The organism is Phocaeicola plebeius, from assembly GCF_003437535.1.
GTDB classification, from domain to species: domain Bacteria; phylum Bacteroidota; class Bacteroidia; order Bacteroidales; family Bacteroidaceae; genus Phocaeicola; species Phocaeicola plebeius_A.
Window position 1 is genome coordinate 57,360 of record NZ_QSQT01000012.1, and the last position, 57,671, is coordinate 115,030.

Sequence of the window (57,671 nt, forward strand, 5' to 3'; positions counted from 1 at the left end):
CATGCAGTCTTTTTTTCTTTTCTTATTTATTTTGTGAATTTTAAATCTAAAAACTGATTATAAACTAAAGATAAGAGTAGAATAGAGTATGAAAAAACAAAAATTGGCAGTCGTTTTTGCTGCGTTATTAACAATGGTGGGGTTTAGTTCTTGTTTGAACTCAGAAGATGATGGAATCCGTGAATGGGGCGGATACTTTGAAGTGAACAACACGTATGGTAGTGTGAATTTTGTGGATCCGACAGGGATACAGCTCGTGCCGAATAAAACAATTATTGATGCTCCAGCCTCTTCTGCACTGGCTTACATTAATTATCAGTATAAGGATGACGATATGGCTCAAATAGAGCAGACTAAGAAGCTACCTGTGACATTGTTGCAGGATCCTGTTTATTTGAAAAGATTGGATTGTTTAACTACAACTTTGCCGGAAGAAACAAAGACAGTATCTATTTATTCATTGGGAGAGAGAGATGCGCTTGTGTGGGGAAATAATAAGTATTTAATTTTGGCGCCTACTATTCTTTTGAAGAAGGGGACAACGAGTGAAAATCTCTCAACTGAGTTGCTGAACCATCGTTTGACTCTTTATTATTTATCTGCTGAAGGTGATGAAGATGCTAATACGTTAAAACTATATTTGCGCTATGAAATTTCTGGCATTGGAGGATCTTCAACTGAAGAAACAGATGATAAAGAGAGCTGGGCAAGTGACTATAACGTTCGGTATACCAACGTGTCTCATGTGAATTTGCAGCCTATAATTTCAATGTATAAATCTACACATAGCGGAAGCGAGCCGGAAAAAGTAACAGTAGAATATGAGTATAATAATAGTACTTCATCTATTCCAACAATAGCAAAGAAACAAACGAAGACTGTTACTTATAATTTGTATACAGAAACTTCTTCTAATAATTAATAAAAAGGATGTTTTGTTAGAAAAGCTGCATTGTAAAGTCCTTTAGCAAGGCTTTGCGGTGCAGTTTTTTCTTTCTGAAAAACTTCCTTTGCATTCTTTTCAAAACACCTTTGCGTTCAAGATAAAACGCCAAAGAGTTTTGATTAAAACACAAGGGCGCTTTAGTTGAAACACAAAGGCGTTTGGTTTCAAACGTAAGTGCGTTTTTGAAGGTATCAAAACCCTTCATAAAAAGCGGCTTTTTTCACTTCGTTTTGCGCTATTTTTCAAGGGGATTTGGTTTTTAGGAATACCGAATTTTAAATAGCTTGAAAAGATACCTCCCTCTTTCCTTAATCTCATACTTTTTTGTAAATTTGCAATTCGTTTCATCGCATAATGAAAAGAATTGGGAATGAATTATAAAGAATTGTTCAATAAAATGGCTTTTTTGCTTTCTTCTCCCAGTCGTTTTTGGGAAAAAGAAGCTACGGAAGGGCAGGGAAGCCGGATGATGTCGGAGTACGTTTATCCGCTTATCGGATTGTGCGGACTTTCGGAATTTATAGGTACGTTTATCGGGCGTGACGTCAGCACGGAGTTTTTTCAGTGGGCTTTGACTCGCTGTTGTGCCATTGCGGTATCGTTGTTTAGCGGTTTTTTTGTCGCAACTTATCTGCTGGATAAAATCAGCTGGAACTTGTTCAACAAGTATATTCCAAGGGAAACTCTCCAAGTATTTGTGGGTTATTCCATGACGGTGCTGTTTGTGCTCGATATTGTAAATGGACTGATTTCCATTGAGATACTTCACTGGATTCTTCAGCTCTATACGGTACTCGTAGTGTTTGAAGGCGCACGACGCTTTTTGGAAATACCGGAAAACAAGTTGACTTCCTATACGGTTGTCGCCTCCATTCTGATACTGGTTTCTCCGGTGATGATAGAATTTGTGTTTAATAAATTGTCTGTAATTTTGAATTGATGAGACCTGTTTCAAATAATATTAATATCAAGAACAAGCGGGCGTCGTTCGATTATGAATTTATCGATACGTACACGGCCGGAATTGTGCTGACCGGAACGGAAATCAAGTCCATCCGGCAGGGAAAGGCCAGTTTGGTAGATACTTTCTGTTTCTTTTCCCGTGGAGAACTGTGGGTAAAGAACATGCACATTGCGGAGTATTTCTATGGCTCTTATAACAATCATACGGCTCGCCGTGACCGTAAGTTGCTGCTGAAAAAGAAAGAATTGCGCAAGTTGCAGCGTACCTCTGATGAACCTGGTTTTACAATTGTGCCTACCCGCATGTATATCAATGAGCGGGGACTGGCTAAGGTGGTCATTGCATTGGCTAAGGGTAAGAAACAGTATGACAAACGTCAGACGTTGAAGGAAAAAGAAGACAGACGGATGATGGACCGTATGTTCAAACGCTAAATTAAATAAGGTGCACGAAAACTATGCAGACAAAGACGATACAACAACTGATACGGGAGCGTATCCTGGTGCTCGATGGAGCCATGGGTACGATGATACAGCAATATAATCTTTCGGAAGCAGATTTCCGTGGAGAACGTTTTAAGGATATTCCCGGGCAATTGAAAGGGAATAATGATTTGCTGTGTCTTACTCGTCCGGAAGTAATAGAAGATATTCATCGGAAATACCTTGTGGCAGGTGCCGATATTATTGAAACTAATAGCTTTAATGCCACTTCGGTGTCAATGGCCGACTATCATGTGCAGGCTTATTGTCGGGAAATTAATCTTGCGGCAGCACGTCTGGCACGCCGGATGGCCGATGAGTTTACAGCATTGAATCCGGAAAAGCCGCGCTTCGTGGCGGGTTCCGTGGGGCCTACCAACAAGACTTGCTCCATGAGTCCGGACGTAAACAACCCGGCTTTTCGCGCGTTGACTTTCGATGAATTGCAGGCAGCTTATTGTGAGCAGATGGAAGCCTTGTTGGAAGGGGGAGTGGATGCCCTGCTGATTGAGACTATTTTTGATACGCTGAATGCCAAGGCGGCTATTCGGGCAGCAGAATTGTCGATGGAAAAAATTGGACGTAGGGTACCTTTGATGCTGTCGGTTACCGTGTCGGACATTGCCGGACGTACGTTATCGGGACAGACGTTGGATGCCTTTTTAGCTTCAGTGGAGCATGCGGACTTGTTCTCTGTCGGGTTGAACTGCTCATTTGGTGCCCGTCAGTTGAAACCTTTCCTGGAGCAGCTTGCTTCACGTGCGCCTTATTATATCAGTGCTTATCCGAATGCCGGATTACCGAATTCGCTGGGACAATATGACCAGACTCCCGAAGATATGGCTGCCGAAGTGAAGGAGTATATTGAAGAAGGGCTGGTAAATATTATCGGAGGATGCTGTGGTACGACGGAACAATACATTGCTAAGTATCAGGATTTGATACAAGGAGTACAGCCCCGTGTGCCAGTGAAGAAGCATGCTCATTTGTGGTTGTCGGGATTGGAGTTGCTTGAAGTTTCTCCGGAAATCAATTTCGTCAATGTAGGTGAGCGCTGTAACGTGGCAGGTTCACGTAAGTTTTTGCGACTCATTAATGAGAAGAAATACGATGAGGCTTTGTCGATAGCCCGCAAGCAGGTGGAAGACGGCGCTTTGGTCATCGACGTGAATATGGACGATGGCTTGCTGGATGCCGCACAAGAGATGACTACCTTCCTGAATCTGGTGGCTTCGGAACCGGAAATAGCCCGTGTGCCCATTATGATTGACTCTTCCAAGTGGGAAGTGATACGTGCCGGACTGAAATGTGTGCAGGGAAAATGTATCGTCAACTCTATTTCCTTGAAGGAAGGAGAGGAGGTCTTTATAGCGCACGCCCGTGAGGTGAAGCAGCTTGGAGCGGCAGTCATCGTCATGGCTTTTGACGAGAAGGGGCAGGCCGATACGTACAGTCGCAAGATTGAGGTGTGCGAACGGGCATATCGCATTCTGGTAGATAAGGTAGGGTTTGCTCCTGAAGATATCATTTTCGACCCTAATGTGCTGGCCGTAGCTACGGGTATTGAAGAGCATAATAATTATGCGGTCGATTTCATTCAGGCTACCGGATGGATACGTAAGAATCTGCCGGGGGCTCATGTCAGTGGAGGGGTGAGCAACTTGTCGTTCTCTTTCCGTGGCAACAACTACATTCGTGAGGCTATGCATGCCGTATTCTTGTATCATGCCATTCAGCAGGGAATGGATATGGGAATTGTCAATCCGGCTACGTCTGTATTGTATACGGATATTCCGCAGGATATTCTGGAACGGATTGAGGATGTCGTGCTGAACCGTCGGCCGGATGCTGCAGAACGCTTGATTGAAACGGCAGAACGGCTGAAGCAGGAGAAAGAAGGTACTGCTTCTCAAGAAGGAAGTGCGTCGGCTCAACTACTGTGGCGGAATAACACTACGGTGGAAGAACGGCTGCAATATGCGCTGGTGAAGGGACTTTCGGATTATTTGGAGGAAGACCTGCAGGAGGTGCTTTCACGTTACCCGAATGCGGTGAGCATCATCGAAGGACCGCTGATGGCAGGTATGAATCATGTAGGAGACTTATTCGGTTCGGGAAAAATGTTCTTGCCGCAGGTGGTGAAAACTGCACGGACCATGAAAAAGGCGGTAGCTATTCTTCAGCCTTATATCGAGGCGGAAAAAGAAGAAGGTACCCGCAGTGCCGGAAAGGTGCTGGTAGCTACGGTGAAGGGCGACGTGCACGACATCGGAAAGAACATCGTGTCGGTGGTCATGGCATGCAACAACTATGAAATTATAGACTTGGGTGTAATGGTGCCTGCCGAGAAGATTGTAGAAACGGCTATCCGTGAAAAGGTGGACATCGTAGGACTGAGCGGACTGATTACTCCTTCGCTAGAAGAAATGGTGCATGTGGTGACTGAACTTCAGCGGGCTGGACTGGATATTCCGGTGATGATTGGCGGGGCTACCACTTCGAAGCTGCATACGGCACTGAAGATTGCTCCAGTATATCATGCACCGGTAGTATACATGAAGGATGCTTCACAAAATGCATTGGTGGCTGCCAAGTTGCTGAATCGTGAGCAACGTCCGGCTTTTGTGGAAGCTTTGAATGAAGAATATCAGGCTTTGCGTGAAAAGAACCGTCAGAAAACGGTACAGACGGTTTCACTTGCGGAAGCTCAAAAGAATAAACTGAACCTTTGGGATTAATTATTTACTCATCGTATTATGAATGTACAGATAGAAGAAGGCTGGAAAAAGGCACTGGCGCCGGAGTTTGAAAAAGATTATTTTGTCCGGTTGACCGATTTTGTCCGTCAGGAGTATCAGCAGACTACGGTATATCCTCCCGGAAGATTGATTTTCAATGCATTCAACCTTTGTCCTTTTGATAAGGTGAAAGTGGTGATTATCGGGCAGGACCCGTATCACGGACCGGGACAGGCGCATGGCTTGTGTTTTTCGGTGAACGACGGGGTAGCATTTCCTCCTTCTTTGCAGAATATATTCAAGGAAATCCACGATGATCTGGGTATGCCGATTCCTGCCAGTGGTAACCTGACTCGTTGGGCCGAGCAGGGTGTGCTGCTGCTGAACGCTACCTTGACGGTGCGTGCCCATCAGGCTGGTTCACATCAGCGCAGAGGTTGGGAGGAGTTTACGGATGCGGCCATCCGTGTGCTGGCTGAACAGAAAGAACATTTGGTGTTTATCTTGTGGGGGGCTTATGCGCAGAAGAAAGGAGCGTTTATTGACCGCAACAAGCATCTGGTGTTAACTTCTGTGCACCCGTCTCCTTTGTCGGCTTATAACGGTTTCTTTGGAAACAAGCATTTCAGTCGCACCAATGAATACCTGGTGGCTCATGGAGAGACTCCTATCAACTGGTAAGAAACAACAAATCAATAAATACGCAAAAAGAAATCCCCTTGCTCCACCCATAAAACGGAGCAAGGGGATTGTTATTTTATATGATGATCTATGTGTTTGTCAGATAAGTTGCATACCCAGTCGTGCGCATTCTTCACGCATATCTTCCGGCCAGATGCTGGCCTGGATTTCTCCGATATGTGCCTTCTTCAGATAAAGCATACACAAGCGTGACTGTCCGATACCTCCTCCAATGGTCAGAGGGAGTGTGTCGTTTAGCAGGCGCTGGTGGAAATACAGTTTGGTACGTTCTTCTTTTCCGGCTAATTCCAATTGCTTGAGCATGGCAGCCTTGTCCACGCGGATACCCATGGAGGAAATTTCCAGTGCGCGTTGCAGCACGTCGTTCCACACCAGCAAGTCACCGTTCAAGCCAGGAAGCCCTGTTTTGGGATCTACAGTGGTGTAATCGTCGTAGTCCGGAGCACGCAGGTCATGTGGTTGTCCGTTACTCAGCTTGTTTCCGATTCCGATGATGAAAACGGCTCCAAAACGTTCTGTAATCAGGTTTTCGCGTTCCTTGGCAGTCTTATCAGGATACATTTGCAATAAGTCTTCCGAATGAATGAAGTGTACATCGTGCGGCAGGAAGGACTTGATTTGCGGATACATTTCACAGATCATGTATTCCGTGCGGCGCATGGCAGCATAGATACGGGTCACGATGCTTTTCAGGAAATCCACTGTACGCTGTTCCGGAGTAATCACTCGCTCCCAGTCCCATTGGTCTACATAAAGAGAATGTATGTTGCCCAACTCTTCATCGGCACGTATGGCATTCATATCGGTATAAATTCCGTAGCCGGGTTCAATCTGATAGTCGGCCAGAGTAACGCGTTTCCATTTGGCCAGTGAGTGAACGACTTCTGCCTGCTGGTCTCCCAAGTCTTTGATGGGGAAGCTGACAGGGCGTTCCGTACCGCTCAAGTCGTCGTTAATTCCCATTCCTTTCAAAACGAACAAAGGAGCGGTAACACGGCGTAAACGAAGTTCGGACGAGAGGTTCTGCTGGAAAAACTCTTTAATTTGCTTGATGCCCAGTTCGGTCTGTTTCATGTCAAGCAACGGCTTATAGCCGACTGGTTTTATAAGGTAACTCATGTGTGAATTTCTTTAAATGTTTATTTGCTTGCAAAGATAGGTGTATTTTGTAAATGTGCAAGCGATTTCAGAAATAAGTTGTCAAAATGTTTTTTATTTCTTTTTACTTACTGATAAAGTGAAAAGGAAATGCTGAAAATAAAAAATGTCATTCTGGAAATCTCTTTCCGGAATGACATTCTATTATGTAATATAAAGAAAGGCTGTTTAGCGATTCTTGTACATGTTTTCGTAGTAGTTCTGGTATTCGCCGCTGGTTACGTTTTTCACCCATTTCTGGTTGTCAAGATACCATCGGATGGTTTTTACGATACCATCTTCAAATTTAGTCTCTGGAGTCCATCCGAGTTCGCGGGTAATTTTAGTCGGATCGATGGCATAACGCTGGTCGTGTCCGAGTCTGTCCTTGACAAAAGTAATCAGCGAATCGTTAATCCAGTCAATGCTGATTTGTCCGTCAGGAGTCATCTCTTTCTTTTTAAGAATGCTCCGGTATTCCGGCTGCTCGGTCATTATCTGGTGAATAGTAGCAATGGTCAGTTTGACGATTTCAATATTCTGTTTTTCGTTATGACCTCCTACATTATAAATTTCACCGTCCTTGCCGTTGCGGACAATCATGTCGATGGCTTTGCAGTGGTCTTCCACGTAGAGCCAGTCGCGTACATTGGTTCCATCTCCGTATACAGGCAGGCGTTTTCCTTCCAGAATATTCTTGATGATAAGCGGAATCAGCTTTTCAGGGAAGTGATAAGGACCGTAGTTGTTGGAGCAGCGGCTGATAGTTACAGGCATTTTATAAGTGTCGCGGTAAGCCATCACAATCAGGTCGGCACTGGTCTTTGAAGCGCTGTACGGACTGTGCGGACAGAGGGGAGTTTCTTCTGTGAAATACCCTTCTGCACCCAAAGAACCGTATACTTCATCGGTCGATACCTGATGGAAGCGAACACCTTTTCTCCAGGTTGGATATCCGTTTTCATCCTTTCCGGTGACCCATGCCCGGCGGGCTGCATCCAGCAAGTTCTGGGTTCCCAAGATGTTGGTCTGCAAGAATAGTTGCGGATTTTCGATGCTGCGGTCTACATGACTTTCGGCTGCGAAATTCACGATGTAATCAAATTTGTAATCAGCAAATAGCTGGTCGGCCAGGTTACGGTCGCAGATATTTCCTTTTACGAAGAAGCAGCGTTCATTGTCGATGTCCTGTGAAATAGTTTCTAAATTTCCCGCATACGTCAATGCGTCGAGGATGACAATTTTGACGTCATCATGTTTGCCTAAAATATATTTTATATAGTTGGCTCCGATGAATCCGGCAGCTCCAGTAACTAAATAAGTTTTCATATAGAGTTTTATTTTGGGTGCAAATTTCGGAAAGTTTTTTGAATGTGACAAGATTTTTTTGTTTTAATCATTCAGCTCAATCACCTCCAAATCGGAGAAATTTCCGTTTTCTATGCTGAAGCGTACAAGGGTTCGTACCTTATGAAAACCATATTTCCCTGCCGCTCCCGGGTTGATGTGAAGTAGTCCCAGACTGGAATCGTATTTGACTTTCAGAATGTGTGAATGACCGCTGATAAACAGCTTGGGAGGCTGTGTCATGAGTGTTTTTCGGATGGAAGGATCGTACTTCCCGGGATAACCTCCGATATGTTTGATGAGTACGTCAGTGCCTTCTAACTGGAAACGGTTGATTTCCGGAAAGCGTATGCGCAGGTCTTGTCCGTCGATGTTTCCGTAGACAGCCCGCAGTGGACGGAATGCGGCCAACCGTTCAGCTACTTCCAGTGAACCGATGTCACCGGCATGCCATATTTCATCACACGTATCAAAATATTTCAGATAACGTTCGTCCCAGTAGGCATGGGTATCAGATAAGAGTCCGATTCTTTTCATTTTTCTTTTGCTTTTGTCCGGCAAAGATACTACATTTGAAAAAACCTTGAATGATTTCAGTATATGGAAAGCCACTATAACTATTTCAACCGCGATATAAGTTGGTTGTCATTTAATCACCGCGTATTATTGGAGGCAGATGATGATACGCTTCCTTTGTTCGAGAGAGTCAATTTCATAGCTATTTATTCGTCTAACCTGGAAGAGTTTTACCAGGTACGTGTGGCAGAACATAAGGCGGTTGCATCTGGAGGTAAGAGTGAAGACATGACCGTGGATGAGGCTCATGCCCTTATCCGGCAGATTACGGATACCGTGAACCGTCAGCTGGAAGATCGTGTGCGTATCTATGAAGAAAAGATTCTTCCTGCATTGCGGCGCAATCATGTGGTGTTTTATCAGAGTAAAAGCGAGGTGGAGGATTTTCATAAGGAATTTGTATACCGCTTTTTTATGGAAGAAGTGTTTCCCTATATTCAGCCGGTGAAGATTGATCCGGAAAACGTACGCTTTTTCTTGCGGGACAGACGTTTGTATCTGGCTGTAAAGGTATGGAAGGATGCGCAGGAGAAGCCGGAATATTATATTATAAAAATGCCTTATAGTAAGGTGCCCCGTTTTGTACAGCTTCCTTCGCATGAGGGAAACTATTACCTCATGTTTCTGGAGGATATAATTAAGGCAAACTTGAAGGAAGTGTTTATCGGCTACGAAGTAGAGTGCAGTTACTGTTGTAAGATTTCACGTGATGCCGATGTGTTTGTAGATGATGTACCTGCAGAGAGCATGGTGGAAAAACTGAAGGAGAAGGTGAAGAAACGTAAGATTGGGGCCATCTGCCGTTTTGTGTATGACCGGAAAATGCCGGATGATTTTCTGGATGCCCTGGTAGAAGCGCTGGGAATCAACCGGGAAGAACTTGTGCCGGGTGACAAGCATCTGAATTTGGAAGACTTGGCGTCCCTTCCCAATCCGAATCCGGATATTCCTGCCATCGTCAAGCCGCAGCCGATGTTCTTGCCCGGGATGAACGAAAAACACTTTATGTATCGCCGGATAGCCAAACGGGATATGCTGCTTTATTATCCGTATCATAGTTTTGAACATTTCATTCATTTTCTGTATGAAGCCGTTCACGATCCATTTTGTCGTGAAATCATGATTACGCAGTATCGTGTGGCGGAACATTCGGAAGTGATTAATGCCTTGATTGCTGCCGCACGAAACGGGAAGCATGTCACGGTGTTTGTGGAACTGAAAGCCCGCTTTGATGAGGAAAATAACCTGGCTACAGCCGAATTGATGCGGAAGGCAGGGATTGACATTATATTCAGCATTCCGGGACTGAAAGTACATGCCAAGGTAGCATTGATTCTCCGGAAGAATGACAAGGGAGAACGGTTAAGAAGCTACGCGTATGTCAGTACGGGTAATTTTAATGAGAAGACGGCAAAGATTTATGCAGACATAGCTTTGTATACTTGCAACAAGCAGATAGTGGACGATATGTGTACCCTGTTTAAGGTCTTGCGGAAGGAAGTGACAGAGCCTCGTTTCAAACGCCTGTTGATAGCACGGTTCAATCTGCTTCCGGAATTGAAAGCCCTCATTCAGCGGGAAATAGATTTGGTGAAAGAGGGAAAGCCAGGCCGGATTATTTTGAAGATGAATGCCTTGCAGGATACGGCTATGATAGATGAACTGTATCGTGCCAGTGAGGCAGGGGTACAGATTGATTTGATTGTAAGAGGAATCTGCTGCCTGGTGCCGGGAGAATCGTTTAGTCGGAATATTCGGGTTACCCGTATTGTGGACAGTTTCTTGGAGCATGCCCGTGTGTGGTACTTTGGGAATGGAGGTGATCCGTTAGTTTTTATCGGTTCGCCCGACTGGATGCGTCGTAATCTGTATCGTCGTATCGAGGCGGTAACTCCTATTCTCGACGGCAGACTTCGTCGGGAATTGACAGACATGCTGGAACTCCAGTTATCGGCCAATCGGAAAGCATGTTGGGTAGACAATCAGTTGCGGAATATCTTTAAAAGAAAACCGGGTAACGATGATGTACGTGCGCAGTATGATTTTTATGAATATTTGAAAAACAAGTTGGCTGAGAACTAATCAGCCGACTTGTTTTTATTTTCTGATATAAGCAGCAGCTTGTCGCCCGGCTGGAGCTTCATCTGTCCGTTGGGAATCAGGAACTCATTGCCGCGTTTCACCAGCATGACCAGTGTGCCTTTGGGCAGCTGCATTTCCGCCAGGGTATCTTTTTCTTCCAGCATCTCGGCAGTCAGGGTGAGGTCGTTCAGCTGGGTGTCGATTTCCTCGGGCAGTTCCACTCCGAACTCATTGCCTTCTTTAGGAGCCGGCAAGTCCAGGTGCAGGAACTTGGCCGCCCGGGTGATGCTCATTCCCTGGATAATCAGCGAAAGGAGGGTGATGAAGAACACGATATTGAACAACTGCTGCGAGCCGTCGATTTCGGCCAGCACTGGATAAGTGGCGAAGATGATGGGGGTAGCCCCTCTCAGTCCCACCCACGAGACGAACAGCCTGCCTTTGTTCGTGATGTTGCGGAAAGGAAGCAGGCAGAGGAATACGCTGAGCGGACGTGCCACGAGAATCATGAACACGCCGATGAGCAAGCCCACAGCCGTGATGTCGAGCATTTCGTGCGGGTTGACCAGCAGTCCCAGGGTGATGAAGATGACAATCTGGAACAGCCAGGTCAGTCCGTTCATGAAGGTGCTGATTTCTTTCCGGAAAGCCAGCCGGGTATTTCCGAGGATGACTCCCATGATGTACACCGCCAGGTAAGCGTTTCCTTTCAGCTGGTCGGTAATGGTGAAGGTGATGAACAGCAGGCTTAATAGGAGGATGGGATAGAGCGAGCTGTTCGACAGGTTGATGCGGTTAATCAGCCACACGCTGAACCGTCCCATGGCATAGCCGATTACTCCTCCAAAGAAGAACTGCACGAGCAGGTCCTTGATAATCAGCAGGAAATCGGGACTGCTTCCGCTCGAAATCACCTGAATCAGCACGATGGTCAGCATGTAGGCCACCGGGTCGTTGCTTCCGCTTTCCAGTTCCAGCATGGGGCGCAGGTTCTGTTTCAGGTTCATGCGCTGGGAGCGGAGAAGGTTGAACACCGAGGCCGAATCGGTGGACGACATGGTGGCGGCAAGCAGCAAGGAACACATCAGCGTCAGGTTGATGTTCGTCTGGTTCCAGTTTGAGATATAGAAGATGAAAACACCGGTCAGCAGGGTGGTCAGCAGCACGCCGGCGGTGGAAAGGACGATACCCGGCGTGAGCACCGGCTTTATATCGGAGTATTTGGTGTCCATCCCTCCGGAGAAAAGGATGATGCTCAGTGCCATCATTCCGATGAACTGCGCGTCCGAGGCACTGTTGAACTGTAGTCCGAGTCCGTCACTTCCGAAGCCCATTCCCACGAGCAGGAACAGTAAAAGGGTAGGGATACCGAACCGGTATCCGGTCTTGCTGATGAGGATGCCGGAAAAGATAAGCACAGACCCTACCATCAGTATGTTTTCAGCTGTAAAAATCATGATTGTGTAGTAATAAATAAAGTAATGTGAATGTTGTATATGTATTATAATGCCTGAAGGTAAGAAAATGTTTGGCAGGCAGATGCTTTTCGTAACGATTTTTGTGAATTTTTTGTCTCCTCTGTGGCTTTTTTTTACCATGTATTTGCATAAAGTGAAAAATTCCAGGACAAATTCTCTGTTTCACACTGTGAAATACAAAAACCACAGTGTGGGATACATATTTCACAGTGTGGGACACAAATCTCACACTGTGAAACAGAGAATTCTTCCCTACGTTTTGTGAAATATATAAAGAGAAAATCAGGAAGATGTAGGGTAATTCGTTCTTGTTTGTAGGATGGTACTATAATTCTGTATGAATTTATTTTTGTTTTCAAGGAAAAATGTATATTTGCAATGTTTTGTTCCGTATTGATTTCCGGTTCGGCGAAATCACGGATGAAAAGGGAATCGGGTGAAAGTCCCGGACAGTCCCGCTGCTGTAAGCTCCAGACATTTACGTTTGTCTACCCTCTGCAAGGCCACTGTCTTTTAAATGAAGATGGGAAGGCAAGACAAACGGGAGTAAGTCAGAAGACCTGCAAAACAAAGTCATGCTTGCATTCTCGAGGAAAGGATGGCAAGAACGTGCGTAATGTAGAATTACAATTAAAATTTGAATGAAAAGATTGAAGAAACTGGCTATTACTGTCGGCTGTCGCTTTTTTATAGCTATGTGTCTTTGCATGTTTGCAGGTGTAGATATTATTTATGCCCAACATGCAGAGTCTGATAGTATTACAGGAAAGGTGCACCAGATTCCGGATGTGACGGTGAGTGTAAGAAAAACGCCTCAGGCTGTTAAAGCTACCTCTCCATTACAGGTGATGGGAAAAATGGAAATGGAGCGTTTGGGCGTGCATGAGGTAGCTGATGCGGTGCGTCATTTCTCAGGAGTGACAGTGAAAGATTATGGCGGTATCGGAGGATTGAAGACTATTTCGGTTCGCAGTTTGGGGACTCAGCATACAGGAGTGATTTATGATGGGGTAGCTGTCAGTGATTGTCAGTCAGGGCAAGTCGATATATCACGTTTTTCTTTGGATAACGTATCTCAACTTACCATGACTATTGGGCAAAGTGATGATATATATCAGACTGCACGTGCTTTTGCTTCTGCTGGCGTATTGACTATTCAGACTTCCAGACCTGATTTTCAGGAAACATCTTATCATGTGAATGCAAATTTGAAAGCGGGCTCATTCGGGCTGGTCAATCCCTCCGTTTTGTATAATCAAAAGGTGACAGATAATACCTCTTTATCGTTTTATGGTGATTTTTTGCGTGCAGATGGTAATTACCCTTTTAAAATGTGGAATGGGAATGCGCTGATTGATAGTAAGCGAAACAACAGTGATATACGGACTTATCGCGCGGAAGCTACTTTGTATACAAGTTTTACTTCCACACAGGACTTGCAAGTGAAAGCCTATCTTTTTGATTCGGAACGCGGACTTCCGGGAGGGGTGATCTATGATAATCCGTATGCAGCAGAGCGGCTTTTTGATAAAAACTATTTCGGGCAGTTCCGGTATGAAAATCGTTTTTCTGACCGACTTAAACTACAGGCTTTGGGTAAGTTTAATTACAGTTGGAACCGGGACTATAATGATGAGGCCTCAGGTATAACCGATGACCGTTATCGGCAGACGGAAACCTATTTGTCAGCCACTTTATGGGGAGATTTAGGCAAAGGATTTTCTTTGTCTCTGGCACAAGATTTTGCCTATAATTATTTACATACTACCCTGGATCAATGTCAGTTTCCACAGCGATATACGTTGTTGACCGCATTGGGTGCGCAATATCAGCGTAACTCGTTTACAGCAACTGCTTCTTTATTGAACACCTATATTACGGAAGATGTACGTATTGGAACAGCGGCGGCAGACCGTAAGCGTCTTTCTCCTGCATTTAGTGTTTCATGGAAACCTTTTGGGGAAATCGGATTGCGCTTCCGGGCATCCTATAAAGATATTTTCCGTACTCCGACATTCAATGATTTATACTATTTGGTGATAGGAAATAGCAGCTTACGTCCAGAAACAACCAAGCAGGGAAATTTGGGAGTGACTTGGAGCGGATCAAAATTAGGTTTTCTTGATTTCCTGAGTCTGTCTGCCGATACTTATTATAATAAGGTAAAAGATAAGATTGTGGCTGTGCCGACTATGTTTGTCTGGAAAATGATGAATGTCGGGAAGGTGAAGACGATAGGTGTGGATGTAAATTTATCTGCTGAATCACGAGTGACAGACTGGTTGAAATTTTATTTGACTACTAATTATAGCTTTATGCAGGCAGAGGATGTTACCGATCCAGATTCCAAAACATGGAGGAATCAGATTGTGTATACACCTCGGCATTCTGGTGGTGGAAACTTTACCATTGAAACGCCTTGGGTAAATTTGTCTTATAATCTTACTTATGCGTCGGAACGATATACGTTGGCACAAAACTTACCGGATTATCGTATTAAGCCTTATTCAGACCATGGTATATCGTTGTCACGTAAATTCTCTTGGAAACGGCATCAGCTGCGTGTACAGTTGGATGCCTTGAATCTTTCTGGCAAGAATTATGAGGTTATTCGTTTTTATCCGATGCCTGGAAGAAATTACAAGCTTTCTATTAATTACTATTTATAAATTAAATTGAGAAAAAAATGAAAAAGAATTGGCTTTATTCGATTTTGATGGCAATCCCTTTGATGAGTGGCTTGACTGCATGTAATAATGAGGATGATCCTAATCCAAATCCAAATCCTAATCCGGAGCCTACTACTACTTATGGGGCTTATATTGTAAATACCGGAAATTGGGGAGCAAATGATGGCTCTATTCAATGGTTTGACATGGAAAAACAAACGGTTAGCGGTGATTTGTATCAGGCACAGAATGGAAAAGGAATAGGAGATGTGCAAGATTTGTGTGTGTATGGTTCGAAAATGTATGCCATTGGAAGTACGTCTTCTAAAATAGAAGTGTTGGATTTGAGTGGGAAACTGTTGAAAAGTATTCCAATGAAGACGACGGATGATCAACCGATGGAGCCTAGATGTGCAATCGGAGCAGAAGGATTCGTATTTGTTACAGCTTATGATGGAACTGTTTCAAAATTAGACACATTGAATTTGAATGTAGTGGGAAAGGTTGCTGTAGGTGCTTATCCAGAAGCTTTGACTTATGCAAAAGGCAAACTTTATGTGAATATTTCAGGTTACGGTGCAGGAGATAAAGTGGCCGTAGTAAATGCCTCGTCTTTGACTAAGGAGAAAGAAATTACAGTGATGTTGAATCCTGCTTATCAGTGCTTGACAGGAGCAGACGGTTATGTGTATGTGGTATCACAAGGTAATTATGCTGGTAGTGATAAAATTCCTGAAGAACAATGGATTTATCAGACGCTTCAGCGTATAGATCCGGCTACGGATGAGGTAGAAAAATTGTGTAATGCAACTTATATAGCAAATAAAGGAGACAAAATGTATATTCTTTATGCTGAATATTATTTGCCTGATACGCATAGATGTTTTGTGTATGATTTAAAAACGAAGAAAGAAACTCCGTTTGTAGATTTATCTACAATTCCAAGTCCACAGTTTATAGCGGTTGATCCTGTATCTGAGGATGTATATATTGGAAATCGTAATTCTGGTGCGTTGGATGATGTATATATTTATTCTAAAGACGGACAGTTTAAGAAAAAGATAGAAACCGGAAACTATACAACTAACATCCGTTTCTTAGCTGAATAAGATTTATGAAACAAATTTTACTATCTGCCCATATAGTAATTACAGTCTTGCTTCTCTCTGCCTGCGGCGGAGGAAGCAAGACTTCTTCCGTTCAGGAGGAAGGAGATACCCTGAAAATGAGGTATGCCACCAACTTGTCTGTGGTAAAGTTTCCTGATTATACCATGGTTTCTATCCGTAACCCATGGGATACATTGAAAATATTGCATACTTATCTGTTGACTGATAAGACTCAGCCGGTTCCTGAGAATTTGCCGGAAGGGACTGTTGTACGGGTTCCGTTAGAACGGGCCGTGGTGTATTCTGTGGTGCATGGAAGTGTACTGAAAGAGTTGGGACAGGCAAAAAGTATCAAGGGAGTCTGTAACCTGGAATATTTTAAGATGCCAGAGGTGCAGGATGGATGCCGGAATGGAGAAATCGTAGATTGCGGAAACGGAATGAATCCGGATATTGAGAAAATTATCGACCTTCGTCCGGATGCCATCATGCTTTCTCCGTTTGAGAACAGCGGAGGATACGGTCGGGTAGGAAAGTTGGGAGTACCCGTAATCGAATGTGCGGATTACATGGAAACCTCCCCGTTAGGACGTGCAGAATGGCTGCGCTTTTACGGATTGCTGGTAGGGCAGGAACAGAGAGGAGATTCACTTTTTGCACAGATAGAAAAAGAATACCTGGCATTAAAGGATTTGGCGGCACAGGCAACCTCTCGTCCTACGGTATTAAGTGATTTGAAGTATGGCTCTGCATGGTATATCGCCGGAGGACAGAGTACCACTGGACGCTTGTATGCGGATGCCGGGGCAGACTATGTTTTTGCAGAACTGCCGAACAGCGGTTCTGTGCCGATGGCTTTTGAAACCGTCTTCGACAAAGGTGAGCATGCCGATTTCTGGTTGATAAAATACAATCAGCCACAGGATAAGACCTATAAGGAACTTCAGAAGGATTATTCGCTTTATGCGCGTTTCAAGGCATTCCGCGAACGTCGGATTTATGGATGCAACACCCATCGGATACCTTTTTATGAGGAGTCACCTTTTCATCCGGAGATATTGTTGAAAGATATGGTAAAAATATTCCATCCCGAGTTGCTGGAAGGCTATGAACCGAAATATTTTAGTAATTTAGCGGAATGATACATTCTGATAAAAAGCATTATGTGGTATTCGGCACCCTGGCTCTTTTGATAGTGCTTTTAGTGGTAGCCAATTTATTTTTAGGTTCGGTAAATATTCCGGCGCAGGAAGTGCTACGCATTTTAAGCGGCGAAGAGGCTGAAAAGGCAAGTTGGACGTTTATCGTTTGGGAATCGCGTTTTCCTCAATGCATCACAGCCTTGCTTTGTGGAGCAGCCTTGTCGGCTTCCGGACTGATGTTGCAGACGGTGTTCAGTAACCCATTGGCCGATTCGTCTATTTTAGGTATCAGTTCAGGAGCCAGCTTGGGAGTAGCGCTTGTGATGCTCGCCGGAGGAGGAACCATTGCCACAGGTGTGTTTACACTTTCCGGGTTTTTCTCTGTCATATTAGGCGCATTTTTGGGGGCTGTAGCTGTGTTGGCTTTGGTCTTGTTTTTATCCTCTTTGATAAAAAGTAATGTAATGCTGCTCATAGCCGGCATCATGATTGGCTATATTACTTCTTCACTGATTTCTTTGTTGAACTTCTTTGCTACGGCAGAAGGAGTACACTCGTATATGGTGTGGGGAATGGGAAACTTTGGTGGGGTTTCTTTGGAACAGCTTCCGGCTTTTTCATTACTGACCGTGGTAGGGTTGTTAGTGGCTGTCATGCTTATTAAGCCTTTGAATGCCCTGCTTTTGGGACCGCGTTATGCCGAAAATTTGGGAGTGAATATTCGCCGGGTACGCAACTTCTTATTATTGGCTACCGGATTGCTGACTGCGGTAACGACTTCATTCTGTGGCCCTATCTCTTTTATCGGTCTGGCAGTTCCTCATCTGGCTCGTTTGATGCTGGGTACCTCCAACCATAATTCGCTGATGCCTGTTACGCTGCTTGCCGGAGGAGCATTGGCATTGCTGTGTAACTTGATTTGCGTACTTCCGGGAGAGTCAGGAGTGATACCGCTGAATGCCGTAACTCCAATCTTAGGAGCGCCGGTCATTATTTATGTGATCATTAACCAACGTCGAATTCAATATTTTAACTGATGAGTCAATCGGAAATCGTGGTAGAGGGTCGTAACCTGACAATCGGTTATCAGGTAGGGAAGAAGCGGACGGAAGTGCATTCTAGGCTGAATTTTCAGCTTTTTCGTGGAGAACTGACATGTCTGCTAGGAGCGAACGGAGCAGGTAAATCTACCTTGCTTCGCACTTTGGCGGCTGCTCAACCGTTTTTATCTGGCGACTTGAAACTGTTGGGGCGTGATTTGTCTGCCTACTCCGAACGTGAGTTGTCAAGAACCATAGGGGTCGTATTGACAGACCGTACGCAAGCAGGAGGGTTGACAGTATATGAACTGGTCGCCTTGGGACGACAGCCTTATACAGGATTTTTCGGACGTTTGGATAAGACCGACAAGCAGTTGGTAGAACATGCACTGCAAGCCGTAGAGATAGCTCATAAGGCACGGTGTTATATGGCTGAACTTTCTGACGGAGAACGACAGAAAGTGATGATTGCCAAAGCACTGGTGCAGGAATGTCCGTTGATATTATTGGATGAGCCGACTGCTTTCTTGGATGTGGTAAGCCGCATTGAAATCATGAATCTGTTGCATCGTTTGGCTATAGAGGAAAAGAGAGCAATTCTTTTGTCTACGCATGATATTGAACAGGCACTGGTCTTGTCTGATCGCCTTTGGTTGCTTTCTTCAACCGGAGGACTGGAATGTGGTGTGACGGAAGATTTGATATTGCGCAACCGGATGGATACATTGTTTGCCAATCATGCCCGGATAAAGTTTGATTTGATGCACGGTGGCTTTTCTCCTGAAGTGTCGGGAGAGAAATCCATTGTGTTAAAGGCGGAAGATGAGGTGCTGCGTCATTGGGCACAAAATGCCTTGAACCGTCATCACTACTTTTGTCTGGATGCCTGTGCTTCCGCCCAGAAGTTGCCTTTACTGGATGTGCAAGCACCCGATATGCTTCTTTATACGGATGAGAACGGACAGACTACATGCTATTCTACTTTTGAGGCATTGCTTCATGATATATAATTATTAGTGAATAAGCTTATTTGAAAGATATTTGTTATTTTTGCTTGACATAGTTGAAACGAAAATAATAGATATATGATAGCTGTGATAAAAATGGCCGGCACATCTCCTGAACTGTATAGCTGCGTAGCTCCGTTGGTGATGAATCCGGAAATTATTAAGTATAATCATAATTATCCTTTTAAAACTGGTGAATCGTTTGTTTGGTTTGTAGCCTTTGCAGACGATGGCAATCACGTTTTAGGCTTTTTTCCTGTGGAAATACGGAAAAAATCTGCGATAATCAACAATTATTATGTGGAGGAGGATACAAAGGATGTGTTTTTGAGTTTATTGGAAGCTGTGACAAATGAATTTCTATCTACGGAAAAGGAACTGGAGGCGGTAGTCCAAAAGCCTCATGAATCTTATTTTCAGACGCAAGGATTTGAAATAGTACGTGCATGGAGTTTGTATCTTAAAATGAAGAAAACGAATGAAGAAGAATGAGAACGTGAAAAATGTGTACGAGCTGGCACAAGAACGTCTGGCTGTACTTTTCAAGGAGTTTGACAATATTTATGTGTCATTTTCCGGTGGAAAGGACAGTGGAGTACTGCTGAATCTTTGCATTGATTATATACGCCGGAACAACTTGAAGATAAAGCTTGGTGTATTTTTCATGGATTATGAGGTGCAGTATGACCATACCATCGCATTTATCAATCGTATTTTGGAAAATAATAAGGACATACTGGAGGTATATCGGATTTGTGTTCCCTTTAAAGTGAGAACCTGTACTTCCATGTACCAGCATTACTGGCGTCCATGGGATGAGGCCCTTCGTGACATCTGGGTACGAGAGATGCCGGAAGGGGTTATGAAGGCGGAAGATTTTACTTTTTTTCATGACAACATGTGGGATTATGAGTTTCAGTTACGTTTTGCCGCCTGGTTGCATGAAAAGAAAAAGGCTGTCCGTACGGCTTGTCTGGTGGGTATACGTACACAGGAAAGTTACAATCGCTGGCGTACCATTTATGGCGGTTTGAAGCAGCAGCTTTATCACAACTATCAGTGGAGTTCGAAGATTGCCAATGATGTATATAATCTTTATCCCATTTATGACTGGAAAACTACGGATATCTGGACTGCTAATGGAAAGTTTGGTTGGGATTACAATCGTTTGTATGATCTTTATTATTACGCAGGTGTAAGTCTGGAACGTCAGCGAGTGGCCAGTCCCTTCATTGGTGAAGCCATTGAAAGTCTGCATTTATACAAGGTGATTGAGCCGGATACCTGGGGACGAATGATTGGGCGTGTGAACGGGGTTAATTTCTCTGCCATTTATGGAGGAACACATGCGATGGGATATGGTTCAGTCAAGTTGCCGGAAGGGCATACCTGGAAATCGTTTATGGAGTTTCTGCTTTCTACACTTCCAGAGGAAACCCGCAGGGGATATTTGAGTAAACTTCATACCAGCATTAAGTTTTGGAGAACGAAAGGGGGCTGCCTGAGTGATGAGACCATAGCCAAACTCGAAAGCATGAATATCCCAATTACGGTGAGAAACAAGAGCAACTACAAGACGACTAAGCGTCCGGTGATGATGGAGTACCTGGATGATATTGATATTGCAGAATTCAGAGAAATTCCTACTTACAAGCGTATGTGTCTGTGCATACTGCGTAATGATTATGCCTGTAAATATATGGGATTTGCCGTAAGCAAGGAAGAGAAAAAGATGAAAGATTATATTTTACAACAATATAAAAAGATATGGACATAGAAGAGAAAACAAGTCCGGTTTACCATGTAAAAGCCGTACCGGTGGAGAAGGTGTGTGCCAACAATTATAATCCGAATGTGGTAGCTCCTCCGGAAATGAAGCTGCTGGAACTGTCTATTTGGGAAGACGGTTTCACGATGCCTTGTGTATGCTATTATGACAAGGAAAATGACAAGTATATTATTGTAGATGGTTTTCACCGCTATCAGGTGCTGAAAACCTCCCGACGGATTTATGAGCGGGAGAAAGGTATGCTTCCGGTGGTAGTGATTGACAAGGATTTGTCCAACCGTATGGGCTCTACTATCCGTCATAATCGTGCGCGAGGTACTCATGACATCGGGTTGATGACGAATATTGTGTCAGAATTGACTCAGGCAGGCATGTCGGATAAATGGATTATGAAAAATATAGGTATGGATAAGGATGAACTGCTTCGCTTGAAACAGGTATCGGGCCTGGCATCCTTGTTTGCCGACAATGACTTTTCTATCCCCACTCCCCAGTCTATTTTACCGGAGAGTGAAGAGTAAAGTTGATTTAGTATATAAAGTAGCCTAAGACACCACTGCATACAATCAGCAGAATCGGATTTACTTTGTATCGGTTGGAAGCAATGAAACATCCGATAAAAAGCAGGATGCTGATGACAACCTGATACGTGTCTGTTCCGAAGTTTTCTCCGTTCATCAATACGAGAGCGGCTGCCGCAAGCAGTCCGACTACTCCGGGGCGCAGCCCATTAAACACGGCTTCTACTGCCGGATGGCGTTGGTACTTCAGGAAAAAACGGCTGATAAATATCATGAGTATAAATGAGGGTAATACCACTGAGAAGGTGGCTACCGTAGAGCCTAATATGCCGGCTGCGTGCGAGTAGCCGTCATTTACCATAGCCGTATAGCCTACGTAGGTCGCAGAATTGATACCGATAGGACCGGGAGTCATCTGGCTGATAGCGATGATGTCCGTAAAATCGGACGAACTGAGCCATTCGTAACGGGTGACTACCTCTCCTTGTATCATGGAAATCATGGCGTAACCTCCACCAAATCCGAATAAGCCTATTTTGAAAAACGTATAGAATAGTTTCAGTAATAAAAGTACCATAGTTTATCTCCTTTTAGTTATATTTCTTTTGGTAGCGTCCATACAGGTAACCTCCTAATCCGCTGAGGATGATGACGTAGATAGGCGAAAAGCCAAGAAGCCATATCAGTAGTGCCGAAACCACCGGAATCCAGATATTGTATCGGTTGATACGGGCTGATTTTGCCATTTTGAAGGTAGGAGCTGCAATCAAGGCTACTACCGCAGGACGGATGCCTTTGAACACATGTTCTACGGCTTCCACATGCTGGAATTGTCTGAAGAATAGAGCGATGGTCAGAATAATGAGAAAGGAGGGAAGTATGGTGCCAAGTGCCATCCAGAAAGCTCCCCAGAATCCTTTCAGCTTATAGCCGATAAAGATGGCTATGTTGACGGCAAAGATGCCCGGCACAGTTTGCGCCAGTGCCATCAAGTCCAGAAAGTCTTCCTTTTTCACCCATTTTCGTTTGTCTACCAGGTCAGCTTCTATCAAGGGAACCATGGCATATCCTCCTCCTATGGTGAATAATCCTATCCGGAAGAAGATGAGAAATGCTCTTAAATAGAAATTCATGTTATTGCGTTTAGTTCTTTTTCATATAAATGCTTGGGGGTACCCCATAAAACTTTTTAAAGGTATCCGTAAAATATTTGGGGTCGGCAAAGCCCATTTTGTCTGAAACTTCGGCTACCGTATAGCGCTGGCTCTTTAACATCAGGGCGGCCTCCTGCATTCGGATGTTACGGATAAATTCAGCCGGAGCTATGCCTGTCAAAGCCTTAATCTTATTGTAGAAGCTGGTGCGGCTCATGTTGACCGAAGCGCATAAGGTATCTACATTGAAGTTCTTGCCTAATCCTTCCTTGACCAGTTCGGTCACTTTCTGGATAAACTCATCGTCCAGACTTGTAGGTAATTCTACGGCAGGAGCTTCCTCCGGCAATGCCGTGACAGCCGATTTGAAACGATTGCGTAGCATCTTCCGGTTTGCTATCAGCGTGCGTATGGTAGCTTTCAATATGTGTACGTCAAAGGGTTTCACTAAATATTGGTCGGCTTTGATTTCCAGTCCCTCTAAAATATGCTCCTTATCACCAAGTGCGGTGAGCAGAATGATAGGGATGTGACTGGTTTCCATCTGACTTTTTACTATCTGACACATCTTCTTGCCATCCATTACCGGCATCATGATGTCGGAAAGAATCAGGTCGGGCTGACGTTCATTGATGAAGTCAAGTGCTTCTTGTCCGTTGCCTGCACCTTCCACCTGGTAGGTGTCCGACAGGCTGTGGATAATGAATGACCGCAATGGAGCATTGTCTTCTACAACCAATATTAATGGAGCCTGCTCGTCTGTCTGTGAGTCGGTAAACTGGATGTCGGTCGTGATATTTCCTGCTGTTTCTTGTTCCGTAGTCAGTACTTTATCAGTGCCCTCTTTTTCCTCCTTTTTATATTGATAGTTTTTACTTCGTATCGGGAAGGTCAGCTGGAAGGTTGTACCCACATTTTCGGTGCTGGTAAATGAAATCTTACCTTCGTGATTCTCAATCAGGCGGTACGTCAGCAGCATGCCGATGCCGCATCCGGTAGTAGTCTGGTTGGCCGTATTATATCCTCTGAACAGATATTTGAAGAGCTTTTTCTGGTCTTCCTTGTTCATTCCGATACCTGTGTCCGAGAGGAAAAGTGTCCATGTGTTTTTGTTGCTTTCCGCTTTTAATGATACACGTCCGCCTTGTGGCGTATATTTTAAGGCATTAGAAAGCAGGTTGCGCAAAATGGAATCCATCTTGCTCGTATCAATCCACACATCCAGACTGTCGAACGAACTTTCGTAGGAAAGCGTGATGTCCTTTTGACGAGCAAAACTATCAAACTGATGCATATAGTTGCTCAGATAATGATTCAGTTCGTGCGCCGTCACGATGGTCTGTGAGGAATATAATTCTTCCTTCTGGAAATTAATCAGGTTATTGGCCAGTTCAGCCAGGTTCTCTGTGCTCTGCATGGCCAGTTGGATGTTCTTTTGTCCGTTTTCACTCAGACTTTCCTTTTCCATGATTTCACTCAGAGGAGCCTTGATCATGGTCAGCGGAGTGCGTATGTCGTGCGCGGCATGCGTGAAGAAATTGATTTTTTCTTCCGAAGTTTTTCGTTCGCGCTTGATAATCTGATAGCGCAGGAAGGCGTATGCCGCTCCGATAATGAACAGGGCATAAATCAGGAATGCCCAGAAAGTGAGCCAGAAAGGACGTTCTACCAAGATTTGTATTTCCCTTTCTTCCAGTATCTGCTGGTTGTCGAGCAGAATGGAGCGTACCTTCAGCGTATAGTTTCCCGGCGACAAGTTGGTGTACCGTATGGTTCCGTTGCTGGTGGGAGGAGTCCACTGGTCATAGAACCCTTCCAGTTTCCAGCTGTACAGAATGCTCGATGGATTGTCGAAATTGATGGAAGACACATCCATGGAGAACGTGTTCTGGTCGTATTTCAATTGGATGAAATTGGTTTCGTCCAAAATTTTTGTCAAAGGAGAATTCTTTTCCATCGGGTGCACCGGATGATACATGATGTTCAGATTAGAGAATACCATGTGGCTGGAAAAGCTTGAGGGCAGTTCCAGACTGTCGGGCAGAATGATGACACCTTCGTTGCTTCCAAAAATCAGCTGACCGTTTCGGGTATGTATTCCGGCAGTCGGATTGAAGTTTGCTCCTTGCAATCCCTGTTCCCGTGTCCAGTTGGTAAAGGTCTGTTCTTTCCGGTTGTAGAAAGACAGTCCGTTTTCTGTACCTAAAAACAGATTCCCGTTTTTGTCCGGAACAATACTATAGATATTGTTTGTCTGCAAGCCGCTGTTGTTGGCCATGCAGTGTGTGATTTCATTCGTTTGATTATCAATGATAAACAATCCGTTTCCGTAGGTGCCGACATAGGTCTTTTTCAGGTCGGGAGTATTGTAGATTGCATTGATACAGCCGAAATCTTCTTTTTCCATGTAAGGATACAGTTGCCGTTTCGTTTTATCGAATACATACAATCCTTGTATGGTTCCTACCCAGAAGGAATTTTCATTTCTTTCTAAAAGATACGTGATAGGGTAGGAGCTGCTGTATTCCTGCTTTTCCTGTGTGCGTGTGTCAAAGCTTTTCAGGCTGTAGAATCCTCCACTCCAGATAACCTCATTCTTGTCTTTTATCAGTCCGCGGATGTATTTGTCCGGAGTTTCACGTGCCTGCGATTTTCCTTGCTGATGGAAGGTCGTAGTTCCAGCCTTCTTGTCTATGCGGAAGATACCGGACATATAGCCTCCGGCCAGGATAATTCCCGGTCTTATTTCGCATACGGACAAGAAAATATGGTTTTCATATTGAGGAAGTTCCTTCTCCGTACAATAGCTTTTCCACTTCTTTTCACTGATGTCATAACAGCTTATTCCGTTGCAGGTGGCATACCATATATCTCCTTCAGAATCCTCCATGATGCCGTTGATGCAGTCATTTGACAAGGTGTTACTGCTGTTCGACGCATGTTTGAACCATTGGTATTCAGGGTACTTTTCGGAATAGATGGTAATGCCGATAGGATAAATCACGTTCCAGATACGGTTGTTCTGGTCCATGTAAATATCCTTGATGATGCTTCCGTTCATCTTGTTGAAGCTCTCATTGTCTTCTTTTAAGAAATGAGAAAGTTCTTTTTTCTTGACATCCAGTTTATATACTCCGTCACCATCGGTTGCAATGAACACCTCATCCAGGTTTTTCCGGTTGGGCGTGATGGTGTTTACCCCGATGTCTTTCAGGTGTTTCCCGAGGTCTGTCAGCTCTCCGCTTTCAGGGGTATAAATAAACAGCTTATCAAGCAGGGCATTGATGATAAGCTTGTTGGTAGGCTTATGATAATAAATGTAATCAATGATGTTGATATTGGAAATATCAATTTTCCGTACGTTGGTTAATTCTCCTTTGTTCAGGGTAGCTGAATACAAGGTTTGTTCGGTCGAAATAAAATAGTTATTTCCCTTTGCCTGTGTGATGCAGGTTACTTTTCCTGGAATTTTATGACTTATTTTTCTGGTCTTCTGAGTATCTCCATTGTAGATGTACTGATAACCTTCTGTGCAGAACCAGATATTTTTTTCTTCGTCCAGATAAATGCAGGTTATCGGACACTTTTGAGTTTCCGGATACTGTTCATGCAAGTCGAATACCAACTGGAAGGAGTCTCTGGCCTCATTCAGATTGAATACCAGTCCGTCTTTTCCGATTTCCCATAACTTCTTTTCTCTGTCAGTCTTTAAAATATTCAGATTAGGGAAACAGTTGACAACTGCACCATTTTTAATCAGCGGATAGTGTGTAAACTGCTTTCCGTTATAGCGGTCTATACCCTTGTGGGTAAGAATCCAGATGTAATCATATTCTCCTTGTTGAATAGAGAGAACTCTTCGGCTGCTGAGTCCGTCTGCTATACCGATATATTGAAATATTTGTGCCTCTGAACGTGTGTATATGACAGATAATAAGAGGCAAATGAGATAAATAAATTTCTGCATAATACTTTTGTTGATAAGTGCAAATTTCGGAAAAAACAATCTCTTATCAAAATAATACGGAGCTTTATGTAGAAATAGAAAATAAAAAAGGCATGACCGAAAAGTCATGCCTTGAAATATTTACGATAAAGTATTTATGCATTATTTATCGCCACGGATAGCTGCGATACCCGGAAGGATTTTACCTTCGATAGCTTCGAGCAATGCACCACCACCAGTTGAGATGTAAGATACCTGGTCAGCCATACCGAACTTGTTGATACAAGCTACAGAGTCACCACCACCGATCAATGAGAATGCACCTTCTTTAGTAGCTTCAGCAATAGCTTCAGCAATTACTTTAGAACCACCAGCGAAGTTGTCCATTTCGAATACACCGGCAGGACCGTTCCACAGGATAGTCTTAGCACCCTTGATAGCAGCTTTGAATTCTTCGCGAGTTTTAGGACCTGCATCCAGACCCATCCATCCGTCAGGAATGTTCTTATCGTCGCAAACCTGAGTGTTTGCATCGTTAGCAAACTTGTCAGCAGCTACACAGTCGCAACCCAAAACTAAGTTTACACCTTTAGCTTTAGCCTTAGCCATGATTTCCAAAGCCAGATCCAGTTTGTCATCTTCTACCAATGAGTTACCGATCTTACCACCCTGAGCTTTAGCGAAAGTAAATGCCATACCACCGCAAAGGATCAAGTTGTCTACTTTGTCCATCAAGTTTTCGATGATACCAATCTTAGTAGAAACTTTAGAACCACCCATGATAGCAGTGAACGGACGTTTGATGTCTTTCAATACGTTGTCAACAGCCTGTACTTCTTTTTCCATCAGGTAGCCCAACATCTTGTGGTCAGCATCGAAGTAGTCAGCGATAACAGCTGTAGAAGCGTGTTTACGGTGAGCAGTACCGAATGCGTCCATTACGTAGCAGTCAGCGTAAGAAGCCAAAGTCTTAGCGAATTCTTTCTGAGAAGCCTTCATAGCTTTCTTAGCGTCTTCGTAAGCAGGATCTTCTTTTTCGATACCTACAGGCTTACCTTCTTCTTCCGGATAGAAACGGAGGTTTTCAAGCAGCAATACTTCACCCGGTTTCAATGCAGCAGCAGCTTCCTGAGCTTTAGCACAGTCAGGAGCGAACTGAACCGGAGTACCCAGAGCAGCAGCTACAGCGTCTACAATCTGGCTCAAAGAATATTTAGCGTTTACTTTGCCTTTTGGTTTACCCATGTGTGACATGATAATCAAGGCACCACCGTCTGCCAAGATTTTTTTCAAAGTAGGCAGTGCACCACGGATACGAGTATCGTCTGTAATTTTACCTTCTTCGTTCAAAGGTACATTGAAGTCCACACGAACGATTGCCTTTTTGCCGGCAAAGTTGAATTTGTCAATAGTCATCATAATCTCTAATATTTTTTGTTTAAAGTGTTTCTGTTGTTACAGACATCCCTTCGAGAGGATGCACCGCAAAGGTAAGAAAAAAAATAAAAAAGAAAGAATAAGGTATAGATTTTTACATACTTAATAGGTGTTTTGAAGGTCGTTAAAAAACGCCTTTGCATTTGGTTTGAAACGCAAGTACGTTTCAATGCAAACGCAAAGGCGTTTTATCTTAAATGCACTTGCGTTTTGATTCAAACGTCAAAGCGTTTTGTCTTAAACACAAGTGTATTTTGAGTTGAATTTAGATTCGTGTTGAATATCAATAGGTTAATCTTCTGTAGGAGCGGCGTGTTCTGCTTCGAAAAGTAATGAATCGCCCAGTGTGATGAGAATGGAATCGCTGTCACAGTAGTGAGGGAAATAGTCATTACAATCCCATGAACGGTCCAGCTTTTCTTTAGGACTTGGGAATTTCTTGGCATAAAGTGCGGCAAGCTCCGGATTGGCCAATACTTTTTCCATGAAATATCCGAATACGGGCAGTGCGGTGCGACTGCCTTGCCCTAGTTCGCCTGTGCGGAAATGAATGCTGCGGTACTCTCCGCCTACCCAGGCTCCTCCTACCAGGTTGGGACTGATACCCACAAACCAGGCATCGGAGTGATTGGAAGAGGTACCGGTCTTCCCGCCGAACTCCGTACCTTTATCAAAGATGCGGAAACGCCAGAGCGCTTGTGAAGTTCCTTTCGGGCAAGTCAGTCCACCTCTTAACATCTGTTGCATAAGATAGGCACTGGCGTAAGGAATGGCCTGGGTTGCTTCAGCTTCTTGTTGGTAGATAACTTTTCCGTCTTTATTCTCTACACGGGTAATCAGTGTGGGCTGAATGGCTTCTCCATCGTTCACTACGGTGCCGTAGGCAGAAACCAGCTCCAATAGCGATACGTCAGAAGCTCCCAGGCTGAGGGCCGGTGTTTCTTCCAGCTTGGTCTGGATACCCATGCGGTGTGCGGTAGTGGCTATCTGGTGAATGCCTACTTCATGGGCTATGTTGGCAGCAATGGTGTTGACCGATTGGGCAAACGCCATTTTCAGAGACATGGTATCGAGAGTGGCACCTCCATTGGCATTGTGAGGCATCCAGAGTTTCTTTTCTCCATTTTCTTCCACTTCCCAGGGGATGTTTTCATCTACACGCAGGTCGCAGGGGGATAATCCCTGGTTCATGGCTTCCGTATAGACAAAGAGTTTGAAGGTAGAGCCGGGCTGACGCTTGGAAAGCACCTTATCGTATTTCCATGACTGGAAATTGATGTCGCCTACCCATGCCTTTACTTCTCCCGTATGCGGAGCGATGGCCACAAACCCACAGTGCATGAAGCGTTCCATGTAGCGGATAGAGTCCATGGTACTGAACAGGGTATCTTTTTGTCCGAGGTCATAGTCGAAGACCTTGCAACGATGAGGCTGGTTCAGGTAGTAGGTGATGGAATCAGTCTGGTTACCGTATTTATGGGACAGATACTGGTAGGCCGGTGTCTTTTCGGCCAGCTCTTCGATGAAGCGAGGAATTTCCTCCCCATTCCGGTCTCGCCACGGAGCCTGCGTGCCCCAATGTGCATCAAACCGTTTCTGTACTTCACGCATCTGACGGTTGACAGCTTCTTCGGCATATTGCTGCAACCGGCTGTCGAGTGTGGTATAAATTTTCAGTCCGTCGCCATAGAGGTCTGTATTATTTTCCTTGCACCATTCCTTCAGTTCATTGGCTATGGCTTCGCGGAAATAGAGTGCCGGACCAGTGTAATAATTCTCCTGCTTGAATTTCAGAATGGTGGGAAGTTTCCGGATGGAGTCCAGCTGATGCTTGTTCAGCACATGGTGTTCATAGAGCTTTCCCAATACCACATTTCGTCGTGAAAGACTATTCTTTGGGTTGATTTTAGGATTATAATAGGTAGTAGCCTTCAGCAGGCCGATAAGTGTGGCAGCCTGTTCTACGGTAATTTTATCGGGAGTTGTATTAAAATAGGTATGACAGGCCGTCTTGATACCGAATGCGTTGCTTCCGAAGTCTACCGTGTTGAAATACATGGTCAGAATTTCTTCCTTGCTGTACAGCATTTCAATCTTGACCGCTGTAACCCATTCCTTGGCCTTCATAATCAGCAGTTTTACTCCGGGGATATGTCCTAAGAGTCCGGTAGAGTATTGTGAACGTACTTTGAACAGGTTTTTGACCAGCTGCTGAGTGATGGTACTGGCTCCACGTGCCGTTCCGTGAGCTACGTAGTCTTTGGCAGCAGCAAATACTCCTTCAAAGTCGATACCGAAATGCTTGTAAAAGCGTTCGTCCTCCGTGCAGACCAGCGTCTTGACCAGTATCGGAGAAATATCCTTGTATTCCACCGGTGTACGGTTTTCTGAATAGAATTTTCCAATCAGTTTTCCGTCGGCACTGTAAATCTCGGAGGCGATGTGCTGTATAGGCTCTTTGATGTTGAACATGCTCGGTGATTTTCCGAACAGCCACAAGAAATTGAGGTCAATCATGACCAGTAAGACGATGAGCATGCCAATGCCGGTGAGGATTCCCATTCCGGTACGCCCGTACCATGGCAATTTACGGAAAGTATGTACATACCAGCTTATGCACTGTTTCCCGAATTTGGTTATCCGGCTCAGAAGCTGTTGAAAAAGTCGGATAAGAAATGATACTGCTTTTTTCATATCTCGTTGTTTAACCATGCGTCAATCAACTTTCGCGCAATACTTAGTTTCTTGGGGATTTCCGGCAGGTGGTCGCGGTGGTAGAATGCTCCGGCACTCAGTTCTTCATCCTGTAATTTGATGGTTCCGCTTTCGTATTCCGCATAGTATCCCACCATGATACCGCTTGGATAAGGCCAGGGCTGGCTTCCGAAATACTTCAGGTTTTTGATACGGATACCGGTCTCTTCCATCACTTCGCGGTGAACGCATTCTTCCAGTGTTTCCCCAGGCTCCAGGAAGCCGGCTACCAGTCCTTTGAAACTGCCCCGGAAGTTGCGTGCGTGTACCAGTAATACACTATCCCCTTTCTTTATTAAAACGATAACAGCAGGAGAAATGCGCGGATAGATTTCCTGTCCGCAGTGAGGGCATCGTTTGGTGATGGGGCCCGTCTGTGTGGTAGGGGTGCCGCAAGCCGGACAAAAGCGGCTGTTCTTGTCCCATGTCAGTATTTGAGAGGCTTTACCTGCGCATTGGTATTCTTCCAGTGGCAGTACATCGTACGAAGCACGCAGGTCTGTCGGAATAAATGAGGTGTTCTGTCCTGTTAGTGCTTCCAGCGGAAGGGCACATGCTTTTGCCGGATGGCCCAGAATTTCCCCGACGGTATGTATGGGCGTATCAGCAGGAAGCTGTACGGGAGGTTCCACGGAATATGGGATGTGGAACCTGTCTCCGTCTTTAACCAGAAGGAGCTGCTGTTTGGGGCAGAAAATAAACCAGCCGCACAGCTCCTTTTCATCTTGTTTCATTGTTATCTGTCAATTTAGTTGTTCAATCCTTTCATGGTGAGCTGAATACGTTTCCGCTCGTGGTCAATGCTCATAACTTTGACACGTACATGCTGGTGGATGCGTACCACGTCGGCCGGATTGCTGACAAAACGGTCGGCCAGTTGCGATACGTGCACCAGTCCGTTTTCCTTGATACCGATGTCGACAAAGCAGCCAAAGTTGGTAATGTTGGTCACGATGCCGGGCAGTTCCATTCCTTCCTGCAGGTCGTCTAGAGTACGTACGTTCTTGTCAAACTCAAATACCTGTATTTTCTGGCGAGGGTCTCTTCCGGGTTTGTCCAGCTCCTGAAGAATATCCGTCAGGGTGGGTAAACCGACCGTATCGGTCACGTATTTCTTTAAATCGATTTTACTGCGGAGCTCTTTGTCTTTAATCAAGTCGGCTACCGTACAGTTCAAATCTTTTGCCATCTGTTCTACAATCGGGTAGCTTTCCGGGTGAACCGCAGAATTGTCCAGCGGATTCTTGGCTTGCGGAATGCGGAGGAATCCGGCGCACTGTTCGTAGGCTTTGGCCCCCATTCTCGGCACCTTCAATAATTGGCGGCGTGACTCAAACGGACCGTTTTCAGTACGGTAGTCCACAATGTTCTGTGCCAGTGTCGGACCTAATCCGGAAACGTAGGTCAGCAGGTGCTTGCTGGCGGTGTTGACATTCACGCCCACCAGGTTGACACAACTTTCTACGGTCTGGTCGAGTGAAGCCTTCAGCTTGGTCTGGTCCACGTCGTGCTGGTATTGTCCCACACCGATGGATTTGGCGTCAATCTTCACCAGTTCTGCCAGTGGGTCCATCAGTCTTCTGCCGATAGATACGGCACCACGTACTGTCACGTCGTAATCCGGAAACTCTTCGCGGGCAGTTTTAGAGGCTGAGTAAATAGACGCTCCATCTTCGCTGACCACGAAAACCTGTACTTCACGGTCGTAACGCTGACTGGTTACAAATTGTTCTGTTTCACGGCTGGCCGTTCCGTTTCCGATGGCAATGGCCTCGATTTTATATTGTTCCACTAACTTCACAATCTTTCGGGCTGCCTGTGCATATTCAGATTTGGGCGGGTGGGGGTAAATGGCCTCGTTATGCAGAAGGGTACCTTGTGCATCCAGGCAGACCACTTTGCATCCCGTACGGAATCCAGGGTCGATACCCATCACCCGTTTCTGCCCCAAAGGAGGGGCCAGCAACAACTGACGGAGGTTTTCTGCGAATACCCGAATGGCTTCTTCATCGGCCTTCTCTTTGCTGAGTGCGGCAAACTCGGTTTCAATGGCAGGTTTCAGCAAGCGTTTGTAGGCATCGGTGAGGGCCTCTTCCACTTGGTGTGCACATTCATTGTTGGCCCGTACGAACAGCCGTTGAAGGCGTTCGTTGCACATATCTTCATCTTCCGGGAAAATGTTTACTTTTAATACTCCTTCCGATTCTCCCCGGCGAAGGGCCAGCAGGCGGTGGGAAGAACATTTCTTCAAGGGCTCACAGAAATCAAAATAGTCGCGGTACTTGGCCGAAGCCTCTTCTGCTTCTTTTCCTTTGACCACTTTTGACTGAATGAGGGCCTGGCGCTGGAACTGGTTGCGCATCAGGTTGCGCGACCGCTCGTCTTCGCTGATTTGTTCAGCCAGAATATCGCGTGCTCCTTTCAGTGCATCTTCCTCGTCTTTGACTTCTCCTTTGACGAAGTTCCGTACCTTGGCAGCAAGGTTGTTTTCCTTTTGCATCATGAGCAAGAGGGCCAGCGGTTCCAGTCCTTTGGCACGTGCAGCCTCGGCTCGGGTTTTTCGTTTGGGCTTGAAGGGAAGGTAGATGTCTTCCAGTTCGGTTGTATTCCAGCAGGCAGAAATGCGGGCTTTCAGCTCTGGAGTCAGTTTCCCTTGCTCCTCGATGGTGGAAAGTACGGTTTCCTTTCGTTTGGACAATTCACACAGTTTCTCATACCGTGTCTGAATGTCGCCTATCTGCACTTCATCCAGTCCGCCGGTAGCTTCTTTACGGTAACGGCTGATGAAAGGAATGGTCGCTCCTCCCTGGAGCAGTTTGAGTGTATTGGCTATGCGATGTGCCGGCAGTTTCAGTTCGGCGGCAATCATCTGGCTGAATTCTTCCATTGATAGGGGCTTTATATTATTTGGTTGCAAAAGTAGTGAAAAAATGGCATAAAAAAGCGGTTGGGAAATCTTTCGTATTTGGGTATTTTAGGAAGTATTCTGCGGGAATGTCGGCAACTTCTCGTATCTTTGCAAAAACTTACATAAAAGTCTGCGAAAATGAAGACTAGACGATTTTACTTTTTAATCAGCCTGATTACATTACTCGGTATGGGCCAAGGGCATTTGAATGCCTCGAATAATGAGGAAACCATCACATTGAAATTTGTAGAGACGAGCGACGTGCACGGATGCTACTTCCCCTATGATTTTATACAGAACAAACAGATGAGAGGAAGTCTGGCCCGCGTTTCTTCGTACGTGAAGGAAGAGCGTGAGGTGTATGGCGATAATCTTATTTTGATGGACAACGGTGATATTCTGCAAGGACAGCCTGTGGCTTATTACTACAATTATATGGATACTGCTTCCGTACATGTATGTGCCGCTATGCTGAACTATATGCGCTATGATGTGGGCAACATGGGCAATCATGATGTGGAGACAGGACATGCGGTGTACGACCGTTGGGTAGGCCAGTGTGACTTCCCTATACTTGGGGCCAATATCGTGGATGTGAAAACAGGAAAGCCTTATCTGAAACCTTATGAGGTATTGGAACGGAACGGAGTGAAGGTGGTTGTGTTAGGAATGATTACGCCGGCGGTACCATCCTGGTTGCCTGAGCAGTTATGGGCCGGACTTCGTTTTGAGGACATGGAAGCATGTGCGGCGAAATGGGTGAAGGAAATTCGTGAAAAAGAACAACCGGATATTTTGATTGGATTGTTTCATTCAGGAATGGATGGAAAGAAACTGGACAATGTGGTAGAAAACGGCTCGAAAGGCGTGGCTGCCAATGTGCCAGGGTTCGATGTTGTTTTTATGGGACATGACCATACCCGCTGGAATGAAAGAGTTGCCAATGCATCGGGCGATTCTGTGCCGGTAATTGATCCGGCCAATACGGCAAAAGTGGTATCGGAAGTGACCGTAACGGTGAAGAAACAGAATGGAAAGATTGTTTCGAAGCAAGTAGATGGAAAGCTGGTGAACATGGATGACTATGCCGTAGATAAGGATTTTATGCATACTTTCCAGAAACAGTATGAGGCGACGCAGGCTTTTGTGTCCCGGAAAATCGGACGGATGGAACGTACAATTTCTTCCAAGGATGCGTTCTTTGGCCCGTCTGCTTTTATTGATTTGATTCATCAGTTGCAACTGGATATTACCGGAGCTGATATTTCTTTCTGTGCGCCTTTGTCGGCTTATGCTGAGATTAAAGAAGGAGACATTCGTATGAGCGATATGTTCAACTTATATAAGTTTGAGAACATGCTCTACACGATGGTGTTGACCGGAAAGGAAGTAAAGGATTTTCTGGAAATGTCGTATGACCTTTGGGTGAACCAGATGACTTCACCCGATGAGCACCTGCTGTTGCTGAACGAAAAAGACAACGGTTTCGGTCGTTTCCGTAATCCCAGCTTCAATTTTGATTCTGCGGCGGGTATCATCTATACGGTGGATGTGACCAAACCATACGGAAAGAGAATTACGATTGAACGGATGGCCGACGGCAAGCCGTTCGAGATGGACAAGCAATATCGGGTAGCCGTCAATTCCTATCGTGGAAATGGAGGAGGAGACTTGCTGACCAAGGGAGCAGGTATTCCCAAAGCAGAACTGGCAAAGCGTATTGTCTTTTCAACGGATAAGGATTTGCGCTATTACCTGATGAAACGGATTGAGGAGGTTAAAGTACTGAATCCGGCTCCGCTGAACCAGTGGAAGTTTATTCCTGAAGAATGGACTGTACCAGCTGCAAAGCGTGATTATGAACTTTTGTTTGGAAACAAAGATAACGAATAAAATACGTAGGAAGACGGAAAATGTGTAAAGGGTTCCGCAAACATATACGAGTATGGGCATTGTGTCTGGCCACTCTGTTTGCCGCATATTATGCCACGACTGCCCTGTTTACCCACGTGCATGTGGTAAACGGGGTGATGCTTGTGCACTCGCATCCCTTCTCGCATTCTCACTCTCATAGTGACGGGCAGACATTGGCGCTGCATTTTCTGTCGACTTTTTCTTCATTGGAGCCTGGGCATACGGAAGTAGAGACTCCCGATTTGCACCTGCTCTATTCATTACCTTATATAAAGAATACATTCCATGCCGTATGTTGTTGTACGGAAGGGATGTACCTTCGTGCTCCTCCTGTACTATCGTTCTTATTGGGAATTTGAAGAACATAGTATTAATTTTTTAGGAGCAAATAATGAAAAAATATATCAATTTGCTGATGGGAGTGGTATGCGCTCTTGTCAGCTGTACTATTGCATACGCTGATGGTCCCGTAAAAGAAGGAAATGCCATTGTGGGACACGTAATTGAGAAAGGTTCGGAAGCAGGATTGCCTTATGCTACCGTGTTGTTGGTGGAAACAGGAGAAGGTACGGTGACGGATGCCGGAGGATATTTCCGTTTTAAAAAGCTTCCGGCAGGAGAATACACCTTGAAGGTGCAGATAATGGGATATACCACTCAGGTAAAGAAGGTGACGGTGAGTAAAGACTTTGTGGTCGACATGCATTTTGTCATGGAGGAAGAAAGTATCATGACGGATGAGGTAGTAGTATCGGCCAACCGGAATGAAACCAGCCGTAAGGTAGCGCCTGTGGTGGTGAATGTGATGAGCAACAAGTTGTTTGAAATTGTCAATTCTACCGATTTGGCCAAATCGCTGAACTACCAGTCGGGATTGCGCGTAGAAAACAATTGCCAGAACTGCGGTTTCCCTCAGGTGCGTATCAATGGATTGGAGGGACCTTATTCACAAATCCTGATTAACAGTCGTCCGGTGATGAGCGCGCTTTCGGGCGTGTATGGACTGGAGCAGATTCCAATCAATATGATTGAGCGCGTGGAAGTGGTTCGCGGAGGTGGTTCTGCCTTATTTGGAGCCAATGCCGTGGGAGGTACCATTAACATCATTACCAAAGACCCCGTTCGTAATTCATTCCAGGTGGCTTCTACCATGTCGAACTTGAATGGAAAGGTATGGGAACAGTATATGGGAGCCAATGCGTCACTGGTTTCGTCCGACAATTCGTATGGCATCGCGCTGTATCAGTCTTATCGTAACCGTAATCCGTATGATGCGGATGGAGACGGATTCTCAGAATTGGGTAAACTGAATATGAATACATTCGGACTGCGGGCATATTACCGTCCGACACAGTTCAGCCGTATCAGTCTGGAATATCATACCACCAACGAGTTCCGTCGCGGAGGAAACAAGTTTGACTTGCAGCCTCACGAAACGGATATTACGGAACAGACCAAGCACATCATTAACAGTGGGGGGCTGACGTATGATGTTTTCTTCAATGAGTACAAGCACAAGCTTTCTGTATATGCTTCGGCACAGCACACCGACCGTAACAGCTATTATGGGGCAGACAAGGCGGAGAATGCATACGGAAAAACCAATGACCTGACTGCTGTAGGTGGAGCTATGTATGTAGGAAACATGGACAACTGTCTCTTTTTTCCGGCTACCTTTACCGGTGGACTGGAGTATCAGTATAACTCCTTGCATGATGTGATGACGGGTTACGGACGTGACTTGAGACAGGATGTGAAGATTGCCAGCGGATTTGTGCAGAATGAATGGAAACTGGATTATTTCACGATATTGGCTGGGTTCCGCTTGGATAAACACAATTTGGTGGATAACGTGATTTTCAGTCCGCGTATCAATACCCTCTGGAAACCTTCTGATAAATTTCAGGGACGTCTCACTTGGTCGACGGGTTTCCGTGCACCTCAGGCATACGATGAGGACTTGCATGTGGCGGCCGTGGGAGGTGAGGCAATGGAAGTAAGACTGGCAGAAGGATTGAAACCGGAACGCTCCAACAGTTTCAGTGGTTCTGTAGACTGGAGTTTCAATTTCGGACATTTCCAGTCGAACTTGCTGATTGAAGGTTTCTATACGGCGTTGAACGATGTATTTTATCTGGAAAGTTTAGGAAAGGACCCTGTATCGGGCACATTGGTGCAGGAACGCAGAAACGGAAACGGTGCACGGGTATATGGAGCCAATATCGATTACAAGATTGCTCATGGAAAGGAAGCACAGTTGCAGTTAGGTTTTACGGTACAGCGCAGCCGTTACACAGAAGCGGTGAGATGGAGCGAAGATGAAGATGTGGCAGCTATCAAGCGCATGCCGCGTACGCCGGACTACTATGGATACTTTACGTTTAGTTCGGCTCCGTTGAAGAACTTTGACTTTTCTCTTTCCGGCGTATATACGGGACGCATGATTGTTCCTCACTTTGCCGGATACATCGAGAAGGACTGCTTGGAACATACCCCTGACTTTATGGATTTCAACTTGAAGCTGAATTACACCTTTGTGCTGAACGACCATTTGAAGTTGCAGGTAAACGGAGGTGTGCAGAATATCTTTAATGCCTTCCAGAAGGATTTGGATAAAGGTATGAATCGTGACTCCAAGTATTTCTATGGCCCTACGCAGCCGCGTACATACTTTATTGGAATAAAGTTCTTTAATTAATTGATGATAAATATTTGGATGGCGGTGTCTCTTGGTGGAGGCACCGCTTTTTTTATGTGTTGTTCAAAGTGTTTTCATGTATGCAAAGTGTCTGCTGCTCCAGTTTATAAAAAGAAAAAACGTCTAGTTATATCAGGAAAAGTCATAAGGTCAGTACTTCCCTTGCAGTATTGCAGTACTTTCCTGAAAGTACTGGAGTACTTCCTTTGCAGTACTGTGGTACTTTCTTGGAAGTACTGGTTTTATGAAAGAGTGATATATTGAAATGCTTTTTAGACTGCGGATTGTGTGGAAACAAGACATTTCGTTATTTTTGTGGGAAAATAAAAGAACGTATGAAAAGAGCAGCATTGATTTTAGCATTGGGGCTGTCACTCGGCAGCGGTACCTTTGCGCAGACTTTTGAAGATTATTTTGTAGACAAGACGCTTCGTCTGGATTATATATTTATGGGAAATGCAGACAAGCAGGACATTTGTCTGGATGAATTGTCGGTTCTTCCGCAGTGGGCAGGAAGACGCCATCATTTGTCGGAACTTCCGTTGGAGGGAAATGGAGAGATAACCATGAAGGATAAGGCTACCGGGAAGGTTATCTACCGCACTTCTTTCTCCAGCTTGTTTCAGGAATGGATTGGAGAACAGGAAGCCAAGGTCGTGAAACGTGGATTCGAAAATACATTTTTGGTACCTTATCCCAAGCAGCCGGCAGAAATCACCGTCGTTTTGCGGAACGCTTCGCGCGAAGTGAGCGCTACGCTGGTACATGAGGTTAATCCTTCTGATATTCTGATTCATCAAAGAGGGGAAGGAGATCTGACACCGCATCGCTATTTGTGGCAAGGAGGTTCTTCAGATAAATGCATTGACGTGGCCATTATGGCAGAAGGTTATGCAGCTAATGAATCGGATTTGTTTTACAAAGATGCGGCGGTGGCGTGTGAAGCCTTGTTTGCACATGAACCGTTTAAGAAGCTGAAAGACCGCTTCAATATTGTGGCTGTATTTAGTGAGTCAAAAGATAGCGGGGTAAGTATTCCCCGAAAGGATGAATGGAAAAAAACAGCCGTAAGTTCGCATTTTGATACGTTTTATTCCGATCGTTATCTGACTACCCGTAGCGTGAAAGCCATTCATAACTGGCTGGCAGGTATTCCATACGAGCATATCATTATCCTTGCCAATACGGATACCTACGGAGGAGGAGGTATTTACAACTCCTACACATTGACTACGGCACATCACTCTATGTTCAGACCAGTCGTGGTACATGAGTTTGGGCATAGTTTTGGAGGGTTGGCCGATGAATATGCGTATGATGAGGCTCCCAGTCCGTTGTATCCTTATGACATAGAGCCTTGGGAACCGAATATTACGACTTTGGTTCATTTTGAAGATAAATGGAAGGATATGCTGGAACAGGGAACTCCTGTGCCGACAAAACCTCAGGCCGATGAAAAACTGATTTACACAAAAGTCGGGGTATATGAAGGAGCTGGTTACACTAAAAAGGGAATTTATCGCCCGACTACGGAATGCCGGATGAGAATCAATGAGGCACCTGTGTTCTGTCCCGTATGCCAGCGCTCCTTGGAACGGACGATTCGTTTTTATACAGAGTAATAATTTCTAAATCTATGGGTTATGCTTCAATTTACACCACTTCAAACCACAGACAAAGACTATTCTTTTGTAGAAAACCTGTTGCATGAGTCTTTCCCTGAAGCGGAGCGGAGGGATGATGTAGCACAACGAGATAATGTGGATAACTGTGCAGCCTTTACTTGCTACTTGATTTCAGATGATGAACTTCTGGTCGGACTTATTACAGTGTGGAAGTTTGCCGGCTTTTCTTATGTGGAGCATCTGGCTACTTCTCCATCTGTGCGCAATAAAGGATATGGACGGAAAATCATGGAAGTCCTTCAGCAGCAATTCCCGGGAGTCATTATTCTGGAAGTGGAGAAACCGGTGGACGAATGGAGTCGCCGGCGTATCGGTTTTTATCAGCGGTGCGGATTCAGTTTATGCGAAAAAGAGTATGTACAGCCTTCGTACCGAAAGGGAGGAGAAACACTTCCCATGTTCCTGATGTATGCAGGAACAGAAACGATAGACAAAGAATTTGAATCTATACGGGATGAAATTTACCGTAAGGTATATGGCGTAGAATCTGTATAATATACAAAAAACGCGGAAACTAGATTGGTTTGATATATCAGTTTCCGCGTTTTTTTATGGGAGGATTATTGCCAGCCTCCTCCTAAGGCCTTGTATAAATTAACCATTGTAATCTGTTTGTCACGTACAGCATTGCTCAATCCGATTTGGGCATCCAGATAACCTCGCTGTGCGTCCAGCAAATCCATGTAACCAATTACTCCGTTGATATATTGCAGCTGAGCCAAATCAAGTGTAATTTTCGAAGACTGCTCCAGTCGCAAGCGGGTTTCATAGATTTCTTTTACCTTATTATATTCTGCTATGGCATTGTACGCATCCTTGAAAGCGTTCAGTACCACTTTCTCGTATGCGTAGGCAGCTTGTTCACAGGCAGCTTTCTTTGCTTTCAGCATGGCCCGGTTTTTTCCCATGGCGAAAATAGGCTGAAGAATGGTTCCCGCCAATAGGTAATGGGGCGATTTGAACAGATGAGAAAGCTCTTCATTTTCTGAACCATGGCTGGCTGTTAGTGTCAGTTTGGGAAACATATTGGTATAAGCAATTCCTACGGCTGCATTGGCAGCAATGACGGCCTGTTCAGCCTGACGTACATCCGGCCGACGCTCCAGCAAGGAAGAGGGGAGTCCCACGGGTAAGGAAGCTGCATGAATTACATCTTCAGGCAGGACTGTTCTTTTTATGTCGTGAGGATATTCTCCAGCTAAGAAGGCTATTTCGTTTTGTTTCAATGTAATCTTCTTTTCCAAATCGGGAACCAAAGTGGCTGTTCTTGCCAATTCCACCTGTGCTTGACGGAAGGCCGTTTCTGAAGTCAATCCTCCTTCGTAGCGGATACGTGCCAGGTGCAGACTTTCCCGGCGGGCATCTACTGTCTTTTTCACGATAGACAGTTCGTTGTCGAGAGCCACCAGTTCAAAGTAGGATTGTGCCACTTGTGCCACCAGACTCATTTTCAAGGCCCGCTGATTCTCAATGGAACCCATAAACTCGGCCATACTTTTATCTTTGGCCCAGCGCAGGTTTCCCCACAGGTCGATTTCCCATGTAACCCCCAGTTTTATATCATACTGGTCGTCTGATTTATAGTGTCCGCCTCCGTGGTCTTCGCCTTCTTGTTCTGCATAGAACTTAAGTCCGACTTGAGGAAAGAGGTTGGCATAATCAATACGTTTCATGGCAGCCAGTTCCTTGACTTTTGCTGCTGCAATCAGCATGTCCTTGTTGTTGTCCAAGGTCTTTTGGATAAGTTGCTGAAGGATAGTGTCCGTATAAAGCTGTTCCCAGGGATAGTCACCAATAGATGCAGTATCTACACTTGTGCTGTCGAGGGTAGAGGGCAAATCTATTTGAGGACGGGTGTATTGTTTCCCGATTTTGCAGCCTCCCATCAGGAGGGCTGCTACGGGAATCACCAAAATTTTATATAGTTGATTTTTCAGTTTCATAAGCTACATCTGTAAGGTTTACTGTTTCGCTTTAATTTTGTGGGTAGCTTTGTAAATCATTACAAAGAAGAACGGCACGAGCAGGATACCTACGGTAACAGCCACTATCATTCCGAAGAATACACCGGTACCGATGGCTTGTCGGCTGGCTGACCCCGGACCTGTAGCAATCACCATTGGAAGCATACCCAGGATGAAGGCCAGTGAGGTCATCAAGATGGGGCGGAAACGCAGGCTGGCTGCATGAAGAGCAGATTCTACGATATCACGTCCTTTATCGACTTCGTCTTTGGCGAATTCCACAATCAAAATGGCGTTCTTCGCGGCAAGACCGATAAGCATTACCAGACCAATCTGAAAATAGGTGTCATTTTCCAAACCGCAGAGGGTAATACCCGCATACGCTCCTAAAACGGCTACCGGAAGTGAAATCAATACGGCGATAGGCACTGTCCAGCTTTCATAAAGGGCTGCCAGGAACAGGAAGACGAACAGGAATACCAGCGCCAGGATGAGTCCGGTTTGTCCGCCGGCTTTCTTTTCCTGATAGGACAGACCGCTCCATTCAACACCGATATTGTCGGGTAATTTTTCGCGTGCAATCTGTTCCAGCGTTTCCATTACCTGACCGGAACTTGCTCCATTGGCTGTGGTTCCTCGGATAACGGCTGTATTAAACATGTTAAAGCGTCTGATACTTCCCGGTCCGGTTGTATAATCAGTAGTTCCAAGGGCTGTCAGCGGAATCATGTCACCATCAGATCCTCTTACAAAGAACAGACCGATATTGTCGCGTTGCTGACGATACGGAGCTTCTGCCTGAATGTATACACGGTAGATACGGTTGAACATGTTAAAGTCATTCACATAAACAGAACCTGTGTAGGCCTTCATGGTAGAGAATACGTCGGCCATTGGTACACCCGCCAGTTTGACTTTATCCCGGTCTACATCGAAATACAACTGGGGAATTTCAGCCTGGAGAGAAGAAGACAATCCTGCTATTTCTTTCCGTTGTGAAGCGTAATACATCAGTGTGTCCGTAGCTCTTACCAAATCGTCATACGTTGCATCGCCACGGGCTTCCAGCTGCATTTCAAAACCACCGGCAGTACCAAGTCCGGGAATTACCGGAGGAGTAGAAAGATACACTTTACTTTCCGGGTATTTTTCCAGCTCTTTCTGTATGCGGTCCATTACTTCGTCAATGGTTGTGTTGTCACGTTCCTTCCATTCTTTCAGGATGACGGTCAACTGGCTTCTGGCCTGGCTGGTACCTACACGTGGACTGCTACCTGTTACATTCTGTACGTATTCCACTGCCGGGTCTTTCATGATGAAGTCGATTGCTCTGTCAGTTATGACACGTGTTCTTTCCAAAGTGGCTGTTTCCGGAAGTTCCAGTTCCACGGTGAAATATCCCTGGTCTTCTATCGGAAGGAAGCTGGTCGGAACAAGGCGATGGAATACATAGATGAAAACCAATACCATTCCAAAGCCTGCCATTATACGGCGCGGGTGTTTGACAACATGCTTGATATAAATAATGTATTTATTGTTTCCGATAGCCAGCCATTCATTAATTAGTCTGAACACCTTGTTCTTGGGTTTGTTCGGATCAACTGGTTTCAGGATGAGTGAACACATTACCGGACTCAAGGTCAGCGCCACAACCGTAGACAGAAGCACAGATACTACGATGGTAATAGTAAACTGGCGATAAAGCTGTCCGGTGATACCCGACAGAAAACTTACGGGAACGAATACTGCCGCCAACACAAGTGAGGTAGCAATAATAGCGCCTACCAGACCTTCCATGGCTTTCTTGGTAGCTTCGTATGGGCTGAGTTTTTCTTCTTCCATGATGCGTTCCACATTTTCCACCACGACTATGGCATCATCTACTACAATACCAATGGCCAGTACCAGCCCTAACAAGGTCAGCATGTTGAGCGAGAAGCCGAATATCAGCATGAAGCCGAATGTACCAATCAAAGAGATGGGGACAGCTACGACCGGAATAAGTGTGGCACGCCAGCTCTGCAGTGAAAGGAATACCACAATGATTACCAGCACCAATGCTTCAAACAAAGTCTTGTATACCTCATGAATAGACTGCGAGATATAAGTAGTCATGTCGAACGGGAAGTTGTATTCCAGTCCTTCCGGGAAACTTTTGCTGATTTCCTTCATGGCCTCTTTGACGTTCTGCGCCACTTCCATAGCGTTGGCTCCAGGAAGCATGTAGATTCCAAGAATGGCTGCATTTCCTCCGTTGATACCACTTTCCGTGCTATAGGAAGAAGCTTCCAGTGATACTCTGGCCACATCGCGCAGACGCACGAGTGAACCGTCGGGGTTAGCACGCAATACAATTTCTTCAAACTGGGAGGCTGACGATAAACGTCCTTGTGCGGTAATAGGGACTGTAATGTCAATGCCGCTCACAGGTTGCTGCCCGAGTACACCGGCTGCCGATTCACGGTTCTGGTCTTTCAAAGCGTTTTGAAGGTCTTGCACCGTCAATCCGAAATTGGCCAGCTTGGCAGGGTCTGCCCAAATCTGCATGGCGTAATAGCGGCTTCCGATATTAGAGATTCGTCCTACTCCCGGGATACGGCGAAGCAAGTCGAGTACATTTAATGTAGCAAAGTTACTCAAATAAATTTCATCGAATTTCGGATCATCCGAAGTCAAACACAGTGTCATCAGCTGACTGGGTGCCTGTTTTTCTACAGAGATACCATTCTGAATTACTTCCGCCGGCAGACGAGATTCCGCCAGTTTGATACGGTTCTGGATTTCTACCGCCGCCAAGTCAGGGTCGGCAGAGATATCGAAAGTCACAGTGGCAGAGAATCCTCCTGAGTTGGAACTGCTGGATTCCATGTAAAGCATACCTGGTGTTCCGTTCAATTCCTGTTCGATAGGAGTAGCTACAGCCTGCGATACCGTTACGGCACTGGCTCCCGGATAGGAGGCACTGATTTTTACCACAGGCGGAGTAATTTGCGGGTATTGGTCGATAGGCAGCATCATCAAACCGATGATACCTACAATCACGATTAATATAGAGATGACAGCCGAGAATACAGGCCTGTCAATAAAAAAGCTGACTTTCATGCGTAAATTTGTTTAGGGGTGAGTTATTCTTCCTCTTTTTTCGCTTCGCTCTGTAATTTTGCCGGATCTTGTACGCGGACTTTCATTCCCGGAGCCAGTTTGTGGAATCCTTCGTAGACAATCATTTCGCCGGCTGATAATCCGCGTTCTACTACGACATCGTTCTCGAATTCAGGGCCTAACTCAATGAATCGTCTTTCCACGGTTGAGTCTTTTCGCATGACAAAGATATGAGCTCCTCCTTTTTCAATGATAAGAGCTTTTTGGGGAACGACTGTGGCATTTTCACGTACGTCGAGCAACACTTTAACCTTGGTGAATTGTCCCGGCAGCAATACGTGGTCTGGGTTAGCCAGTTCGGCACGTACGGAGAATGTTCCAGTTTTAGGGTTTACCTGAGGAGCTGCAAAGTCTACCAGACCTTTGTGCTCGTATATAGAATTATCAGGCAATGTAATGGTTACGGTAGGCTGCCAGGAGCGGGTAGAGTCTTTCTGACCGAATGTCACGTTTCGCTCCTTGCTTTTTAAGTAGTCCAGGGCTGTCATGCTGAAATCCACCAGAATGGTATCACTTTTTACGATAGTAGCCAGCAGCGATTTTCCATTGCTGCCTACCAGTGTTCCCAAGTCGACGTGACGTTCACTGATTTCTCCTGAAATCGGCGAGCGGACAATCGTGTAGCCTAATTCCTGTTCAGCCTGTTCCAAGTCGGCCTGGCTCATACCTACGCTGGCTACAGCTGTTTCGTAAGCAGCCACCGCATTGTCCAAGTCCAGCTGGCTGGCTGCATTTTGTTCATACAGCGGGCGGATACGTTCCAGGTCACGTTTCGCTTTTTGCGCCTGTGCCTGATCTTTTTTCAACTGAGCACGTACCTTGTCAGCCTTGGCACGATATTGGTCTTGATTGATAACAAACAATACTTGATTACGTTTGACTGAGGTTCCTTCCTCGAAAAGCATTTGTTCCAGAAAACCTTCTACACGTGCACGCACTTCCACGAATTGCTGGGCACGGATACGTCCTACATATTCACCGAAAATTTGTACATTTTGTTGGCTAGCTGGCATAACTGACACAATCGGTGTTTCGGCTACGGGTTTCTTCTCTCGAGTAAAGATATAGTAAAGGGATAAAATGACTGCGATGCCGATAACCATGTAAATCATTTCTTTTCTTTTTACCTTTAATTCTTTCCTAGTCAAAAAGCGTTTCATAAGTTCAATTCTTTTATAGTTTTAGATGCCATTATCTTTAAAATGGCTGACAAGATTTGTGCCAAAGATACAAAAATGTTTTATGAGCTGAAAATCAGGGAGATTTAACTTTGAATTAATAAAAATGTATTGTGGAATTTTACAAGTTATTGTAGAAAAATTCCACAATCTGACTGTGGTCATCGTTCCCTCCACAAATGTCTGAAGGTCCAGATGGGATGATACCATATCATTCGAGGACCAGCAAAACGCATGACTTCTTTTATTTTTTGTCTCATTTTGGGGTGGTAACAGTGCACGGTACATTGGCGGCACGTCTTCTTTCGTTCTCCAAACGGACAGTGCTCCAGTCTTTGATGTGCATATTTAAGCAATTCGCTGCATGCAGAACATAAGGCCTGATTTTTCTCCTTATGTCGGCAATAAAAGTGAATCATTTGTTCTATGGTCTGTTTTTCTTCTTCTATCCGTGAAAGTTTATTCATATTTTATATAGAACTTCGGTTTGCAAAGGTACGAATAGAATTGATATTTTTCGTAACTTTGCGCTCAAAATAATCTTTAAACAAAATGATATTAGAGGAACATTTAGAGACAACTGTAAAGGCTCACGATCAGCAATTGCATCGTAGAGTGGATTTATTGTTGCGTACGGGAAAATTATTGGTAGAGAGTCTTGCCGATACGAACCGTATTGTAAGAAACATGAAACGTACGGCTGCTTATCTTGGTATCCCCGAAGAGAAGCTTCACATCAACGTCAGTTTTACCATGTTGATGGTGAACGTGAGTGATGGTGACTATTCTTTTACTAAATTCCAGCGAATTGAAGGTCATGGAGTGAATATGACGGCCATTTCGGAAGTCAGCAAGCTTTCCTGGCGTGCGATTGAAAATGATTACACGCTCGACCAGTATGAAGAAGAACTGGAAAAGATTCGTAAGAAAAAACGTAATTACACTCCGTGGCAGGTGGCGATAGGTGCCGGGTTTGCCTGTGGCGGATTCTGTATTCAGTTCGGTTGTGACTGGGTGGCATTCTTGTATGCATCAATTGCTGCCATATTGGGTATGCGCTTGCGTCAGGTATGCAATGAGTCTGGTTTGAATCATTACATGGGAATCGCTATTTCTGCCTTTGTGGCTACCATCATTGCGTGGGCATCTACTCTGTTGCCTGCAGAATGGACATCTACTCCTTGGCATCCGTTGCTTGCCTGTGCCTTGTTTATTGTGCCTGGGGTTCCTTTGATTAACTTTGTGGACGATATGCTGGATAATTATATTCAGGTAGGTATTGTCAGAGCGGTGAATACCTTGCTGATGGTGGCTGCCATGGCTTTCGGTATCGCATTTGCCGTGAAACTTTGCCGTATTGAGAACTTCTTCCCGACCATCAGTATGGTTCCTCATCATCAGTATTGGGAGTATGCCATCGCTGCAGCTATTTCAGCCATGGGATTCTCGATGATTTTCAATATACAGCGTCGTTTGTTGTGGGTAGTAGCTATCGGAGGTATTATTGCCGTATGTACGCGTAACTTTGTGAACTTAGGACCGAGCACAGACAATATCGGTTTGGATATGGGACTGGTTATTGGTTCTTTCTCAGGAGCTGTACTGGTTAGCTTGATTGCCATTAAGGCAGTTCACTGGTTCCACGTGCCCAACCATGTGCTGACTATTCCTTCTGTCATCCCGATGATTCCGGGAGTACTGATGTATCGTATGTTGTTCGGTATCATCAATATTAATGTGCAGAGCATTGATCAAGTAACTCCTCTGATGAAAGCAATAGAAAGCGGTGTAAATTCCGGACTTGTGATTATGTGTATTGCTTTGGGAGTTGCTATTCCGAACATCTTCGGACGTCGTTTCATTGCTTCTTCAAAGAATAAGCGTCTGGCAGAGCTTTTGAAAGAACGTAAGGCTCGCGGCAAGTTCGTGGAATGGTAATTAAACTTTGATTTGTTCGTTCATTATTCTTTATAGAAGTGAAGAAGATTCACTTCTTTATGAAAAAATCCCACCGGGACTTTTAGAAGTCAGGTGGGATTTTTTCGTATCATACGGGTTCTTGAGTTCTTGTTAGAATTCAAATTTCTCCAGTTTCATAGCGGCTAATTCCTGAATCTTTGGAACCAGGGTGGTGAAATGTGCAGCTTGTTCGTGTGCTGCAAGAGAAGCCGCATCTTTCCATGTTTCACAAATCATCAGGACATCCTGGCGTGTAGTGCTCTGAAAGAGGTCGTAAGCTACGCATCCGTTATCTTTCTGTGAAGCAGCTACCAGATCTTTTGCTATGCTTACTACTTGGTCGTAGTTCTGTTTCTCTACTTGAATAAATACGTTTAGTCTGATCATTGTTTTTTGGTTTTTAAGTTATTTGACGTTGCAAATATAGGATAAAAAAAAAGGACTGTACAAGTGTACAATCCCTTTTTGAGTTTTATTTAGAAAGAATTATTTCTTACCTTCCAGCTGTTCTTTCAATGCAGCCAAAGCATCGATGTCACCCAGAGTAGTTGAAGCTGCCTGGTTCTGAATCATCGGAGTTTCTTCTTTCTTAGAAGCCTTCTTAGAAGCTTTCTTTTCTGCCTTTTCTTCTGCCTTAGCAGCATCTTCGAAGATACGGCTGTGAGAAACGATGATACGTTTTGCATCCTTGTTGAATTCGATTACCTTGAACGGCAATTTTTCATCCAACTGAGCCTGAGAACCGTCTTCTTTTACCAGGTGTTTCGGAGTTGCGAAACCTTCTACACCATAAGGCAATGCTACAACGGCACCCTTATCCAGCATTTCGATGATAGTTCCTTCGTGAACAGAACCTACAGTGAATACTGTTTCGAATACATCCCAAGGATTGTCTTCCAACTGCTTGTGACCCAAGCTCAGACGACGGTTTTCCTTGTCGATTTCCAAAACTACTACGTCGATGTCTGCACCAATCTGAGTGAATTCAGAAGGATGTTTGATCTTCTTAGTCCAAGACAAGTCAGAGATGTGGATCAATCCGTCAACACCTTCTTCGATTTCTACGAATACACCGAAGTTAGTGAAGTTGCGAACTTTAGCAACGTGCTTAGAACCTACAGGATATTTTTCTTCGATAGTTTCCCATGGATCTGCTTTCAGCTGTTTGATACCCAAAGACATCTTGCGTTCTTCGCGGTCCAGAGTCAAGATAACAGCTTCTACTTCGTCGCCCACTTTCATGAAGTCCTGAGCAGAACGCAGGTGCTGTGACCAAGACATTTCTGATACGTGAATCAAACCTTCTACGCCCGGAGCGATTTCGATGAATGCACCATAGTCAGCCATAACGACTACTTTACCCTTCACGTGATCACCAACCTTCAAGTTAGGATCCAGTGCATCCCATGGGTGCGGAGTCAACTGTTTCAAACCAAGAGCGATACGTTTCTTTTCGTCGTCGAAGTCCAAGATAACAACGTTCAACTTCTGATCCAAAGAAACAACTTCGCGAGGATCGCTTACACGGCCCCAAGACAAGTCTGTGATGTGGATCAAACCGTCTACGCCGCCCAAGTCGATGAATACACCGTAAGATGTGATATTCTTAACAGTACCTTCCAGTACCTGACCTTTTTCAAGTTTGCTGATGATTTCTTTCTTCTGCTGTTCCAGTTCAGCTTCGATAAGAGCCTTGTGAGAAACAACCACGTTCTTGAATTCCTGGTTGATTTTAACAACCTTGAATTCCATAGTCTTACCTACGAATACATCGTAGTCACGGATAGGTTTCACATCAATCTGAGAACCCGGCAAGAATGCTTCAATACCGAATACGTCAACGATCATACCACCCTTAGTGCGGCACTTGATGTAACCCTTAATGATTTCTTCGTTTTCAAGAGCAGCGTTAACACGATCCCAAGAACGAGTAGCGCGAGCTTTCTTGTGAGACAAGATCAACTGACCTTTTTTGTCTTCCTGGTTTTCGATGTACACTTCTACAGTGTCACCTACTTTCAAATCCGGATTGTAACGGAATTCGCTCAATGGAATGATACCATCTGATTTGTAACCGATGTTAACAACCACTTCGCGTTTGTTCATTGCGATTACAGTACCGTCTACAACCTCACGGTCGTTTACTTTGTTCAGCGTGCTGTCATAAGCTTTTTCAAGATCTTCTTTGCTTACGCTGGTTACTGCATCACCATTTTCATACGCATCCCAGTTGAAATCTTCAATAGGAGCAATGTTCTTTAAGTTTTCCATTAAATAAAAAAATTGTTTTTAAATAACTAATTGTGTTAGACTTTATATTGTTTATATAAATCGGCTGCAAAGGTATAATAAAATCCTGAATATTAAAAGGCTTGCCTGCATTTTTTAGGAGGAAGAAAAATAGAAAAACCGGAAAAAGGCTCCATATGGGAGGTTTTTCCGGTTTTTTATAAGTTTTTTGGATTTTCTGTTAGTTTTCAAGCGAATAGTCTATGGTGGTGACTACGCGTATCTTCTTGATATAAGGGGTATTCGGGTCGCGGTCGGTAATGCTGAACTGCCCCTGATTGGCCTGACGGATTTTGCCGAGGTTACTGCCGGAGTCTTTGGCAAACTTTTCGGCTGCTTCGCGTGCGTTTTTGGTGGCTTCTTCAATCATCTGTGGTTTTACCTTGTTTAAATCAGTATATTCATACTGTACTTTGTACTGGTATTCTCCAGAAGTGATGGCGATGCCTCTTTTTAGCAGTTCTCCCTGCTCACTGATAAGTCCCCGTATCAAATCTACCTTGTCGGAAGTAACGGTGATGACTGTAGTCACATTGTAGCGGTTGGCCGGATTCTGGTTGTTGCCATAACGTTCGGCAGCCAGGTCGATGATTTCCGGGGCATTCACGCTGATTTCCTGTTCTGTCAGTCCTTTTTCTTTCAAGAAACCGGTGATGGTCTGATTGGAACGCTTGATGTCGTCGTACAATCTTCCCAAATCATTTCCCAGGCTTTTGTACACTAGTGGCCAGGTTACTTTATTGGCTGGGACTTCTATTTCGGCCAGGCCTTTTACGGTGACACTGCGGTCTTTTTCTGCAAACTTACTGAATCCTTTTTCGATGAATACGCCTAATAGCAGTAGGCCGATGGCCAGAATAATGGCTTCGATTCTAAAGTTCTTCATGATGATTTTTATTTATAGTTAGATATTCGGAATCTGAGTGCAAGGTATTGAAATTTATTGGATTTTCCAATGAATTTTCCCTGTCTTTATTATAGATTGAAAAACTCTTTTACGTTTTAACTCAAACGCCTTTGCGTTTTAAGTGAAACACAAAGGCGTTTGAATGAGAATGTACTTGCGTTTGACAGTAAACGTCAAAGCGTTTTTTCAGGGAGGTGAAAACCCTTCAATTCTTGTATGGGAGACTGAATGAAAATGCCCGTATGAAGGTTGAATTTTAGGGCTGTTTCCTTTAGCTCATGTTGGAAGAACCATGCAATGGAACCTACAAAAGAGACCGGAACCTGGGCATGTCCCGGATAAGAAAGTATGTTGCGGCGGAAGAAATCGCTGAAGCAGTCGGTCAGGAACTGCTGGACTTCCGGCTGGTTCTTGTGCTTATATATATAAGGTGTAAGACTGGCCAAAAAACGGTTACCCTGCGGCTGTCTGTACACTTTATCTAAAATCTCTGCTACGGTCAGGTTATATTCCTTCAATAAGCCTTCCAGCAAGCCGGAAGGTAACTGCTGCTTGATGCAGTCGCCTATAAATCGTTTTCCTAAATAGGCTCCGCTTCCTTCATCTCCTAAAATATAGCCTAATGGAGGAGTGTTATGCGTGATTCGTTGACCATCGTACAAGCAGGAGTTCGCCCCTGTTCCTAATATGCAGGCAATTCCCGGCTGATGCTTGCACAATGCACGGGCAGCTCCAAGCAAATCACCTTCCACCTGGATGGTTGCGTGAGGGAATGCTTCGGCGAGTAAACCGGAGAGATTGCCGGCTTTTTCAGGGGTACAGCCAGCCCCATAAAAGAAAATGGCTTTCACTTCTTCTTGTGGAAAAGGCAGTTGTGCAAGCAGGCTTTCCTGAAGAAGCTGTTTTATTTTCTCTTCTGTCAGATGAAAAGGGTTGATACCTTCGGTGTGAACAACCTGGCAATCGTGTAACGTGTTTCCGAAGCACCAGTCGGTTTTGGTCGCTCCGCTATCGGCTATGAGAATCATGTGAAAAACAGAATTAGAAAGGTAGAAAAAGAAAGAAGACGGAACATGCCGTCTTCTTTTTATGGTTAAGTAAAAATTAGATTATGAATGACAGTGTCCGCAACCGCCACCGCAGCAGCCGTCTTCTTCAGCTTCGTGTTCGCCGCAACCGCCTCCACAGCTGTCGCAACCGCATCCGCAGCCTTCACCGCTCATCAGTTTGAGGATGCTTTCCATTTCCTTGTTGGTTGCATCGCGCATTTCCATTACGGTACCTTCAAAAATCAGGTCTTTACCAGCATGCGGGTGGTTCAGGTCGAGCACCACTTTATCTTCTGTGATTTCGCCAACGTTGGCATAGAACTGATGGCCTTCTGCATCGTTCAGCATGATGATGTTGCCTTCGAAGATATTGTCGCTATCGAATTTTCCATCCGGACCGCAGAACATAGATTTGGGCACCTGGCGTACGTTGTCTTCGTCTCTTTCGCCGTATGCTTCCGCACAAGGAATTGTAAAGTTGAATTTGTCACCTTTCTTCAGTGCTAAGATTTCCTTTTCAAAGCGTTCCAAAGTATAACCGATTCCTGAGATGAACTGGAACGGATGGCTTGCAGGGGCTTCTTCACGTAATTCTTTTTCTCCGTCTGTTACCGCATAAAGTTTATATGCTACTGTGATGTATTTATTTTCCATGTCAAAAAATTAAATGTGCATTAATATTAATCAATCGCAAAGATAGGAAATCTCGGTGTAATTATCGAATAATTCGGGAAGAATGAAAATGAAGTTCTTATGTTGCAGGTATGAGATTGTATATATATGTGAACAGGTGAAAATAAATGGTAAGGTTTTGAATCACCAACAGACTGTATTGAACAAATCATGTTCCTTTGCGTATAATTTATTGATGAAATGCGTTTCCTGTTTTTGTAAAAAACTATTTACGCCTCATGCTTTGACTCTTTAAATAATAATCATGATAAAAAGAATGATGATGAAAAAAAGTGTGCTTTATGCATTCATAGCTGCTATGCTGACAGCAGTATCTTGTACAAACGATATACCGGCAAATGTGAATGGTGATACTTCAGGAAATACATCAGAAGACACATCCGGCAGTGGCTCGGGTGACTTGTCTGGTAATTCTGGTAAAATTTCCATTGTCGCCAGTATTGCCTCTCAAACGCGTGCTCCACAATTGGGAAGTGATGGAAGCGGCAGTTTTCAGAAAGGAGATAAGATGACTCTTTGTGTAACGGGAGGAGCTGCACCAGTAGTGACTGATTATGCTTATGAGCTTGATTTTCTTAAATGGCCTGATTTTGGACTTTCAGAAGAGGTATCACAAGTCACTTTTTCAGCTTGTTATCCCACACAAAAAGTGGAGAAGGATGGCACTTTTGAATTTAATTCGTTCAAGGCTCCCTATGGTGATTTGTTGATTGCCACTGCTCAGCCGGTAGAAGTCGGCACTTCTGAAACGGTGGCACTTACTTTCTGTCATGCATTGCACCGCCTTAATTTAGAGTTTGTGCCGGGAAATGGTTACACGGAGGAGGATTTGACTCTGCTGTCATGCACTTTCTCTGCAAAAACCACATGTGTGATAGATGCCGTTAAGGGAAGTGTGAAGGAGGTGAAGGATGAACAAGGAAGCCTTACTGTAACGGGGGCAAAAGCTTCGTTCTATCTAGTGCCCCAAGCGACCGATGGGATTTCTTTCACTCTTACTTTAGGTGGCGAAACCAAGCATTTTACTCTGGATGCTTTATTTAAGCAGTCGGGTAACCCGCAGACTGCATTGGAAAGTGGTAAATCGTGCACTCTGACCTTGAAAGTGGGACGTGACGGTATTACCGTATCCGCTGGCAGTATCGGAGCCTGGGAAGATCAGGCCACAGCCGATGGAGAGGTCGTGATTGGCTGATTGCTGTGGCAGAACTTGACTCAGGAAGATTTTTGATAAATATAAGAGGGCAGATTTCATTGATTTGATGAAGTCTGCCTTTTTTGTTGTTGCTTGTTGATGGAAGCTTACAGATATTCATCTGTAAATTTTTACCTTTGTAAGAGAGAAATTTAGGTACAAACAAGAATCAACAGTATTATGAATAGAATTATAGTAGTGACAGGTGGAGCTGGAGGTATCGGACGTTGCATCGTCGCACATTTTGCTTCTCAGGGGGATAGTGTATATTTTATAGACCAGAATCAGCAGGCCACTCTCACACAAGTGGAAAAGATGCGTGAGAGAGGCTGGCAGGTGACCGGATTTGTCGGCGATGTGGCAGAAAAACAGGCATTAGAGGAATTTGCAGCTTTGGTGCTTCGTGAACATCCGGAAGGCATACATTGCTTGATTAATAATGCTTGTCTGATGCGGGGAGGTATCCTTTCTGACTGTGAGTATGAAGATTTTCTGTATGTGCAGCGTGTGGGAGTAGTGGCACCTTATATGCTGGCCCGGTTGTTCAAAGACCATTTTCAAGGGATGGGAGCGATTGTAAACATTTCGTCTACGCGTGCTTTTCAATCGCAGCCGGATACGGAGAGCTATACGGCAGCCAAAGGAGGAATTACTGCGCTGACTCATGCTTTGGCCGTTAGTTTGTCGGGCATAGCGCGTGTAAATTCGGTAGCTCCCGGATGGATTGATACCGGTGCCTATCATGAAGAAGCGCATTATGAAGCAGTCTATAGTACGGGAGATACCGCCCAGCATCCGTCAGGCAGGGTGGGAGAGCCTGCCGATATTGCCCGTGTGGTGGATTTTCTTTGTGATGAGCGCAATTCATTTATCAATGGAGAAAATATTACGGTCGATGGAGGTATAAGCCGTCTGATGGTATATCATAATGACTGTGGATGGACTTACGAACCTTCAGCATCGGGAAAAGGATAATTCTTTTTGTCTCTTTCTCGCTGTGTGCGGAATTTCATGGGAGAAAGCCCTGTCTTCTTTACGAAAAATTTGCCAAAGACAGACTGGTCAGAGAATCCTAACTTTTCTGCAATTTCTTTAATATCCAGGTTTGTACATTCCAACAACTTACGTGCGTCGGCACAGAGCAGTTCGCTGATGTGAAAGCGGACCGTATGTCCGGTGATGTGTTTTACGATGCGCGAAAGGTAGGTGGTTGAGATGTGCAGACTTTCTGCATAAAACCCTATGTCATGGTGCTGGCGATAATTTTCCATCAACGTTTTTTTGAATAGCCTGAAAATATCTGTGGAGCGTCGTGCATAATCCGGAACTTCATGGCGGGTTTGAGTCAATATATCAGCTATCTGTAGAAGACAGAAACTGCATAAGTGGTTCAGAATACTGTCGTAATAGTTGACTGCATTTTTTCTGCATGGTGCAAATAGAGCGAAGATTTTTTGCAGGTAAGTAGCTTGTTCGTTTTCCAATAAGAATACCGGTAGCTGATAGTGTCCCAAGTAGTGTGCCAGTTGTTCATATAGTGGCTGTCCGTCGGGTAAGCTATCAAAGAAAGTTGGTTTCAGATAGAGGAGCATGGACTGGAAGTGAGAACTCGTAGCCTGAATCATGCATTTTGTGCTGGGGGTAAGTGTAACTAAATGTGCAGGTTGAAGTTCGTAAGTCTGATATTCATCTGCCAGTTGGGCTGTTCCGTTTGTGACGAGAAGAAAGAAAAATCCTTCTTTCAATTCGGCTTTTCCGGTAGGAACCGATGAGGAGGTAAGTTCGCAGTAGCATGTGCTTTCAGTTCCGTTGCCATGTGTTTGTATGATTTCAAGTAGAGTCGGATTCATCGTATTTATTTTTGTGGATAAAATTAAGAGTTGTTTCGTTTTTGACCAAAATTAGTCTTCCTTTTATGAATAAGGAATGAAAAAAATAAGGGAACTTTGCGGCACTTTTGATAAAGAGAACAAGTATGAATAAATTTATGTGCCGGCGCTACCTGCTGTTTTGCGTATCTTTGTTTGTTAATGCACTGGGAATTGCCTTCATTACCAAAGCTGCATTAGGTACTTCGCCTATTACGAGTGTGACTTACGTATTGAGTATGTTCACTCCCTTTACCATTGGTCAGTGGACCATCCTGTTGAATCTTCTTTTTGTGATACTGGAATTGTTCTTAATGACACGTGAAGATTTGAAATCTGATTTGCGCATGTATCTTCTGCAGATTCCTATCTCTTTCAGCTTTGGTATGTTTATTGACCTTTGTATGCATTATATTCTTTTCTGGCTCAATCCCGTAGAATATGTGTATATGATTGTGGCCTTATTGATTGGATGTGTGATTTTAGCTGTAGGAATTGCACTTGAGGTAAAGGCCAATGCCGCGATGATGGCCGGAGAATATTTTGTAAAGGTCATTACCCGTCGGTTTCGCGGAGAGTTCGGTTATATAAAACTCGGATTTGACGTGACATTGGTAGCTATTGCTTGCTTGTTATCACTTGCTTTTATGTCGGGGGTGTACGGAGTGCGTGAAGGAACTGTGATTTCTGCCTTGGTAGTCGGTCCGATTGTGCATTTTGTAAGTCCGTATTACCGTTTCCTAGATAAATGGATTACAGATGCTTCTGTGCGGAACGTACCGGATTTTTCACAAGGGCAACATGTGGTTATTACTATAGCGCGTGAATATGGCAGTGGAGGGCATCTGCTGGGTGAAATGCTTTCCAAAGAATTGGGCATCAAACTTTATGATAAAGAATTCATACGTATGGCAGCCCAGCGGAGCGGGATGGATGAACAGTATATTGTGAAAAACGAGCAGTCCATTCCTTCCTTCTGGTTGAAGTGCATTCTTTCAAAAAATAGTGAGCAGCCATTGGAATCCAGCCTTTCTTCAGACGATGTATTATTTGTGTCGGAAAGTAAGATTATTCAGGAACTGGCCGCAAAGGAATCTTGTATCATTGTGGGACGCTGTGCCGACTTTGTATTGAAAGACTATCCGAAGGTGCTGAAACTGTTCTGTTATTCCGATTTGTCTC

At 44.7% G+C, this 57,671-nt stretch carries 45 protein-coding genes and 1 riboswitch (1 of these 46 only partly in view); of the genes, 23 read left to right on the top strand and 22 right to left on the bottom strand.

Going from position 1 to position 57,671, the window contains the following annotated elements; all coding sequences use genetic code 11:
* Positions 1-88 precede the first annotated feature (88 nt).
* On the top strand, positions 89-922 hold the full coding sequence (locus tag DXD04_RS07815) for a hypothetical protein (protein WP_147330753.1): 834 nt from the start codon (positions 89-91) through the stop codon (positions 920-922).
* A 16-nt stretch (positions 923-938) separates the two neighbouring features.
* On the opposite strand, the gene DXD04_RS07820 is transcribed toward DXD04_RS07815, so the two are convergent.
* On the bottom strand, positions 939-1,151 hold the full coding sequence (locus DXD04_RS07820; protein ID WP_117672378.1) for a hypothetical protein: 213 nt from the start codon (positions 1,149-1,151) through the stop codon (positions 939-941).
* Between the two features lie 165 nt (positions 1,152-1,316).
* Between DXD04_RS07820 and DXD04_RS07825 the strand changes: the two genes are divergently transcribed.
* Genes DXD04_RS07825 through ung form a run of 4 tightly spaced genes read left to right on the top strand, consistent with a single transcriptional unit; the run spans position 1,317 to position 5,811 of the window.
* On the top strand, positions 1,317-1,886 hold the full coding sequence (locus DXD04_RS07825; RefSeq protein ID WP_117672380.1) for a YIP1 family protein: 570 nt from the start codon (positions 1,317-1,319) through the stop codon (positions 1,884-1,886).
* Entirely contained in the window at positions 1,886-2,344 is a 459-nt protein-coding gene (smpB, locus tag DXD04_RS07830) for an SsrA-binding protein (RefSeq protein ID WP_117672382.1), read from the top strand. Before DXD04_RS07825 ends, smpB begins: the two co-directional genes overlap by 1 nt.
* Positions 2,345-2,367: 23 nt before the next feature.
* The gene (gene metH, locus DXD04_RS07835) at positions 2,368-5,130 is read left to right on the top strand and encodes a methionine synthase (protein WP_117672384.1); all 2,763 of its coding nucleotides are present in this window, start codon (positions 2,368-2,370) and stop codon (positions 5,128-5,130) included.
* An 18-nt stretch (positions 5,131-5,148) separates the two neighbouring features.
* Positions 5,149-5,811: a uracil-DNA glycosylase gene (gene ung, locus DXD04_RS07840; protein WP_007561065.1), complete on the top strand. Its 663-nt coding sequence runs from the start codon at positions 5,149-5,151 to the stop codon at positions 5,809-5,811.
* A gap of 99 nt (positions 5,812-5,910) precedes the next feature.
* Here the strand turns inward: ung and asnA are convergent, their stop codons facing one another.
* The 3 genes from asnA to DXD04_RS07855 all read right to left on the bottom strand — a co-directional run bounded on the left by asnA (position 5,911) and on the right by DXD04_RS07855 (position 8,853).
* Positions 5,911-6,951 (bottom strand): aspartate--ammonia ligase, encoded by a 1,041-nt coding sequence (asnA, locus tag DXD04_RS07845; RefSeq protein ID WP_117672386.1) that lies wholly within the window; start codon positions 6,949-6,951, stop codon positions 5,911-5,913.
* Between the two features lie 207 nt (positions 6,952-7,158).
* Entirely contained in the window at positions 7,159-8,298 is a 1,140-nt protein-coding gene (rfbB, locus tag DXD04_RS07850) for a dTDP-glucose 4,6-dehydratase (RefSeq protein WP_117672388.1), read from the bottom strand.
* A 63-nt stretch (positions 8,299-8,361) separates the two neighbouring features.
* Positions 8,362-8,853 carry a metallophosphoesterase family protein gene (locus DXD04_RS07855; RefSeq protein ID WP_022053423.1) on the bottom strand — a complete coding sequence of 164 codons (492 nt, stop codon included), beginning with the start codon at positions 8,851-8,853 and terminating at the stop codon, positions 8,362-8,364.
* A 63-nt stretch (positions 8,854-8,916) separates the two neighbouring features.
* Between DXD04_RS07855 and DXD04_RS07860 the strand changes: the two genes are divergently transcribed.
* Positions 8,917-10,974, top strand: coding sequence for an RNA degradosome polyphosphate kinase (locus tag DXD04_RS07860; RefSeq protein ID WP_117672390.1), 2,058 nt, complete (start codon positions 8,917-8,919; stop codon positions 10,972-10,974).
* Here DXD04_RS07860 and DXD04_RS07865 read toward each other — a convergent pair.
* Positions 10,971-12,431 carry a potassium/proton antiporter gene (locus DXD04_RS07865; RefSeq protein WP_117672461.1) on the bottom strand — a complete coding sequence of 487 codons (1,461 nt, stop codon included), beginning with the start codon at positions 12,429-12,431 and terminating at the stop codon, positions 10,971-10,973. The genes DXD04_RS07860 and DXD04_RS07865 overlap by 4 nt on opposite strands.
* Positions 12,432-12,825: 394 nt before the next feature.
* Positions 12,826-13,034: riboswitch (cobalamin riboswitch) on the top strand.
* 59 nt (positions 13,035-13,093) lie between these two features.
* On the opposite strand from DXD04_RS07865, the gene DXD04_RS07870 reads away from it, so the two are divergent.
* The 8 genes from DXD04_RS07870 to DXD04_RS07905 all read left to right on the top strand — a co-directional run bounded on the left by DXD04_RS07870 (position 13,094) and on the right by DXD04_RS07905 (position 21,729).
* Complete coding sequence (locus DXD04_RS07870; RefSeq protein ID WP_409034799.1) at positions 13,094-15,121, top strand: TonB-dependent receptor plug domain-containing protein; 2,028 nt, start codon at positions 13,094-13,096, stop codon at positions 15,119-15,121.
* A 17-nt stretch (positions 15,122-15,138) separates the two neighbouring features.
* Positions 15,139-16,230 carry a YncE family protein gene (locus DXD04_RS07875; RefSeq protein WP_117672392.1) on the top strand — a complete coding sequence of 364 codons (1,092 nt, stop codon included), beginning with the start codon at positions 15,139-15,141 and terminating at the stop codon, positions 16,228-16,230.
* 5 nt (positions 16,231-16,235) lie between these two features.
* Positions 16,236-17,372, top strand: a complete 1,137-nt coding sequence (locus DXD04_RS07880) for an ABC transporter substrate-binding protein (RefSeq protein WP_117672394.1) — start codon at positions 16,236-16,238, stop codon at positions 17,370-17,372.
* On the top strand, positions 17,369-18,409 hold the full coding sequence (locus DXD04_RS07885; RefSeq protein WP_117672396.1) for an iron ABC transporter permease: 1,041 nt from the start codon (positions 17,369-17,371) through the stop codon (positions 18,407-18,409). Before DXD04_RS07880 ends, DXD04_RS07885 begins: the two co-directional genes overlap by 4 nt.
* Complete coding sequence (locus DXD04_RS07890; protein ID WP_117672397.1) at positions 18,409-19,422, top strand: ABC transporter ATP-binding protein; 1,014 nt, start codon at positions 18,409-18,411, stop codon at positions 19,420-19,422. Before DXD04_RS07885 ends, DXD04_RS07890 begins: the two co-directional genes overlap by 1 nt.
* A gap of 75 nt (positions 19,423-19,497) precedes the next feature.
* On the top strand, positions 19,498-19,911 hold the full coding sequence (locus DXD04_RS07895; protein WP_117672399.1) for a hypothetical protein: 414 nt from the start codon (positions 19,498-19,500) through the stop codon (positions 19,909-19,911).
* On the top strand, positions 19,898-21,196 hold the full coding sequence (locus DXD04_RS07900; protein ID WP_117672401.1) for a DUF3440 domain-containing protein: 1,299 nt from the start codon (positions 19,898-19,900) through the stop codon (positions 21,194-21,196). The genes DXD04_RS07895 and DXD04_RS07900 overlap by 14 nt, the downstream gene beginning before the upstream one ends.
* Positions 21,187-21,729: an IbrB-like domain-containing protein gene (locus tag DXD04_RS07905; protein ID WP_177298805.1), complete on the top strand. Its 543-nt coding sequence runs from the start codon at positions 21,187-21,189 to the stop codon at positions 21,727-21,729. Before DXD04_RS07900 ends, DXD04_RS07905 begins: the two co-directional genes overlap by 10 nt.
* A gap of 7 nt (positions 21,730-21,736) precedes the next feature.
* Here DXD04_RS07905 and DXD04_RS07910 read toward each other — a convergent pair whose 3' ends face one another.
* The 7 genes from DXD04_RS07910 to DXD04_RS07940 all read right to left on the bottom strand — a co-directional run bounded on the left by DXD04_RS07910 (position 21,737) and on the right by DXD04_RS07940 (position 33,907).
* Positions 21,737-22,306 (bottom strand): chromate transporter, encoded by a 570-nt coding sequence (locus DXD04_RS07910; RefSeq protein ID WP_117672403.1) that lies wholly within the window; start codon positions 22,304-22,306, stop codon positions 21,737-21,739.
* A gap of 13 nt (positions 22,307-22,319) precedes the next feature.
* Positions 22,320-22,862: a chromate transporter gene (locus DXD04_RS07915; RefSeq protein WP_117672405.1), complete on the bottom strand. Its 543-nt coding sequence runs from the start codon at positions 22,860-22,862 to the stop codon at positions 22,320-22,322.
* A gap of 10 nt (positions 22,863-22,872) precedes the next feature.
* A complete protein-coding gene (locus DXD04_RS07920; protein ID WP_117672407.1) occupies positions 22,873-26,850 on the bottom strand; it encodes a hybrid sensor histidine kinase/response regulator transcription factor in 3,978 nt (1,325 codons plus the stop codon).
* A gap of 141 nt (positions 26,851-26,991) precedes the next feature.
* The gene (locus tag DXD04_RS07925) at positions 26,992-28,248 is read right to left on the bottom strand and encodes a phosphoglycerate kinase (protein ID WP_117672409.1); all 1,257 of its coding nucleotides are present in this window, start codon (positions 28,246-28,248) and stop codon (positions 26,992-26,994) included.
* A 309-nt stretch (positions 28,249-28,557) separates the two neighbouring features.
* On the bottom strand, positions 28,558-30,960 hold the full coding sequence (locus DXD04_RS07930; protein WP_259299534.1) for a transglycosylase domain-containing protein: 2,403 nt from the start codon (positions 30,958-30,960) through the stop codon (positions 28,558-28,560).
* Complete coding sequence (gene nudC, locus DXD04_RS07935; protein ID WP_117672413.1) at positions 30,957-31,754, bottom strand: NAD(+) diphosphatase; 798 nt, start codon at positions 31,752-31,754, stop codon at positions 30,957-30,959. Before nudC ends, DXD04_RS07930 begins: the two co-directional genes overlap by 4 nt.
* A gap of 14 nt (positions 31,755-31,768) precedes the next feature.
* Entirely contained in the window at positions 31,769-33,907 is a 2,139-nt protein-coding gene (locus DXD04_RS07940) for a Tex family protein (RefSeq protein WP_117672415.1), read from the bottom strand.
* Positions 33,908-34,117: 210 nt separating this feature from the next.
* Between DXD04_RS07940 and DXD04_RS07945 the strand changes: the two genes are divergently transcribed.
* The 5 genes from DXD04_RS07945 to DXD04_RS07965 all read left to right on the top strand — a co-directional run bounded on the left by DXD04_RS07945 (position 34,118) and on the right by DXD04_RS07965 (position 40,720).
* Positions 34,118-35,821, top strand: a complete 1,704-nt coding sequence (locus DXD04_RS07945) for a bifunctional metallophosphatase/5'-nucleotidase (protein ID WP_117672417.1) — start codon at positions 34,118-34,120, stop codon at positions 35,819-35,821.
* Between the two features lie 20 nt (positions 35,822-35,841).
* Entirely contained in the window at positions 35,842-36,201 is a 360-nt protein-coding gene (locus DXD04_RS16610) for a hypothetical protein (RefSeq protein WP_147330754.1), read from the top strand.
* Between the two features lie 32 nt (positions 36,202-36,233).
* Positions 36,234-38,540 carry a TonB-dependent receptor gene (locus DXD04_RS07955; protein WP_117672421.1) on the top strand — a complete coding sequence of 769 codons (2,307 nt, stop codon included), beginning with the start codon at positions 36,234-36,236 and terminating at the stop codon, positions 38,538-38,540.
* 335 nt (positions 38,541-38,875) lie between these two features.
* Entirely contained in the window at positions 38,876-40,162 is a 1,287-nt protein-coding gene (locus DXD04_RS07960) for a M64 family metallopeptidase (RefSeq protein WP_117672423.1), read from the top strand.
* A gap of 21 nt (positions 40,163-40,183) precedes the next feature.
* On the top strand, positions 40,184-40,720 hold the full coding sequence (locus DXD04_RS07965) for a GNAT family N-acetyltransferase (RefSeq protein WP_117672425.1): 537 nt from the start codon (positions 40,184-40,186) through the stop codon (positions 40,718-40,720).
* 65 nt (positions 40,721-40,785) lie between these two features.
* On the opposite strand, the gene DXD04_RS07970 is transcribed toward DXD04_RS07965, so the two are convergent.
* The 4 genes from DXD04_RS07970 to DXD04_RS07985 all read right to left on the bottom strand — a co-directional run bounded on the left by DXD04_RS07970 (position 40,786) and on the right by DXD04_RS07985 (position 46,996).
* The gene (locus DXD04_RS07970) at positions 40,786-42,168 is read right to left on the bottom strand and encodes an efflux transporter outer membrane subunit (protein WP_117672426.1); all 1,383 of its coding nucleotides are present in this window, start codon (positions 42,166-42,168) and stop codon (positions 40,786-40,788) included.
* Between the two features lie 18 nt (positions 42,169-42,186).
* The gene (locus tag DXD04_RS07975; RefSeq protein WP_117672427.1) at positions 42,187-45,291 is read right to left on the bottom strand and encodes an efflux RND transporter permease subunit; all 3,105 of its coding nucleotides are present in this window, start codon (positions 45,289-45,291) and stop codon (positions 42,187-42,189) included.
* Between the two features lie 23 nt (positions 45,292-45,314).
* Complete coding sequence (locus DXD04_RS07980; RefSeq protein WP_117672429.1) at positions 45,315-46,511, bottom strand: efflux RND transporter periplasmic adaptor subunit; 1,197 nt, start codon at positions 46,509-46,511, stop codon at positions 45,315-45,317.
* A 179-nt stretch (positions 46,512-46,690) separates the two neighbouring features.
* A complete protein-coding gene (locus DXD04_RS07985; protein WP_117672431.1) occupies positions 46,691-46,996 on the bottom strand; it encodes a nitrous oxide-stimulated promoter family protein in 306 nt (101 codons plus the stop codon).
* An 85-nt stretch (positions 46,997-47,081) separates the two neighbouring features.
* On the opposite strand from DXD04_RS07985, the gene DXD04_RS07990 reads away from it, so the two are divergent.
* Complete coding sequence (locus tag DXD04_RS07990; RefSeq protein WP_117672433.1) at positions 47,082-48,467, top strand: threonine/serine exporter family protein; 1,386 nt, start codon at positions 47,082-47,084, stop codon at positions 48,465-48,467.
* Between the two features lie 132 nt (positions 48,468-48,599).
* Here the strand turns inward: DXD04_RS07990 and DXD04_RS07995 are convergent, their stop codons facing one another.
* The 5 genes from DXD04_RS07995 to DXD04_RS08015 form a co-directional block, all read right to left on the bottom strand.
* Entirely contained in the window at positions 48,600-48,875 is a 276-nt protein-coding gene (locus tag DXD04_RS07995; protein ID WP_117672435.1) for a putative quinol monooxygenase, read from the bottom strand.
* Between the two features lie 99 nt (positions 48,876-48,974).
* Positions 48,975-50,759 (bottom strand): 30S ribosomal protein S1, encoded by a 1,785-nt coding sequence (gene rpsA, locus DXD04_RS08000; protein ID WP_022054466.1) that lies wholly within the window; start codon positions 50,757-50,759, stop codon positions 48,975-48,977.
* A gap of 199 nt (positions 50,760-50,958) precedes the next feature.
* On the bottom strand, positions 50,959-51,663 hold the full coding sequence (locus DXD04_RS08005) for an SIMPL domain-containing protein (RefSeq protein WP_007563007.1): 705 nt from the start codon (positions 51,661-51,663) through the stop codon (positions 50,959-50,961).
* A 194-nt stretch (positions 51,664-51,857) separates the two neighbouring features.
* On the bottom strand, positions 51,858-52,712 hold the full coding sequence (locus DXD04_RS08010; RefSeq protein ID WP_117672437.1) for an ATPase: 855 nt from the start codon (positions 52,710-52,712) through the stop codon (positions 51,858-51,860).
* An 81-nt stretch (positions 52,713-52,793) separates the two neighbouring features.
* Positions 52,794-53,387 (bottom strand): FKBP-type peptidyl-prolyl cis-trans isomerase, encoded by a 594-nt coding sequence (locus DXD04_RS08015; RefSeq protein ID WP_117672439.1) that lies wholly within the window; start codon positions 53,385-53,387, stop codon positions 52,794-52,796.
* Between the two features lie 295 nt (positions 53,388-53,682).
* Here DXD04_RS08015 and DXD04_RS08020 point away from each other — a divergent pair, with 295 nt between their 5' ends.
* Positions 53,683-54,621 (top strand): fimbrillin family protein, encoded by a 939-nt coding sequence (locus tag DXD04_RS08020; protein WP_259299535.1) that lies wholly within the window; start codon positions 53,683-53,685, stop codon positions 54,619-54,621.
* Positions 54,622-54,801: 180 nt separating this feature from the next.
* Positions 54,802-55,596: an SDR family oxidoreductase gene (locus tag DXD04_RS08025; RefSeq protein ID WP_117672441.1), complete on the top strand. Its 795-nt coding sequence runs from the start codon at positions 54,802-54,804 to the stop codon at positions 55,594-55,596.
* Here the strand turns inward: DXD04_RS08025 and DXD04_RS08030 are convergent.
* Positions 55,566-56,471, bottom strand: coding sequence for a helix-turn-helix domain-containing protein (locus tag DXD04_RS08030; protein ID WP_117672443.1), 906 nt, complete (start codon positions 56,469-56,471; stop codon positions 55,566-55,568). The genes DXD04_RS08025 and DXD04_RS08030 overlap by 31 nt on opposite strands.
* 125 nt (positions 56,472-56,596) lie before the next feature.
* On the opposite strand from DXD04_RS08030, the gene DXD04_RS08035 reads away from it, so the two are divergent.
* A protein-coding gene (locus DXD04_RS08035; RefSeq protein WP_117672445.1) for a cytidylate kinase family protein crosses the window boundary here: on the top strand, positions 56,597-57,671 show its 5' portion. It continues 224 nt past the right edge of the window; 1,075 of the gene's 1,299 nt are visible here — the first part of the coding sequence; it begins with the start codon at positions 56,597-56,599; the stop codon falls past the right edge of the window.

Bases quoted from the DNA above. Each gene is read 5' to 3' on its own strand.
- DXD04_RS07815 (WP_147330753.1), top strand. From the start codon at position 89: ATGAAAAAACAAAAATTGGCAGTCGTTTTTGCTGCGTTATTAACAATG.
- DXD04_RS07820 (WP_117672378.1), bottom strand. From the start codon at position 1,151: ATGAAGGGTTTTGATACCTTCAAAAACGCACTTACGTTTGAAACCAAA.
- DXD04_RS07825 (WP_117672380.1), top strand. From the start codon at position 1,317: ATGAATTATAAAGAATTGTTCAATAAAATGGCTTTTTTGCTTTCTTCT.
- smpB (WP_117672382.1), top strand. From the start codon at position 1,886: ATGAGACCTGTTTCAAATAATATTAATATCAAGAACAAGCGGGCGTCG.
- metH (WP_117672384.1), top strand. From the start codon at position 2,368: ATGCAGACAAAGACGATACAACAACTGATACGGGAGCGTATCCTGGTG.
- ung (WP_007561065.1), top strand. From the start codon at position 5,149: ATGAATGTACAGATAGAAGAAGGCTGGAAAAAGGCACTGGCGCCGGAG.
- asnA (WP_117672386.1), bottom strand. From the start codon at position 6,951: ATGAGTTACCTTATAAAACCAGTCGGCTATAAGCCGTTGCTTGACATG.
- rfbB (WP_117672388.1), bottom strand. From the start codon at position 8,298: ATGAAAACTTATTTAGTTACTGGAGCTGCCGGATTCATCGGAGCCAAC.
- DXD04_RS07855 (WP_022053423.1), bottom strand. From the start codon at position 8,853: ATGAAAAGAATCGGACTCTTATCTGATACCCATGCCTACTGGGACGAA.
- DXD04_RS07860 (WP_117672390.1), top strand. From the start codon at position 8,917: ATGGAAAGCCACTATAACTATTTCAACCGCGATATAAGTTGGTTGTCA.
- DXD04_RS07865 (WP_117672461.1), bottom strand. From the start codon at position 12,431: ATGATTTTTACAGCTGAAAACATACTGATGGTAGGGTCTGTGCTTATC.
- DXD04_RS07870 (WP_409034799.1), top strand. From the start codon at position 13,094: ATGAAAAGATTGAAGAAACTGGCTATTACTGTCGGCTGTCGCTTTTTT.
- DXD04_RS07875 (WP_117672392.1), top strand. From the start codon at position 15,139: ATGAAAAAGAATTGGCTTTATTCGATTTTGATGGCAATCCCTTTGATG.
- DXD04_RS07880 (WP_117672394.1), top strand. From the start codon at position 16,236: ATGAAACAAATTTTACTATCTGCCCATATAGTAATTACAGTCTTGCTT.
- DXD04_RS07885 (WP_117672396.1), top strand. From the start codon at position 17,369: ATGATACATTCTGATAAAAAGCATTATGTGGTATTCGGCACCCTGGCT.
- DXD04_RS07890 (WP_117672397.1), top strand. From the start codon at position 18,409: ATGAGTCAATCGGAAATCGTGGTAGAGGGTCGTAACCTGACAATCGGT.
- DXD04_RS07895 (WP_117672399.1), top strand. From the start codon at position 19,498: ATGATAGCTGTGATAAAAATGGCCGGCACATCTCCTGAACTGTATAGC.
- DXD04_RS07900 (WP_117672401.1), top strand. From the start codon at position 19,898: ATGAAGAAGAATGAGAACGTGAAAAATGTGTACGAGCTGGCACAAGAA.
- DXD04_RS07905 (WP_177298805.1), top strand. From the start codon at position 21,187: ATGGACATAGAAGAGAAAACAAGTCCGGTTTACCATGTAAAAGCCGTA.
- DXD04_RS07910 (WP_117672403.1), bottom strand. From the start codon at position 22,306: ATGGTACTTTTATTACTGAAACTATTCTATACGTTTTTCAAAATAGGC.
- DXD04_RS07915 (WP_117672405.1), bottom strand. From the start codon at position 22,862: ATGAATTTCTATTTAAGAGCATTTCTCATCTTCTTCCGGATAGGATTA.
- DXD04_RS07920 (WP_117672407.1), bottom strand. From the start codon at position 26,850: ATGCAGAAATTTATTTATCTCATTTGCCTCTTATTATCTGTCATATAC.
- DXD04_RS07925 (WP_117672409.1), bottom strand. From the start codon at position 28,248: ATGATGACTATTGACAAATTCAACTTTGCCGGCAAAAAGGCAATCGTT.
- DXD04_RS07930 (WP_259299534.1), bottom strand. From the start codon at position 30,960: ATGAAAAAAGCAGTATCATTTCTTATCCGACTTTTTCAACAGCTTCTG.
- nudC (WP_117672413.1), bottom strand. From the start codon at position 31,754: ATGAAACAAGATGAAAAGGAGCTGTGCGGCTGGTTTATTTTCTGCCCC.
- DXD04_RS07940 (WP_117672415.1), bottom strand. From the start codon at position 33,907: ATGGAAGAATTCAGCCAGATGATTGCCGCCGAACTGAAACTGCCGGCA.
- DXD04_RS07945 (WP_117672417.1), top strand. From the start codon at position 34,118: ATGGGCCAAGGGCATTTGAATGCCTCGAATAATGAGGAAACCATCACA.
- DXD04_RS16610 (WP_147330754.1), top strand. From the start codon at position 35,842: ATGTGTAAAGGGTTCCGCAAACATATACGAGTATGGGCATTGTGTCTG.
- DXD04_RS07955 (WP_117672421.1), top strand. From the start codon at position 36,234: ATGAAAAAATATATCAATTTGCTGATGGGAGTGGTATGCGCTCTTGTC.
- DXD04_RS07960 (WP_117672423.1), top strand. From the start codon at position 38,876: ATGAAAAGAGCAGCATTGATTTTAGCATTGGGGCTGTCACTCGGCAGC.
- DXD04_RS07965 (WP_117672425.1), top strand. From the start codon at position 40,184: ATGCTTCAATTTACACCACTTCAAACCACAGACAAAGACTATTCTTTT.
- DXD04_RS07970 (WP_117672426.1), bottom strand. From the start codon at position 42,168: ATGAAACTGAAAAATCAACTATATAAAATTTTGGTGATTCCCGTAGCA.
- DXD04_RS07975 (WP_117672427.1), bottom strand. From the start codon at position 45,291: ATGAAAGTCAGCTTTTTTATTGACAGGCCTGTATTCTCGGCTGTCATC.
- DXD04_RS07980 (WP_117672429.1), bottom strand. From the start codon at position 46,511: ATGAAACGCTTTTTGACTAGGAAAGAATTAAAGGTAAAAAGAAAAGAA.
- DXD04_RS07985 (WP_117672431.1), bottom strand. From the start codon at position 46,996: ATGAATAAACTTTCACGGATAGAAGAAGAAAAACAGACCATAGAACAA.
- DXD04_RS07990 (WP_117672433.1), top strand. From the start codon at position 47,082: ATGATATTAGAGGAACATTTAGAGACAACTGTAAAGGCTCACGATCAG.
- DXD04_RS07995 (WP_117672435.1), bottom strand. From the start codon at position 48,875: ATGATCAGACTAAACGTATTTATTCAAGTAGAGAAACAGAACTACGAC.
- rpsA (WP_022054466.1), bottom strand. From the start codon at position 50,759: ATGGAAAACTTAAAGAACATTGCTCCTATTGAAGATTTCAACTGGGAT.
- DXD04_RS08005 (WP_007563007.1), bottom strand. From the start codon at position 51,663: ATGAAGAACTTTAGAATCGAAGCCATTATTCTGGCCATCGGCCTACTG.
- DXD04_RS08010 (WP_117672437.1), bottom strand. From the start codon at position 52,712: ATGATTCTCATAGCCGATAGCGGAGCGACCAAAACCGACTGGTGCTTC.
- DXD04_RS08015 (WP_117672439.1), bottom strand. From the start codon at position 53,387: ATGGAAAATAAATACATCACAGTAGCATATAAACTTTATGCGGTAACA.
- DXD04_RS08020 (WP_259299535.1), top strand. From the start codon at position 53,683: ATGATGATGAAAAAAAGTGTGCTTTATGCATTCATAGCTGCTATGCTG.
- DXD04_RS08025 (WP_117672441.1), top strand. From the start codon at position 54,802: ATGAATAGAATTATAGTAGTGACAGGTGGAGCTGGAGGTATCGGACGT.
- DXD04_RS08030 (WP_117672443.1), bottom strand. From the start codon at position 56,471: ATGAATCCGACTCTACTTGAAATCATACAAACACATGGCAACGGAACT.